Here is a 57671-nt window from a genome sequence, read left to right on the forward strand (position 1 = left end):
TCCCCCTTCTATTTCTCGCCTTCATAATAGACAAACCGCTTCGACAGCTTCATCAGAACAAACGTAACCAGCGAGATCAGCGCGAACAGGAAGATGGACTGCGTCATCGCCATGCTGAATTTCAAATCCGTAAATGCCGATTTGTAGATGTTATAGACAAAGGTGTACGCCGCGTAATTGGGCCCGCCCTTCGTCAGCAGCAGCGCTTCCGTAAACATCTGAAAGTTGTACATCGTCTGGATAATGACAACAAACAGAATGGAAGGACTGATCATCGGAAGCGTCACGCGGAAGAACGATTGAACCTTGTTAGCCCCATCGATGAGAACCGCTTCATACAGATGCTTCGGCACGTTCTTGAGAGCGGCCAGGAAGATAAGAACCCCGCTTCCCGAAATCCATACCTGCAGCAGGATAATAACCGGCTTGATCAAGCCTTCGCTGCCCATCCAGTCGATCTTGCCGATCCCAAACACGGACAACCCCGCGTTCAGAATGCCGAATTCCGAGTTGAAGACCAGGCGCCAGATGATGACGGTCGCCACGATCGGCACCAGCGTCGGCAAGTAATAAAAGGTCCGGTAAAGGGCGATGCCTTTGACGTTCATATTGAGCAGCAAGGCCAGCAGCAGCATGCCCGCCGTTACGATCGGAACGCCAATGATGACGAAGTAGGCCGTGTTCCCCAAGCTTTTGCTGAAGATCGGATTATTGAACATGTCCACGAAGTTCGATAACCCGACGAAGTTATAGTTCGCCGCGCCCGGCAGGCGGGCATCGGTAAACGCGTAAAACACGGAAGTACCGAAAGGAACAAGGAAAAAGAGCGAGAATCCGATTATCCAAGGGGAAATAAATAAGAAGAAAATAAGTGTGTCGTATCTTCTCAGCTTGCTTTTCATCCGGGCACCCCCTTACTTCATTAGTTCGTTCACGTATACATAGCGTTCTTCCACGATGGATTTCTCCGCCGCCAGCGCAACCAGGAGCGCGTCTCTGCCGACATAAGCGGAGGCAAAAGGCTGCTTGCCTTCCTTCACGCTTTTCACGAATTCGATCCGCTGCGTTTGTCCGCCGGTATGTCCGCCCATGATAGAGTCCGAGGTAACGTCGATATCGAGATGATCGCGGGTAAAGTTTTGTCCGCCAACGATGTCGATCGTCTTGTCGTTCTTCGCCACCATCTGGCCGCCGTTCTCGCCGATCAGCCCGATCTCAAGGCCGTCCCCCATCAAATTGCGAGGCTTCAGATACATGCAGAGGCCAAGATTCGCCTTGCTTCCGTTCTCGTATTCAATCGTTACCCAGGCATGGTCGACGATCGAAACATCTTCGATTGGCTTAGCCGGATAGTGGCTGTAGGAGTTCGTAATCAGGTTCGGCTGCCCCTGCTTCATCACGTGTTGTCCGCCGGTTGCGAATACCCGTACCGGCTTCGAGCCGATCATCCAGTTGAAAATATCAAAGTGATGGCAGTCCTTCTCGACCAGCGCGCCGCCCGATTTGTTCTTGTCATAGAACCATTCCGTCGGAGGGAACGGATCGCGGAACTCCTTGCACCACATCAGCTTTACGTCGCCAAGGCGGCCCCGCTCAAGCTCCTCGGCCATTCTCCGGTATACGTTGGAGTAACGGTACACGAGGCCGATCTGCAGAATGCGGTCGTTTGCCTCAGCTGCCTCAATAATCGCGTTGCAGTCCTCAAGGGTATGGGCAACGGGTTTTTCCAGAAAGACATGCTTGCCGGCTTCGAGAAAAGCGACCGCTACTTCACGGTGCAAATAGTTCGGCACGCTGATGACAACCGCATCGATGTCTTCTTTATGTAAGAGCTCTTTATAGTCGGCTACGATAACCGGCTTGCTGTTCTTCAGCTCCGCAAGCGTACGGTCCACGTTTGCCTGGTTCATGTCGCAAATATAATTCACCTTGCATTCCGGCAGCAGATCAAAGCCGATGCAATGATGCGAGCCCATATCTCCCACGCCGATAAATGCCATTCTCAGTTTTTCCATGTCTACACTCTCCATCGATAATTTTGCGCCAAATATGATCCGGATCGTTACAACTCATGGCGAGTAGTCGTTTTCATGTTCTGATCATAACGCAGCCTTCACGACAAGTCAACAATTTTTGGGTAAAATACCTGACATGTTTGCGCCAAAATTTTTTTATTTGTTTTCCTCAGTAATAACGCGGTTTTTTTGCTAAATATTTAAACATATCGCTCCACAAAATTTGGAAATATGACACCGATAAGTCAAGTTTAGTTTAAGTATTTGCGCCAAATTAAATGTACTTTAAGCAAAATTCGCCAAGAATTTTCTACCAAACATTCTTGGGGCAAAAAGAGACTGCCCAGCATTTCCGGGCAGTCTCTCGTGCACACTCTTATTTCAACAGCATTTCCATCAAACGAAGCGTAATGACTGCCGCTTCAGCGCGCGACACGCCTTCCCGAGGACGGAACCGGCCGTCCTCATCGCCGATCAATAGACCAAGCTGCTTCGCCTTTATTACGCTATCTGAGGCCCAATCGCTAATCTGTTCCGCATCCCGATAGCTTGCGTCTTCATGATTAGGTGACGTTACCGCAGCTGCTTCCCCGGAAATCTTAGCGGCAGCCCGAATCGCCAGAACAGCCAGCTCCTCACGGGTGATTTCCGCATTCGGCCGGAACGTATCGCCGTAACCATTCATTAATCCCGCTGCCAAAACTTCCTTCAACTCCTCCGTATACCAAGCCTGTGCCGGAACATCCCGGAACGGCGTTTGCGTTCCGCCGTCCGGCACCGTCCCAAGCCCCAGTATTCTTGCAAGCATGGCGGCAAGCTCTACCCGGGTAACGGAACGGTTAGGCGCAAACCTATCGCGGTCTACTCCCTGCATCACTTGCTTGGCCGCCAGCGCTTCGATGGCGTCCGCCGCCCAATGTCCTGCCGCGACATCACGGAAGACCTTCTCGTAATTCAGCCATTGATAGGTCCCCGGGGCTGTTATTTGCGCCGTTAATACTCCGCTACGGAAGCTCGCAGAGGCCGCTTTTAACCGTTCATTCTGAATACCGTAAAGATTAACGGCATTTACATCCGTCGAATCGGGCTTCAAGGACACTTTGACGGGCGTAGCCGCAAAATCAATCGTCTTCTCCCCCGTAGCCGTAGTTACCGCAAGCCCAAAGGAAACCGCCTGCCCGATCCCTTGTGCCGCAGCGTTATCCTTCGCTGCATAGGAAGCCAGATCCAAGCCGGGCTTAACCGTAATCGTCAGCCAAGCCGCGCCGCTTCCAGCCTGCTCCTTCGCCTTGGCCAGCAGGGAACCCGGCAGTTCCCAGCTTACTTTCCCGTCCGAAACAACAATGGACGGATTATCCACGAGAGCCGACGCCTGAAGAGGCACCTCGAGTTTCTCTTTGCCTGTAAGCAGCGTAACAGCTAGCTTACCGTCCGTGAGAACCGGATTGTTCAGGCGCTGAACCTTGCCGTCATCCGCCGCCGGCGCCGAGCCGTTCCCGCTGCCCGCACTGCCGGACGAGCCGGTTACCGTCAGACTGCCAACCCCGTATCTTCCGTCCGGACGTTTCCCGTCAATTGCCAGCTCCATGCCCGGAGAATCCGTAGCCGGATCGATGACGGCAATAAGCAGCTTGTAGCTGCCTGCCGCAAGCGTACTTGGCAAATTCAACTGCTGTTCCAGCACATGCCGGCCCGGCAGAAGCGTACGCAGATCGGTATTCTGCCGCTCTTTGTACACGATTGTTCCGTTGGCGTCGGCAAGGCTGTATTCCAGCTTCCAATCCTGATAGAACGGAGCAACCCCTTTATTATTTAGAACCGTCTCGAAGGAAATCGATGTTCCGTGCGCCGCGGAGTCCGAATGCTTAACCGCCTCGATAACATAGCGGTAGCCCATCATTTTCTGCATCGTCTCGATGTTCGACTGAATGTCGGTTCCGTAAGCCGTGCGCGCCGGGGAAGACGGACCAAGCCACGAGGTATGGCTGACCCGCATCTGGCGCAAAGATTCCATTACGGCATCATCGGTCAGCCAGCTTTCCGGGTTGCCGTTGGCAAACTCTCCGCCGGAGTACGCATACTTCCAAAAGTCCGGCATTGCCGAAGCCGCTTGCGCAGATGCCGCATCCGCCGGATTATCCACGAATTCTCCGATGCCCGACCAGCCGTTTTGCGTCCAGCCGACCCACTCGTCCGTGCTGGATTTGATGCCGAACACGTCGTTAAACAATCCGGTCCGCTGCTCGCTTGCGATCGGGAACGGCTTTCTCATGCCAATCTGCTTATGCTTGAACGCGTCCAGGTAGTGCTGAACGTATTGATCGGAAATACTCAGCTTCGGAAACACGCCGGAGCCGCTTGGCCACGTATGCCACTCTCCCCAGTGACCCAGGCTTCCTAATTGCACGAAAGCAATCCGCGGATCATTGTCATACCGCTCGGCTACCTTTGCAATCATCCGCTCATGCTCGGCCAGCAGCGTCTCGCTGTTGTAATTCGGGCTAAAGCCGGAGCCAACCTCCTGCGTATCGTACCAGGTGCCGGCATTCCCTTCCGCGGCAAGCTCATCGTACAGCCAATCCGGAATATCCTTATGAGACGGGTCGGCCGTAGGCGTATCCATTACAATCCGCAGATTGATCCGTTTGCCCTGCGAAGCCCAATAAGCGAACTGATATTTCTGCTCGATGCCCGCCCAGTCGAACTGCCCTTTTACCGGCTCCAGCTCCCGCCACGAAATCCCCGCATACACCAGACTGTGCTGCTGCGGATACGGAGTGCCGTCCGCTTTGGAAGAATCCTTCGCCCAAGCCACCCATCCCATAAAAGGATTGTTCAGCAGCTCAAAGCTTTGGCGCGGGTAAAATACGCCTGCCGTCTCCTGCGTCCGCACCGTATTGTCCACGGTCAGCGGCGCGCTGCCGCCCATCGGCAGCTGCAGCATGCCGCGGTTAGCATAGCCAAGCTTGATTGGAGCCGGTTCATCAAGACCCAGCTGATCCAGGTATACGTTGATTTCAATCGCATCGTCCGTTACAGCCAGATAAACCGGACCCTTCTCCTCCCAGGAGCCATTCTGTTGGTTGTATTCGTACAACGTCCCCCGGTCGATTTTGTAATCGAAGCCTCCCTCCGTCCATAAGCCGGTTGACGCTCCCGTAGCGGAATCGCCATCCGTATTCAGATAATAGACGTTACGCAGATCGAGGTTCTTGCCCTTCACCCGGACGTACAGCTTGCGCTCGTCCTGCACTGCGTCCAGCACATAGGAGGAACCGCCAGCGGCGGCGCCAAGCTCCACCCCGCTCCAATCGCTGTCGTCCCCGTCTACCGTTATCGAAGAACCGCTGCTGCGGAGCTGGATGACAGCCGGATCGCCGCTTGCATCTGGCGCGGCATAGCTGTTGCTCAGGAATCCGGCATGAATGGACTGCTCATCGGTAATCCCAAGCTCGCTAAGCGGCACGGACCATTCAATCACTTTATGATCGCCCGTTCCCGCACTGACATAAGGGAATACCGCAGGCGTCTGATCCCAGCCGCTGCTTCCGTTCGAGGCGTACAGAATGGCCGTCTGAACCAGGTATTCGGCGCCGAGCTTGCCCGCCCACGCCCAGCTGGAGGTACCGGTGGAAGGATTTTTGTCCGTATCCAGGAACAGATGCTCCCACAGATTAGGGAACTCGGCATTATCGATTCGGCCATCAATGAGTGCAAATAACTTGTCGTCCGTCACGTATGTTTTCACGGTTGTCAGCCCGTCCGCCGTAACCGTCAGCGGCTGAATACCCGCCCAATCCGAGGGATCGCCGTCCACCGTTAATTGCGGCTTCGCCATGAGGCTAATCTCCGCGGGATCACCGGCCGGATCCGGCATGGCGTAATTATTGCTTAGAAAAGCAACATGAACCGACTTTGCGTCGCCGGCATGCAGGTCGGCAAGAGGCAGCGTCCATTCAATCGTCTTGGCATCACCCGTTCCGGAACGGGCATAGCTCAGTCCGGTCGCCGCCTCCTGCCAGCCGCCGCTTCCGTTTGCCTCATAGAGAAAACCGGATTGGACGAGATATTCCGAGCCCAGCGTGCCCGCCCATGCCCACATCGCATTGCCGGTCGAAGGCTTTCGGTCAACGTCGATCAGCAGATGCTCCCACAAATCCGGGAATTCGCCGTTGTCGATGCGTCCCTCGATCAGCATGTGCAGGGCATCCGACGATACCGCGTATTTCACCGTCGTTTTCCCGTCCGTGCTGCGGAGCAGCTCAGGTACGTCAGCCCATTCGGCACCATCCCCGTCAATGGCCAGATTGGTTGGAGGCGGAGGAGCCGCTTGCGCCGCGCCGCCGGAGGAGGAAGGCTGCACAGGGACCATTAACTCGCCAAGCTCCGGCAGCATCGAGCCTTCCGACAACAGGCCCACCTTGATTTTGCCGGCAGGATCGGCAGCCGGAAGCGCCGTCAGGTCAATCTCGTATTCCGCTACGGTGTCGTTATCCTTCAGCACAACCTGTCCCCGCTGCACCCAATTTCCATTCTCGTACGCATATGCCGCATCGCCTTCGATCTTGTAATCAATGCCGCCAGAATCCCTCCACCCGGCTATATTCGCTCCCGTTGCCGCATTATTATCGGCATTTATGTACAGCGTCTTGGCGCGGTTCATCCCACTTCCCTTCGCCATGACATAAAGCTTGCCGTCCTGATTAACGGCTTTAATGGATTCCATCCGGTTATTAGCCGTTTCCTGATTCGTGTGCCCGCCATTCCAATCCTCGAAATTCCCGTACAGCGGCGAGGCACCGGAACCGGCTTCCGCAGCTGTCGCAGGCAGCCCGGCAGCCGGAAGAGCCCCCATCATTGCCGCCAATGCCGTTAACGCTAACTTTTTCCCCGTCTTGCCCATCGTTTCCCCATCCCTTCGGTTTGTCCTTCCGTTTGAAGCGATTCTCGACGAACTCTCCCCTAGACGTTGCTCTGCCAATCGCAGCCTCCTTTGTTTGTATAAGCGCTAGACGCTTGTTGCCCCTCATTCTAGTAAATATTTACACAAATTTCAATCATTTTTAGGAAAATATTTATATTGTTTGCGGCAAATATTTTATCTGACTAATAACTAATCGTTTCATCCTTTAAGGGCACTAATCGTTGAAACAGTGAGCCTGTCTCTTAGGAAACTATGAATTTATTTGTTGTATTCCTGTAAATGCTCGATTATAATGGCCTCGTTGGTGCATGAGCATTTCATTTGCCTTGTTAATTCTCTTGATTTTTTGCGCCAAATTTATGCAAGGATTTAGGAGGTGATTTGTCCGAATTTTCAGACGGAATACAGTTCAAAAAAAGAGGAGTGACTATTTTGCTTACAGCCTTCCATCGTTTGGCTCGCCGAATGCTCACCGCATCCCTTGTCCTGCTGCTGTTGTTTCCGACATTCCGCGCTCCCGGCCTCGCGCCGTCCGCACACGCCGCCATCGGCAAAGATCCCTTGTACGGCAAAGTACCCGGTCTCAGCGAATACAGCCGGGTTATGATCTGGTACGGCACCAATACCGCAACCCAGACTCAGCTTGATACGTTAAAGACGTACGATCTTGTGATCCTTGAGCCTACCATCCGCATCATTAACGTCGCAAAGAACCAATTCTACTTCGAGACGTTTACCCCCAATCAGGTTAACGAAGTAAAACGGGGCGTTGACGGCATTCTCGGTACGGCCGACGATGTCATCGTGCTGGCCTATATGTCGGTTGGCGAGCTGGCTACCTCCAGCGTATTTACCGGCTTTACCGGCGATATGACGATTCAGAACGGCAAGGACGTCGGCCTGCTTCCGGCGGATTACAGCGGACCAAGCGGACCGCTGCACGGTCCTAATCCTTGGAATTACAACAGCTCCGGCAATTACATAAACGTGGAAGGCGGCGCAACGCCGGACGGCACTTATAATTCCGGTTACAACAGCTACGCGGGCATCTCGATTGCGAACGACTACTCCTCTACCGGCAATCTGCTTAGCTGGAGCAATAACGGTCTGATGCCCTGGTATCTGGATCAGCAAGGAACCTGGGTGAACGACTCCCGCTATATGTACGGAGGGTATTGGAAAACCGGGGACGGCGTTGCCGACAAGAACAAAACCTACGGAGGCGGCTATATAAACGGCGGCGATCCGACGTGGAAGAAGCTTATTACCTTCATGACCGACAAGCTGGAGCATGATGCCGGGTACGACGGCGTGTTCCTGGATACCGTCGATACGCCGGATCCGATCGGCGGCGCAGGCCCAACCACCTCCTGGGGTCCGCGCGGCAACTTCGGCTTCACGGCCAAAGGCATGGTTGAGCTGGTCGAAGCGGTCAAAGCCGTTGACCCGACCAAGATTGTCGCGGCGAACCGGGGCTATTGGTATTTCAACCCGGACGAAGGCACCTCCCAATTCGCCGAGCGCTATCGGCATGCGATTAACATTTTCCTAACCGAATCCTGGTATTACAACCCCTACATCACGTCAGGCTCCAAATTCTATGACGAGAACGCGGCATTCGCAGACAACTGGAACACCAATTCCGCCTCTCCTACCTACCGCAGCCGCGACAACTTTGGAGGCTTCTGGAAAGACTACATGAACGCCCAGGCGAATCAGCCGGACGGCTTCAACATCATCATCTGCAACTTTACGATTCCTTCCGCAAGCACGAACAAATGGATGAACGAAATCGTGAATAACAGCCACTACATGGGTTACGACGTAAGCGGTGCCACCAATTTCACCAATATGTACCAAGACGCGAAAAACTGGCTGGATGCAAGCGGCCAGCCTTCTTCCTCGCTCGCCGGCATGCATCCGACCGATCTGCAGGGCGGCTTCAATATCGACGGGCAGTTCTCGGACTGGGCCAGCGAAACGCCAATCTACAGCGATCCGGCGGGCAGCAACGCCAAAGGCATAACGAAGGTGTACGCCAAGTTCGCCGGCGATAAATTCCTGATGAAGATTGATGCCTTATCTGCGATAAACATGCAAGGGGAAATGCTCTACTTCGATTACGACAAAAAAGGAGCAACCGGCTGGCAAGGCGTGGCCTGGCCCATTACGCCGGATTCCCGCATCTATTTCGAGAACATGAACAAGGTGTACCTCGCCCCGCATGTAAGCGGGCAGGCCGACGTGTTCAAGTTCCCGTCCACAACCGTCGGCAACAACGGATGGCCGGTAATCGCGAAGCAATCCGGCAATTCGGTTGAGCTGATGTTCGACGCGGACTATATTTTCCCGGATTCGCTTGCCGGGCAGGATATCTGGATGTGGTTCCGGACAGCCAACTTTGGCGGCTCGTCTGTTAAATTTACCGTTCCGGGCTCGCCTGCCGTGCCAAGCGCTCCAACCGGACTGTCGGCCTCACCGGGCAACTCCCAGGTATTCTTAAGCTGGAGCCCGAACTCCGAGTCCAATCTGGCAGGCTATAACGTCTATCGCGGCGGCACCAAGCTTAACAGCACCCTTGTGACCAGCCCATCCTATACCGCAACGGGTCTGACTAACGGAACCAGCTATAGCTTCCAGGTTGCAGCCGTGAATGCAAACGGCGTCCAGTCGGCACTCAGCTCAGCGGTATCCGCCACTCCCGCTGCCCCTGTTGCGCCCGCTGCTCCTGCCGGACTGACCGCAACTGCCGGCAACGGCCAGGCCGTCTTAAGCTGGACCGCCAATACGGAAGCGAACCTCTCGGGGTATAACGTGTACCGGAACGGCACGAAAGTAAACAGCTCTCCGATAACCGGAACTTCTTACACCAATACCGGTTTAACAAACGGCACGGCCTACAGCTTCCAGGTATCCGCGGTGAACAATGCCGGTCAGGAGTCTCCGCTGAGTTCTGCCGTATCCGTAACGCCTAGCGGTACTACGCAAGCGACAATAACAATTGACGGAGCAGCCTCGGACTGGAGCGGAATCCCCGCGCTTGCTTCCGGCACCTCCGATGTGCAGGTGCTTAAGGCGTCCAATACCGCAAGTCAGCTGTACCTGCTTGTCCAAGGCAATAACCTGAATGTCAAAGGCCAGCTGTTCCTCGATACGGACAACAACCCGCTGACCGGTTATAACGCGGCCGGCTGGAACACCTCCGGCGCGGAAAGCGGCGCCGAATACATGATCGAGAACAATATCGTGTACCGCAACAACGGCGCAGGCTGGTCGTGGACGTCAGTCCGTACGCTTAGCACCGCCGAGTTTCAGCGCAACAACAATGTCGTTGAGCTGTCGATCCCGCTGAGTACGCTTAACCTCGCAAACGGAAACACCATCCGGGCCGGCTATATCAGCAACGACTCGGCGGTGAACCGGCTGCCCGGCAGCAGCGGCGCTCTGCCTAGCTATACGCTTGGCAGCGGCGGAACCGGCGGAGGCGGCACAACGCCGGATACGACAGCGCCTTCCGTTCCGGCTGGTCTAACCGCTTCCGCAGGCAGCGGCCAGGTCACGTTAACCTGGTCGGCCAACGCCGAATCCGATCTGCAGGGCTACAACCTTTACCGGGGGACAACAAAGTTAAATACCACCCCCGTGACAGGAACGACTTATACCGCTACCGGACTAACCAACGGCACCTCCTATTCGTTCCAGATCAGCGCCGTGGATACAAGCAATAATGAATCCGCCAAATCAACCGCCGTCAGCGCGACACCTCAGGCCGTTACCACGATAACAATCGACGGCAGCGCAAGCGACTGGGGACCGGTTCCGGCACTAAACGGCAGCGCAGGCGGCACCATTACCGCCATGAAAGCGAAAAACGACGGCACCAACCTGTATCTGCTTATTCAAGGCAGCGGCTTGAACGCCAAAAGCCAGTTCTATCTGAACACGGATAATAACGCGTCTTCCGGCTATAATCCGGCGAACTGGGCAACAAGCGGCGTGGATACCCTGCTGGAGAATCAGAACCTTTTCGCCTACAGCGGAACGGGCAATAGCTGGACTTGGAGCCTGGCTTCTACGCTCAGCGCCTCCCAGTATGTCCGCAACGATACGGTTATTGAAGTCGCAGTCCCTCTTTCTTCTCTTGGTTTAACGCCGGGCAGCACCATCCGCCTAGGCTTCATCACTAACGATTCAACCGTGAACCGGCTTCCGGCCGCAAACGGAACGTTGTTAAGCTATACGTTGTCTTAAAGCATGGCTTGAATGACCACCGCCGCAACAACATCCCGGGCTTGGAGGCAACCATCCCGAACAAACAAAGGGCAATCCCGTCACGGGATTGCCCTTTAAGTATTTTATCAGGTTAACATGAACGAATTAGAGCTACAGTGGATTTCATACAGCAATGACAAAACGGGAGTAAATCCAACGCAACCTCTACGTTCTAACCTGTCAGCCGCTTTTTATTGGAACAATTCCAACGTACGAGATTATGATAGTCATCTCTCGATGACCTCCTATCAAGCCGTTACCAACACTTTCGGGAAGTAACCGATTTTCACGGCATGATCCAGCATAGCCCCTATAAATCGGCTGTCCGGCGCGGCGCATGTCACGTTAAGCTCCTGCAGAATTTCATACGTGTATTCGCATCCGTAGCGGTACCCGGAATCCTTCGCGCCGTCCCCTTCCAGCTGGGCAATCGCCAGCTTGACGCCATCCGCGTTTTTCGGAATGGATGAATCAAACAGCCATTTGGTATAAGCATCCTGCTCCAGAAGCTCTACGGCATAACCGTAATTGCGGATAAGATCCACCCATTTGGCATACGGAATGGTCTCCGGATTGCATATATGGAACAATCGTCCCGAGTGAGCCGGCTGCAGCGCAAGCGTTACGATTGATTTACCCGCATAATCGATTGGAGTAAAGTCAACCTCCCACTGCACCTTTGGCGCCTTGCCGAGCAGCAGCATCGCCTTCAGCATGCGGTAGAACGAATTGCTGTCGATATTCCGCTGGAACAGGCCGCTCTCCGAATGGGAGGACAGATTGCCTGCCCGGTAGATGTTTACGTTCAGCCCTTCCTCGGCCGCGGACATCAGCGCTTTCTCCGCCTCCATCTTGCTGTTCGTGTACAGATTCTCTACCTTCAGATCAGGCCATAACGTCTGCTCGTTTAATACCTCTTCCCATTGCCCGCTTAACGCCAAATCCTCCGGAATGCCCAGCGTGGAAATATGGTGGAAACGCACCGGCTTCCCGCATGCTTTGGCCAGATGGATCAGGGCAAGCGTACCCGCGATATTCGTCTTCGCGAATTGCTCTTCTTCGCCAAAATGCCTTACATCGGCAGCGCTGTGAATAATGGCATCCAGCGTACCCAGAAGCTCCTGCCGCGTCTCGGCCGAAATCCCCAGATCCTCTTGCTCCAGATCGCCTTCTACCGCGATCACCCGCTCCTCGATGCGTTCCTTGCCAGCTTGGCCAAAGAAATATTCCATATGCGCCTGAATGCGGGCCAGACCGGAGTCGATACCCGGACGGACGAGGCAATAGACCTTCGCATCGCTCTGCTCAAGCAGCTCATGCAGCAGATAAGCGCCAAGATAACCCGTTGCTCCCGTTAACAAGAAAGCTTTAGACTCAACGTATTCGCCATGCGTCGTCCATTCCGTTCCCCGTTCCGGAATCGGAGGCTCCTCATTAAGCGGCACAATCGGTCCGGCTGCCCGCTTCGCTGAGCTATCCTCGCCTTGAGGCTGTTCCGCCCGCAGCTGCTCAATCCGCAGGGATAGAGCTTCCACCGTCCGGAAGGTGAAGAAATCATTGATTTTCAGTTCCGGATATTGCGGCTTCAGCAGGACAAGCACATGAATAATCGCCAGCGAATCGCCGCCAATCGAGAAGAAATCATCATACCGGCCGACTTGCTCCAGACGCAGTGCCTCCTGCCAGGATGCCGCAACGTCCTGCTCAATAGCCGTAGCCGGCGGCGCAAAGCCTTCATCGGCGGCCGCATTCTCCATATGATTAAAGCGCTGCAGACCTTTACGGTCGATTTTGCCCGTTGGCGAGATCGGCATCTCCTCCAGCTGAACGATCCATTTCGGAACAAAATAGGAAGGCAGCTTAGCTCCCAGCATCCGCTTGATAACCGCCGACGGCAGCTCGCTGCCGTCTTGGGTCGTGAAATAACCGACCAGCATATTTTGGCCGTCGGTATCCTTCTTGCAGATAACCGCTACGTCCTGCACGTTCGGAATTTTGGAGAAGCTGTCCTCGATTTCCCCGATTTCAATGCGGTGACCGCGGATTTTGATCTGGGAGTCGCGGCGCCCTACGTATTCGACCGTTCCGTCCGGCAGCAGCTTGGCGATATCGCCGGACTTGTAGATCTTTCCTTCGCCAAACGGATTATCGATAAAGGCTTCGGCCGTTTTCTCCGGCTGGTTCAAGTACCCTTTCGCGAGACCTACCGTTGAAATATATACTTCGCCATGCACGTTAACCGGGCACAGCTGATTTTCTTCGTTTACAATATAAACCTTGTAATTATGAATCGGCTTGCCGATCGGAATGCTCGTTACCTCATCCGGAATAAACCCTCTAACCGTAAACGTTGTCGTGCAAACCGTGCATTCGGTTGGGCCGTACACGTTAACGATATCGATCGCGTCATGGAATTTGCGCTGGAAAGCCCGCACCTGCTCGCCGTATAACGCCTCGCCCGCAACGGTGATGAGCTTGACGCCGGACAGCTTGCGATAACCTTCTTCCGATAAATACGCGGAAAGCTGGTTGAAGAATACCGTCGGGAGAATCGTTATAATGGTTGTCCCCGTTCTCTCGATCGCGCTTGCGAATTCCTCGACGGATACCCGCTCCTCCGATGACAGCAGATACAGATGCGCCCCGTAAAACAAAGCGCCAATCGTATCCCACACCGAAGCGTCAAAGCTGTAGGTCGCGAACTGCGTAAGCACGTCCTCCGGGCCAATGCCGCAATCCGCGCGGACCGTCTCGCCTAAGTTGACGACGCCTTCGTGCGCGATCAACGCGCCTTTCGGCCTTCCCGTCGAACCGGATGTGTAGATGATATAGGCCAGATCCTCCGGGGCAACCCCGTTCTCGATGTTGTAGATCCCTTCATAGACCTCGGTCATGCCGGAGTCTAACGCAATGATCTCTTTGACGGTGTCCACGCCTTCGCAGAGCAGGGCCGCTTGTGCTTCATAGGCGGATTTGGTCAGGATAAAGGCCGATGCGGTATCCGATAAAATATAGCGGTTGCGGTCCTCCGGGTGCTCCGGGTCAACCGGAACGTACACGCCGCCCGCCTTAAGAATGCCAAGCAGGCTGACGATCAGCTCCAGGCTTCGCTCCATAAAGATGGTGACGAAATCTCCCTTGCCAAGACCGCGGTTTAGCAGCATTCTTGCCGTGCTGTTCGCTCTCTCGTTTAATTCCTTGTAAGTCAGCTGACCGTAAACGGAAGAGACTGCGATACGGTCCGGGTAAGCTGCCGCCGCCTGCTCGAACATGCCGTGAATCGTTTTAGTCCTATCGTAAGGGTAAGACGTATCGTTCATGCGATCATAGACGGCCCGGTCTGTATCCAGCAGAATATCAACCGCGGCAATCAGGCTGTTCTCATCCGAAAGAGCCGCCTCCAGCAAGGCCATGAAATACTGCGCATACCTGCGGATTGTAAATTCGGCGAGCACCGAGCTGTCGTAATCCACGCGCAGAGTCCAGCGGCCGCCTTCATGAAGCAGCTGCCAGTTGAGTAGCTCCTGCACCGTGCCGATCGGCTGGCCGCACGAGAACCGGGTATCGAATTGAAGCTCCGGCGAAGCGACAGCCCCGGCTGCTGCCTGATTGTTAATCGTCTCTTTCAGACTAGCGAAAGTCTGCTTCCGTTCGAAGCTTAGAAGAAGGGGTACCGGCGTCCCGCCGCCCGTAATCCACTCCGCCATAATGTCGGTTTCCCCGGATAAACGATACAGCAGCGCCATAAAAACCGCTGCCGCCATTTGCTCTCTGCCATCCTTCAAAGCCTGCAGCTTTGCGTTTAAGCGGTCTTCGAAAGCTGCTTCTACCGTTAAGTAGGAATAAGTGCGGCTGTGACGTGATGAATCGAGCGGGATAAATAGCAGCAAATTCTCTGTTACCTTAGGATGATGATTAATCTCCGTCATATCTCTCTTTACTCCTTCCGAGCAGTAAAAATGTCCCCGCATCGAATCCGATGCGAGGATGGAACAGGTTAGCCTTAACCTTTAACCTGGAATTGGTTAAGGAGCTTCTGAAGTTTTTCCGACAGAGCGGTAAGCTCCGTTGAAGAGTCCACGATAGCGGACATGCTTTCCTTCTGCTCTTCGACGGAATCGGATATTTTGGCGCTGTTTACGGCCGTAACGCTTACCGCCGACGACAGGCTTTCGGATGTTGCCGTAAGCTCCTCCGTACCTGCCGACAGCTCCTCTGTCGAACTCGACACCTCTTGAATTTGCATCGTTACGTTTTGCGTAGCCTGCAGAATCTCGTTCAACAGCTGCTCCGTGGTGTTCGTGATCTGAAGGCCGTCATTAACCTCGTAAGTCCCTCGCTCCAGCGCCTCTACGGCAATCCGGATGACGTCCTGAATTTCCTTCACCAGCTCGGAGATTTGCTTCGCGGACTGATCGGACTGCTCCGCCAGCTTCCGGACTTCGCCGGCAACAACGGCAAACCCTTTGCCATGCTCGCCTACGCGCGCGGCCTCGATCGCGGCGTTTAACGCGAGCAGGTTCGTCTGGCCGGAGATGCTCATAATCATCGAAACGATATTTTCGATCTCCTGCGAACGGCTGTCCAGCAGCTTGATGGCACTCGTAGACTTGCTGACCACGGCCTGGATTTGCTCCATCTGCGTCATGACCTGCTTAACGGCCGAGTTGCCCTCGATGGATTTTTGCTCCATGTCGTAAGCCTCGTGAGCGACCTTCGAAGAGTTCTCCGCAATCGTCTGAATAACGGCCGCAAGCTCGGTCATCGCTCTTGCGGTATCCATGGTTGCCTGCTTCTGCTCCCCGATGCCACCCGAAATTTCCTGAACGCTTGCCGTGATCAAGCTTGTATTTTTACTGTTCAGCTCCGAGATTTCATGCAGATTCTTGGCAGAATTCGTAACGGCATGCGAGGTGTGCTGAACTTGAAGCATCATATCGTTAATCTGGCTAACCATTCCGTTAAACTTCTTGTTAACCGTTCCCAAATCGTCAAGACCGGTCTTCAGTTCCACGCTCAGATTGCCTGTGCTTACCTCTTCAATGCCGCGCACCAGCTCTTTAATCGGCTTCATCGCACGACGCGATACGACATATTGAATCAGGAAAATGATCAGCATGAAAATAACCATAATGGTAATGCCGTTCACAAGAAGCTTGTGCAGCCCCTCTGGAACCGCGCTGGCATCCACGTCGGCAGCGAAGAATCCAAGGCTGTTGCCCTGGCTGTCAACGATCGGGTAAAGAACCGACGTCCATGTTCCGAAGCTGTCGGAATAGAAGCTTGTAAAGGTCGGCTTGCCGGTCTTCAGCATCTTGGCAACGGCGCTTGCCATGGCGGACGGCTGCTCGTACATGTCGCCGATATTAATGTTCTCGGCCGAGAACGCTTCTACGAGACTTGTAGGCATGGCGACGAGCGAGGTTTTATTGCCATCCGCAAGCTCCGTGCCGAATATGTAGGCTTGAGCAATGTTCGGGTTGTATTTATGAATTTGATCGAATAAAACCTGAAGCTTAGCTTGCGCCGAGCCTTGGTAGCTCTTCTGCTCGATCGCCTCTGCAACGACAGCCGGATCGATTTCTTTTGCCCACTCCTGCGTAATGGCGATAATCTGGCCGCGCAGCTGCTCAATTAGAATGTCTTTTTGGGTCATATAGCTGGAGGAGATTAGAATCGTGCCGATTAAAATAATGTTAATAAAGGCTAGCGACAACATCTTGGTGAAAAAGGACATCCGTCTGATCAACAACATCTGTAAAACGCTCCTATTTATGATTTAATTGTCTATTTGGCTGCATTATTAAATCGAAATGTAATTAACCCCCCTTCCACGAATGATGATATGGAATAATTTCTGAAAAAAGCGAATTCATTCTCGTAATGCTGCCAAATTTCGACATAGACTATTTTTATATTATCGTACTAAATAACTACAAGTTGAATAGCAAAAAGAAAAAAACTGTGTAAATAAATTATACATTTTGTAATAATTTCGTGAAAAAAATCAATTTAGTAGTTCTTTAGATCTAATTCACAGGAAATATCAGGATGTTTTTTCAACTCCTGTATCCTGTCGGCCTTATGTTTTGATAATAAAAAAGCAGCATTTCCGTAAAAGGAAATGCTGCTTTTGTCCGTTCTTTCTATCGATTATAAGCGTTCATTAATTTTAACCAACAATTCCTTTAAGGTTTGCTTCTCCTCTTCGGTCAGGACGTGAACGATTTCGTCTTCCACCTTTTGGAAGGACTCATTAAAATCTTCAATCAATTCAACGGCCTTTGGTAAAACATAAATATTTTTTTGCCTTTCGTTATTGGCCGGGATTTTCCGCTCGATAAATCCTCTTTGCTCAAGACCTTGAAGCATGCTTGTAATGCTGGCTCCGCGCAGATGAAACCGGTCGGCAAGATCCCTCTGAATTAATTCGGTTTCTTGATTCTCGTAGATATAGCCGATTATTTTTCCTTGTTGAGCGCTTAAGCCTAACTCTTTTATGCTCTCGTCCGCTTTTTTCTTTAACTTAAGGCCAATAATCTGAAACAAATCCAGATAAGGCGTCTCCTTACGAGGCTTCATGACCGTTCCTCCCTTATTGTTAGAACGCTAACTATAAGCAAATAAACTATACAGAGAACCCGCTTTCCTGTCAAACGAATATTAGTTTATTGACAGTTAGATATCTAACAGTTATACTCCGAATTGATCCGGATACAACTTCAAGGAGGAACGCAAAATGAAAAATTCAGTCCTAAGCTCTTCTGTAGAAAAGGTTACCGCTATTACAAATGCGCGTATTTTCGATGGCGAAAAAGTAATCGAATCAAGGAGTATTGTCATCAAAGGGGAAAACATTATTGCGGTGGGCGGCGACATTCCAGCGAATGCAACGATAATCAATGCCGAAGGCGCAACCTTACTTCCCGGCTTGATTGATGCGCATGTCCATACATCCATCGGTGGATTAAGGGATGCGTTACATTTCGGAGTGACGACGGAACTCGAAATGAACGGTGATTTTACGGGGAGAGGACGCGCGATTCAATTAAAAAATGCGGATGACGTCGCCGATGTCCGCTCTGCAGGCACGGCAATCACCGCTCCGGGAGGTCATCCGGATGAATTGCTGCCGGATGGAGACGAGATTCCGGAGTTCGTGTTAAAGGAATTGGAGAAGTTATCGGATGAAGACCGGGAAGCCATGCTGGCCGCTTACGCCCACGATCATGAAGAGGTGCCGCAAGTAACGACGGTGGAAGAAGCGATTAAACATGTGCATGCTCAGGTGGATAATGGCGCCGACTATATAAAAATCATGATCGAAGAAGGAACGGTCATGGGAGCCCCCGGCCTGCCTGTTTTAAGCGACGAGATTCTGAAAGCAGCCGTGGAAGAAGCCCATAAGTTCGATAAAATCGTCATCGCCCACGTCTTGACTGCCCATTCCTCGCAAACCGCCATCGACCTTGCAGTGGACGGATTGGGCCACCTGTTTATCGACAGGCCCGAGTATACGCCGGAGTTAGTGCAATCCATCGCCGATTCTGGCGCGTTTGTTACACCGTGCTTGGTGCTAAACTCATCCATTCTTGGGAACCCGGCAGCGGAATTGGCGAATGATCCCCGTGTTCGTTCCAAGCTAAGTCCGGAATGGATTGATATATTGAATTCAAGCTTCAATACTTTCCCGCAGGGCAAACTGGAGAATAGCTTTAAAAACGTGATGGATCTTCACAATGCCGGAGTGGATATTCTAGTCGGAACGGATGTAGCCCCCGTTCCCGTTCCGAATCTTGGCGGCCTTGCCCACGGTGCCAGCGTCCATCATGAATTGCAATTGCTGGTCAAGGCCGGGTTCACTCCGATAGAAGCTCTTCAGTCGGCTACCTCGAAGCCGGCCCGCCGGTTCGGTCTTATTGATCGCGGCCGTATTGCGGAAGGAGCGCGCGCGGACTTCATACTGGTGAATGGCGATCCTACAACCAATATCTCGGATACTTTATCTATTAAAGCCGTTTGGTTTAAAGGTGCGCAAAAACGGACTTAATTATTTCTTTTGGAAGGATATATTCTAAATTTCTTCATAAAAAAAGGGCAGCTGGCGAATAGCCAGCTGCCCTTATATTCAATTCGCAAGAGCCAAGAGGCTTCATTGCGCTGTCTTGATGCCTACCGTGTAGATCTCGCACGGCCCAAGCTCCGCCGCGAACGAGCCGTTCGCGCCTTCGCCGGACGGCTGAAGGCGTTCGCCCGCCTGCTCGAGCACATCGCTCGCGTAAGCCGCCGCGGCAGAGCCGACGTTCGGCAGCGCCTGCAGCTTCGCGGCTTCCGGCCGCATGTTGAACCAGCGCAGCATGAGGTCGCCCGATGCTTCCGCAATTTTAGCCGAGGAGAACGCGATGCCTTCGCCTTCCCACGCAAGGAACGCGTGCTCCGGCGAAAGCGTTCCGCCGTGTACGCCGGTTTGCGCGAGGGTCCATGGCGCTTGGAACTGATACGCGGCCGCATAAGCGCCCGTCGCCGCGCCGTCTCCGCCATGCGGAAGAATCAAGAGCTCCACCGTTTGCTCGCCGAGGCATTGCGCTTCCGGCGTCGGGAAAACGCCCCAGTCGCCCAGCTCGGAGACGGAGCGAAGCAGCGTAACGGCAATCGTATTGCGGCCGTCGCGGAGCACTTCGTATTCATTCAAGCCCAGGTTCGCGATCGTGAGACCCTGCGTGCCGTCGCTGACATCGGCAAAGGCTTGCTGATGCTGCGCGTTGCTCGGGTTCTCCCATTCGGCGGCAGGCTCGTTATCGCGAACGGCTACTTCAAAGATCGCGTCTGCCCGATGGACGGACGCGGCCAAGTCTGTCGGGAACAAGGCGCGCACGCGATGGTCCTTCGCTTGGTTATTAAACGTCGTACGGATGCCTACGCCGCGTCCGGAACGCTCCAGGCTGACGACGGTGCGGATCGTGAACGGCACATAGTCCGTCGAACGGCCGGCTTTGCGCTCGGGATAATAAACGGCTTCCTGCTTCTCCTGCTCGAACAGCTCGTCGGCGGAAGCCGGAATCGACCAATGATGCACGATCTCGAACGATGCGCGGTACGCGTTGTCTTCGATGACGCGGATTTCGGCCGCAAGACCTTTAGTCGTGAGCGCCGGCTCGCCGTCCGGCTGCTTGAACATGTACTCGTTGCCGATATCTCCGGCATCCTCATAGATGAGCAGATCGCGGTACGTGCGTCCGCTGGCAATATCCGTTACCGCCAGGGTTCCGTCTTCGGCGATCTCGATGCTCAGATTGTCGTTCGCAAGCGTACGGGAACCGGTCACCAGCGATGGCAACGAAACGCCGCCTGCAGCGCCGAGCACCCAAGCGTAAGTCTTGAGGCCAAGCGCCGGCACGGCAGTCGCTTCGAACGTCAGCTTCACGCGGCGCGTCCAATACGGCTGGCGGAATTTGTCATCCGGCAGGTCGTAGCCGAACTGCAAGCCCAGATCCTCGAACGTATGCGGGACGGCGTTGCCGTCCGCGTCAACAAGCGTGCGTCCCTCGAGAGAAACTTCCTTCATCATGCGGATCATGTCATTCGGGGCGATGCCTTCGCGGAAATACACGCGAGCAACGTCCAGCTCGATTTTCACAACGCCGCTGCGTGTCCATCCCGTCGTATTAAACGCGACAAGCGGCAGCGCATCCTTTCCATAGTTCGCAAATACGCTCGTGTCTACAGCACCGGCAACCGCATGCTTGCTGTCGTCGACGATCGTCTCCGCCACATGGCGGCTTTTATCGAACCGGGTGACCATCTCGCGGTGCACCTCGTCAACGCTGCAGCCGCAGATGCTGTCATGCGGATGGTTCTGCATGAGCGTTTTCCAAGCGTACTTCAGCAAATGATGAGGGTACTTGGTCTTGCCCGTCATATGAGCAAACGCGGCAAGCGGCTCGGCGACCTTCTCGAGGATCGTCTGACCGACCTGGTTCATCTGTTTCAGGTAGACGCGGGCGGACGCCGTATTCACAAGCGTCGACCAGCCGTCCGTCCGCTGGCTGCGCAGCTCGCCGCGCACGACCGACAGCTGCTTGTCTTCGAGCGACGACTTCAGCGATGCCAGATAATCCGGGAAATTCGAATGAACGAAATCCGTATCCGGGTATAGCTTGCGAGCAACGCGAATCGCTTCGGCCAGATCCGTCTGGATCGGCTGATGATCGCAGCCGTTCATGAAGAGCAGCTGTCCCGTCGATGCGTATTTGCCGGCATCGGCCAGCTTGCGGTCCCAGTATTCCTTGGCTTCCGCTTCGTCCACGGGTACCTCGTTGCCGTTGCTGTACCAGTTGGCGAACAGAATGCCAAGCACCTGCGAGCCATCAGGTCCTTCCCATACAAGCTCCGAGAAGGACGACTCGTACGCGGAGTCCGATACCATGTTGTTGAAGCCCGTCGGCTTGACGCCGCGGCCGAACACCGCGTTGTCGATGCCCGCCTGCTTCATGAGCTGCGGCGCTTGGCCGATGTTGCCGAAGGTATCGGGGAAATACCCGACCTTCGCGATCGTGCCGTACTGCGCGGCATCTTGGTGCCCGATCTGCAGATTGCGGACGTTCGCTTCGCTGCTTGTCAGGAACGCATCCTGCAGCACGTACCACGGACCGATATGAATGCGGCCTTCGCGGATCCATTTCTCCAGGCGCTCCCGCTCTTCGGGGCGTACTTGCAGGTAGTCTTCGATGATAATCGTCTGGCCGTCCAGATAGAAGCTGCGGTATTCCTCGTCGTTCTCCAGCGTGTCCAGCAGCGTATCCATAAGCGCGATAAGCCGCACGTGATGTTTCTCGTAAGGCAGATACCATTCGCGGTCCCAATGCGTGTGCGAGATGATATGCGCCGTTTGTCTATGATCAGCGTTCGCCATGGCGATCGTCTCCTTTCGATTTCAAGCCTTATTCGGCCGGCAGCGCCAGCACTTCCACTTCGTCCGGGCGATAAACATCCGTCACTTGGCCGGTCCGGTCGACGGCAAACAGTACCGCGCGCTCCCGTTCCAGCATGAACGAATACGTTGTTCCCGTCGCGGCGGACTTCACTTCGATCTTCGCGTCATGCGCGTATTCGGATACGAATACGAAGAGCTCGCCGTCCTTGAAGCGAAGACTCCGCCCGTACACGCCGGCCAGGTCGCCGCCCTTCAGCCACTCCAATTCGCGGCGAGCGCCGGATGCCTCCAGCGCGTGCGCGTAAAGCGCCGCGACCGGCTCGGCGCGTTCGTTCAGCTCCACCGGCAGCGGACACCAGATCAGGCGTCCTTGTCCGTAAGCTGCTTCCATGACCTGATCCGCTCCCGCTTCTGCGCCGTAACCGGCTTCCTTGAACACTTCGGCGATTCTCCGATGACCGTACGATACCGGATACGCCTTGTCTCCGATCGCGAGCCGTTCTTCCCGAACGACGTTAGCCGGCTTCCGCTGGCCGAACGTATCCGAGAGCCGATCCGCTTCCCGCCAGTAGGCGTCGAGCCCAAGCGGACCCGTGAACAAGAGAGTGGCAGCCGTCCTGTCCACAATGTCCAGCAGCCGCGCGAACGCTTCATCGGCGAAGTTATGCGCGGATGGGACGATGATCAGCTTGGCCGGCGCCGTCTCCAGCGCATCCAGATGGTACTCCGAGACGCCGCGGAACGGCGTCTTCAGCTCGTAGCCGAGCACGCGCGTCAGGCGTGTCGTCGCGTCGAATGCCAGCTTGCGGTTGGAGAAGTCATTGGAGTACGGGAATACGGCTGCGACATCCTCCAGCTCGCGGTCCCGGAACAGATCGCGGATCCTCTCCATGAAGCTGCCGAACCGGTAGGAAACGTCCGCCTCCGGCTTCTCGGTTCCGTCGGCCCGAAGAGCGCCGATATGGGATTCGTTCGCGTTATCCATATAGAAGTTGGTGTTCCAGATCCACTGCACGGCTCCGGCTCCGCCTGCCGCGAAGGCATACGCGTACTTGCGCTCCAGCATCGCCCGCAGCTCTTCCTCGGACCGCTTCGCGAATCCGGCCGGCGTTTCCACGTACATGATTCCCGTCTCCTGAACGACGTTTGGCTTGTCGGCCGTCTTCGCGAAGATTCCGTCCCACAGCAAATGGTCGTTCAGCCACCAGGAATGCACGGTCGTGTAATCCACTGCTTCTCCGTAGAAGAACGGCGAAGGCCGCTGCGCGCCAAGCGCTTCGTCCTGGCCAACCGTCACGAGCTGCGAAGGATTGCTTTCCTTGATCGCATCGACGAGCTGTTTCGCCCAGCGGTTATGCATATCCATGGAGAACAGCGCGTAATCCAGCCAGCGCGTACCTCGTTTGCCTTGATGCATGTCCTGCACGTCGAAGTTGATGTCCACCGGCTCCGGTATAACAGCGGATGCGAAATCCGGCAGCTCGCCCGGGGTCATGCCCCAGCGCTCACGCAGCTTCGCGATTGAACCGTGGCGCTCCGCCAGCCATTCCGCGTAAGCCGACTTTTCGAACCGGTCTCGGCTCGAGCGCGGACCGTCGGAGAAGATGCGCGGCGGATCGAACATCGACGGTTCGTTGATCAGGTCCCAGTCGACGTTTGTCGTCTCGCGGTGACGGCTGACGATGGAGCGGATGAACCGCTTCTGCGCCTCCACGCTGCGCGGATCGAGGTACGGGTTCGTGCCTTCCCACGTCTCCGGCGTAAAGGAGAAGAACGTAAACGTCACCTGCAGGCCGTGCCGCTTCGCGGTCATGAAGAACGCGTCGATCGAACGCAGCACTTCTTCGGACGCATGCCCGTCCACCTGCATGATATTGCGGTACGCCGTCCAGATGCCCGTGCGGATCCAGTTAATGCCCGCTTTGCGCATTTGCGCCATGTCGCGATCCCATACCGATACGTTCGGCAGGAACAAGAACTTGCGCGCAACGTCGGAGGTCATGTACGTCATGCCGACGACAGGCATCGGCCGTCCGTCCTTCTCGAAATAATCCCGGCCCCGCGCGAGCAGCCCGCCGGTATTAAGCAAGTCGGCGTCCATGCCCCAGAAGCCTTGGCGAAGCAGGCGCGTCTCGCCATCCGAGGACTTGGCGACGCAATCCACAAGATAATAACCCGCTTGGATGTCGCCAAGCAGCGGAATGCGCTTCAGCTCCAGCTCGGCGCCGATTTCCGCCTCGTGGCGGTAGGTGGACACGTCGCCTGATCCTTCCGCGCGGCTGACTTTAATGTCGAACGTCCATTTCGTCTTGCCTGCCGGTCCGCGGCCCAGCTTCTGCGCCTGGAGCGTCAGCAACGGCCGCTCATGCAGCTCGTAGGAAGCATAACCCGGCTTCAGCCACAGCTCGGTTACGCCGGCCGCGCAGAACGCCGCCCAGCCCTCAAGCGCCTCGGCTCCGCCGCGCGCGAAGAAATCCGCGCCAAGCGGCAGGTTGACGAACAGCCAGCGTCCGCCGGCGAAATCGCCTTTCGTGTTCTCCCACAGCACGGCCGGTGCGGCAACTTCCCGCCCTTCGGCGGAGATGCCTTTCAGCACGGGGTAAATATGCGCGTCCATCGGACCCGCCGAACCCATTTGCAGCGGCAGGTCGCTCGATTTGGTCACATGCGGCACGAGGTTCCACGTATCCTTGGCGTCAAGCAGCGCCTCTCTGCCCTTGAATAGAGGGATCTCTTCGATAGCGGCCAGCTTCAGGACGGGTTCCGCCTTCACAGGCAGCATCTCGTGAATGCGCAGCTGCCGGTGGTACGCGGTTTGCTCCGGCTCCGCAAGCCACTCGCCGGCTTCCTTGCGGACCGGCACGCGGAAAGGCGCGCCGCCCAAGCTGATCAATCCGCCTCCGCGTTTCAAGAACCCGAGCAGCGCTTCCCATGCATCAACCGGGAAATAAGGCGCGTGCAGCGACACGAATACGCCGCCTTCCGCCCCTTCCAGCCTTGCCGCCAGCGCATCGGCGCCGTATACCTCGCTGACGCCCCGCAGCTGTTCCAGTTCAGCTCCGTCAATGGCAGAGGCGCCCGGAAAGGCGCCATCATAGAAAATAATCGTCGAATTAAGCATCGAGGAGTCCCGCTTTCATCGCTTTATAGACAAGCTGTGAGAACAAGCTGTTGGACCAAGCGAACCATTTGCGCGTGAATACGGAGGGATCGTCCGAATGGAAGCCTTCATGCATGAAGCCGGTGTCGGCGTCCGTCGCTTCCAAAACGGCGATCATGTCGAGCATTTCCTCGTCCGTCTTGGCCGTGAGACCTTGCATGGACAAGGCCATATGCCAGATATAACCCGGAGGCGTATGAGGGCTGCCGATGCCTTTCGCGGCCGTGCCTTCGTAATAGAACGGGTTTTCCTTGCTCAGCGCGAAACGGCGCGTATTCCGGTAGATCGGATCGTCTCCGTCCACGTAGCCGAGGTACGGAATCGAGATCAAGCCCGGCGTGCCCGCGTCGTCCATCAGGCAGTAGTTGCCGAAGCCGTCCGTTTCGTACGCATAGATCGGCCCGAACTCCGGATGCCGGTAGATACCGTACAGCTGAATACCGTGGTTGATCTCGCGCTCCAGCTTCGCCATTTCCTTCTCGAACGACAGGTCGCGGAAGACGAATTCGGCAATTTCGCGCATCTGGCGGAGCGTGACAACCGCGAACATGTTGTCCGGGATGTTGTAATGGAAATCGCAGGCGTCATCGCTTGGGCGGAAGCCGGACCAGATCATGCCCGTGTAGTTGACCGGCATGCCGATGCCATCGTTCATAAGCGAGTCGGTCATGATGCCGTTGTCGCGCTCGAAGCGGTACGGCGAACGCTCGAAATGGTGCTGCTCCCGCTTCCATAGGTCGACCGCGGCGCGCATCGCAACCTTGAAGTCCGCGTCAAAGATGTCGGCGCGGCCGGTTTCCTTCCAGTACGCGAACGCAAGGCGCATCGAGAAGCAGATGGAATCGAGCTCGAACTTGCGCTCCCATACCCAAGGGGACATGTCCGTCTTGTCGTCGGTATTCCAGTGCCAGTCGTTCGCCATTTCGTTGAACGCGTTCGCGTACGGGTCGATGACAATGTTACGCATGTGCAGCTTGATCAAGCCGCCGATAATCCGCTGGAGGTCGGCGTCGTCCTTGGCAAACGGAACATAGTGCATAACCTGCTCCACGGAATCGCGCAGCCACATCGCGGGGATATCTCCCGTAATGACAAACGTTGTGCCGTCGTCCAGCAGCTTCGTCGTTGTTTCCAGCGTATTCGGGAAACAGTTCTTGAACAGCTGAAGCAGCTTGGGCCGGTGCGCAAGGCGCGTCTCCGCCTCCGCCAGCACCGCTTGCACGGATTGCGGCAGCGGCAGGTCAGGCATATCGATTTTGGGCAATCTAAATTGTTCCATGGTTGTTTTCCCCTTTATCGTTACTTTATCGCGTTGTTTATTGCTTATGCGTCACAGCAAAAACGGCCCGTCGGCGGTTGTCCGCGCCGCGGGCCGCTTGCGGTGTGAAATGTTCGTAATGCTGTTGATTTTTCGCTTCGTTAACCTTCGATGCTTAAGCGCATTACTCCTTCACGGCGCCAACCGTCAGGCCTTGCACGAAATAGCGCTGGAAGAACGGATACGCGAGCACGATCGGCCCGGTAGCCAGGACGACCATCGCCATCCGCGACGTATCCTGCGGCATCGATTGCAGCACGGACGTCCCCAAGGAAGCGTTGTTGCTGTTGGCGAGAATGAACTGCATGCTGTTCTCGATCCGCATCAGCATCGATTGCAGCGGCACCAGGTCGGGATTCTCGATATAGAGCAAGGCGTTGAACCAGTCGTTCCAGTAGCCAAGCACGTTGAACAGCGCGATTGTCGCAAGGCCCGGCAGCGCGAGCGGAACGATAAGCCGGAAGAAAATGCCGAACTCGCCGGCGCCGTCGATTTTGCCGGATTCGATGATGGCGTCCGGGATCATGGTCGAGAAGAACGTGCGCATGATCATGATGTAGAAAGCGTTGACCGCGAGCGGCAGAATAAGCGCCCACAGGGAATTCCCGAGGCCGAGCAGCTTCGTCGTCACGATGTAGGTCGGCACGAGTCCGCCGTTGAACAGCATCGTGAAGAAGGCGAGGAACGAGAAAAATTTACGGTATTTGAACCCTTTGCGGGAGATCGCGTACGCAAAGAGCGAGATAAAGATCAAGCTGATTACCGTGCCGACGACCGTAACGAGAATCGTCACGCCGTAGGAGCGCAATAGCTGGTCGCCCGCTTTGAACAGGTAGCTGTAGGCGTCGGTGCTCCATTTTTTCGGAAATAACGAATACCCGTCCAGCGCAAGCGTCTTCTCGTCCGTGAACGAGATGACCATGACGAGCAGAAACGGAAACACGCAGGCCAGCGCGAACAGCCCGGCAATAAGGTTGAAGATGACGTTCCAGGCCGGCGTCAGCCGGTGAAAGTCCTTGGTTTTCCTAAGGGATGCCATGATGATGCTCCTTTCTTCCTAAAATAACGCGTTGTCCTTATTGAAGCGACGGACGATCCAGTTGGACGTAATGACGAGTACGAAGCCGACGAACGATTGGTACAGGCCGGCCGCTGTGCTCATGCCGATCTCCCCGGTCGTTTTCAGGCCGCGGTACACGTAAGTATCGATAACGTTCGTGACGTTGTAGAGAGTGCCGGAATCGCGGGTAACTTGGTAGAACAAGCCGAAATCCGCGTAGAAAATGCGGCCGATGGCCAGCAAGGTCAAAATGGTCATGAGAGGCGCCAGCATCGGCAGCGTGACATTGCGGATCTGCTGCCATTTGTTCGCGCCGTCGATCATCGCCGCCTCGTACAGCGATTTGTCGATGCCCATGATTGCGGCCAGATAGACCACGCTGTTATAGCCGAGCGATTTCCATAGGAACACAATGACGATGATGAACGGCCAATACTTCGGCTCGGAATACCATTGCTGCGGATCCATGCCGAACGCCGAGACGATCTTGTTCATCACGCCGCGGTCGAAGCTGAGGAAGCTATATGCGAAATAACCGACGATGACCCAGGACAGGAAGTAAGGCAGGAACATTCCCGTCTGGTACCATTTCGCCAGCCGCTTGTTTGCGATTTCGGAAAGGACGATGGCCAAGGCCACTGCCAGAACTAGACCAATAATGATGAACACGATGTTGTACAGCAAAGTATTGCGGGTGATGACGTACGCATCGTTTGTGCTGAACAGGAACTTGAAATTATCGAAGCCGACCCAGCGGCTGTGGATGATGCTGGAGAGAAATCCGCCGTGCACGCGGTATTCCTTGAAGGAAATCACGGTGCCCAGCATTGGCAGATACGAGAAGAAAAGAAACCAGACGGTAGCCGGAAGCACCATCAGGAGCAGGGCTTTATTGCGATTGATGTCTTTGAAGAAACGCCCAAAGGCCTTCATGGGGTTCACCCTTTCTAAGCGAAGTCGGTTTGCAGCGCCAAGGGCCTGCGGCCATTCGTTCCAAGATGAAACGGCTGATGCCGTCCATTGGCAGCGGCGCAAGTTTCATCCCTTAGAACGAGAAACAACGTACGGGATGTCCTATCCCGTTCGTCTCTCTCTTTTTTGAAAAAAGGGCGAATGCCGAACATTCGCCCTTCGGTGCTATAAATGTTTTACTTGCCTTGCGAAGCTTTCCAAGCGTCGAGCTGCGTTTGCGCTTCGGCCATGATTTTGCCAAGACCCGCGTCGTTCAGCTTCTTGATCGCTTGCGGCAAGTATTTTTCCGGATCGACGGTACCCGTCATGAGCGGCGCCCAGAAGGATTCCTTCGCGTTTTGCACGGCTGCGATCTCGTTTGACACTTTCGTCGGATCGAAGTTGAAGCCGAGCAGTGCCGCAGGTTTGCCTGCATCGTTGTATTTCTTGAACTGTTCCCATTTGTCGGCAGGATCGCCCGGGTTCAGGTGAGTGATCATAATGTTGCCAAGAGAGAATGTTGGCATGTCGTAGTTCTTGGACTCAGGAAGGTTCTCCATGTAGTCGCCGTCGGTTACTTTGTAGTGCGTGCCTTCGATGCCGGAGTCGACCATGTTGCGAAGAACCGGATCGGTGTTCAGCAGGTTCAGGAATTCCATTGCTTTCTCTTTATGCTTCGAGTTCGCGGAGATCGCTTGCATGGAACCCATAACCGATTGGTTGTAGATCAACGCGTCGCTCATCGGAGTCGAAACGATCGGGTAGCCGTAGCTTGTCGACCATACGTTGTCCGCGAAAGGCTGCGTTGTCGCCTTGTCGGCAAACCATTTGCCAGTTGCCTGAACGTCCGAGGACGATTCCAGCGTCGCGGCTTCCGTCGGAATGTAGCCGGCCAGGTAGTATTTGTGCATCGTTTCGAGCGCTTGCTTCATTTCAGGCGTTTCGAATACGTTTACGATTTTGTAGCTAGCGTCGTCGAGCTTCACGGCCAGCGGGAATTTCTCGATCAAATAGTCATATGGAATGTATGGCGTGAAGGTCTTGTCCACTTGCAATGGAGTCACGTCCGGGTTGTTTTGTTTAACTGTCTTGAGCAAAGGCTCGAGGCTTTCCAGGGTACGCACGTCCGTAATGCTCAGCTTGTTTTCGTCAAGGATGTTTTTGTTGAAGCGCCATACCTCGGATGTCGGAAGCTCTTTGTTTGCCGGTACGCCGTAGTTTTTGCCGTCGACTTTGGAACCGTTAAGGAAGGCAGGGTTCAGCGTATCGGTAATGCCTTTGCCGTATTGCGTCAGCAGATCATCGATTGGAGCGAAGGCCCCTTTACGCGCGTTTTGCACATAATCGAATGCCCATGCCGCGGTGAACATGATGTCCATGTCCGCGCCGGAAGCCGTCAGCACTTGCATCTTCTGGTTATAATCGCCCCAGTCGATCATCGTCATTTTGACTGTTGCGCCGATTTTTTCTTTCGTGTATTCGCTAACCGCTTCCATGACTTTGTCAACGTCTTTCTGCGGTGTGCCGATTGTGTACCAGTTCAATTCGACCGGCTTGGCATTGCTGCCAGCGTTGCTGGAAGAAGTGTTGTTGCTTGCTGCTGTGTTGCCATTGTTGCCGCCGTTGCTTCCGCAGGCGCTCAGCAAGAGCATAACGGCCATCGCGGACGTCAGGCCGATCGATGCCTTTTTACGGATTCCCATTGTATTGCCTCCCTTTTGTCTGTGTAGCATTCAGTAGTCGCGACTTCTTGCTACTTCATCTTAGAAGATGAAAACATTTTCAAAAATAATAGAAAACAAAGAATAAGTGTACAAAATAAAGAAAGGAACCGCGAATGACGCTTAGGCGTCACAGCAGCTCCTTAAAATCGCCCGGAACCATCCCGACATGCTTCTTGAACTGCTTGTAGAAGTAGCCTGTCTCCCAGTACCCGACTTGTCTTGCGATCTCGTTCACTTTGAGCCGGCTGTCCGCCAGCAGTTCCTTCGCTTTCTCGATGCGAAATTTATTCAGGTAATCCGTGAACGTATCCCCCGTCTGCTTATTAAAAAGCTGCCCGAGGTAATTAGGATGTATGTGAAACTGCAGCCCAAGCGATTTGAGCGTCAACGGCTCCGCATAGTGCTCGTGGATATAGCGCAGCGCCTGCTTGATGACGGGACTCATGTCTTCCCCGGAGAACGAATCGGCGACGAAGAAAGCTGCCGTGCGTACGGCATTCTCAACGCCTTCGAGCGTTGCTGCGGTCACCGCTTGGTCTAGCGCGCCTTGGAACACCTCCGCGGCATCCGCGCGTCCAAGCTTGTCGACTTCGAGCTTCATCAGAATCATGAGCTCGATGGCGGCGCCTCTCGCCCGGACCGGATGCAGGCTTTCCGCCATTCGTATAGTCGCGAAATCGCGGGCGATAACCTCCTCCAGTTCAGCTTTGTCCTTGGCGAGAATGGGCTTCGCATACGCCTCCCATTCGAACAATCCCGAAGGAAGAGACGCCGTTTCCGCGGAAATATCCGCATAATCGAGCAAATGCCGGTCATGCCGCACCAGGAAAAATTGCTGCGCTTTGCGCGCTTCTGCATAGCTTGCTGCGGCATCGGCCGTCGCCACGATCCCGCCGAGCGCGATCTGCGGGCCAAGCTGCCTGTTCTCCCATTTGTCCGCCGCTCTTTCCAACGCTTCCGTTACCTTAGCTTTATACCGCATGCCCTCGTTTATGCAGCAGGCGGCGACCAGCTCGCCCTCGTCGTTGAGAAAGGGAACAAACGACAGGCCGTCCGACTCTTGGGCCAAGAGATCCGCGATGCAATCGTTCGGGCCGTAACCCGCGACACCTTGTTCAGAGCGAAAACGGATGATCGCCAGCGCCGCATACGGCTTCGAGAGATCGATGCCAAGGAGGGCCGTCCGTTCCGCCAGCTCGGGCAACGCGATCCGCCCGTTTACCCACCGGGTCATGACGTTGTCCCGCAGGATGCCGATCTCGTCTTCCGCCAGCGGCTTTTCCGGCTTATCCACCTCCAGCTTCCGTACCGTATCCGTCAGCGTCGCCTCCAGCTCCCCGAAGTTAATCGGCTTTAGCAGGTAGTTCTCAATGCCGAGGCGCATGCCTTCCTTGAGATAATTGAATTCGTTGAACCCGCTCAGAATGATCACCTTTAACCGCGGCTGCAGCTCCCGTGCCTTGCGGATCAGTTCAAGCCCGGTCATGATCGGCATCGAGATGTCGGTGATGAGCAGGTCGACCGGCAGCTCGCGCAGCCGCTCCAGCGCTTCCTCGCCGTCTTCGGCGCTGCCGACGACCTCCAGGCCGAAGGCGGACCAATCGACGGCGTCGCTTAAGCCTTCGGTTATAAACGGTTCGTCATCCACAAGCAATACTTTATACATCGCCAGCTTCCTCCTGTTGTTCAACCGCGGGCCAGATCACCGTCACCGATGTCCCCTTCCCGGGCGTGCTTTCTATGCTTAACCCATAGCCGGGTCCGTGCACCAGTTCAATCCGCTCGTGCACGCTGCGCAGCCCGAAGGACTGCTGTTCTTCGGTTTCCGGCATCTTCAGCCGCCGCATAATGCCCGCAAGCTGCTCCGGCTCGATGCCTTTGCCGTTGTCGCGTACCTGGACCCGGATCAGGCCGTGCTCTTGCGTTGCCTCGATAGTCAGGCGATTGTTCTTGCGCCGGGAATCCATCCCGTGCACGATATAGTTCTCCACGATTGGCTGCAGCAGCAGCTTTGCAACCGGAACCCGCAGCAGCTCTTCGTCGCATTCGACCTCATAGGCGAATTTGTCTTTGTAACGGATCCGGAACAGCTCCAGGTACAGCCTGCACATTTCAAGCTCTTCGCCAAGCGTGTTCTCCGCCTTCGCGCTGACCGAGTTGCGGAACAGCGCCGCGAGGCTGTAGATCATCTCGCCGACGTCGACAGCGCCCTGGGACATCGCCCGCATCCGGATAACCTCCAGCGTGTTGTAAAGAAAATGCGGGTTTACCCTCGCCTGCAGAGCAGCAAGCTCCGTCTGCTTATGCCTCAGCTCCGCCTTGTATTCCCGGTCGATATGCCGGCCCAGCTCGTCGAGCATCTCGTTAAAGCTCTGAGAGATCTGCCCGAGCTCGTCCTCGCGGGCATCCTGCAGGCGGGCGGTGAGATTGCCGCCCTCCACCTTCCGCATGAAGTGCACGATCCGGTTCGTCCGCCTCGAGATATTGACGATCACGATGGACGGAATGATGACCGCAACGACAATGCAGATCGTACTGATCAGAATGATCGTCCGCTTGAGGCCCGCGTACGCCTCGGCCATCACGCTCTTTGGCGTAATGCCAACGACGAAATAGCCGGCTTGGTTCTGCGTCAGCGTAGAGATGTAAGATGGCTCGTCGAGCATGCCGGTTTCCTTCAGGGAGCCGATTTGCTTCATGTACGGGAAGATCTGCCCGTAGTATCGGTTCGCGGAATCGGACAACACCTGCCCGTCCTGCGATAGCACCAGAATTTCGCCCTTAAGCGGAGTCCGCTGCTGGTCGAGCGACCGGTTCACCATGCCGGAATCGAAATATACGAGCAGCTGGCCGATATTTTTGAGCGTATTCTTATCGTTTACCTGGACGCGCATGGAATACAGCTGCGAGTTCCATTGGCCGATCAACCCGCGAATCCAGATGTTCGGCGCCGACGCGGCCGGCCCTTCCGCCGCCATGATCTCGGGAATGTACGAGCGGGTCGGATTGGTTTTGTACAGCCGCCGCGGGCCGTTCCGATTAAAAGCGTACAGCTGCTGCATGTCCGTGCTGTACAGCAGGATATTCTGGATGTCGGGATCGGAATCCATCCGGTCCGCGAGATAGCTCAGAATATCGACCGCGCTTTCGTTGCCGCCCGCGTAATTCTGGTCGAGCATGTACTGCGCGTATTCGCTGTAGGAATGCCGCAGAAAGTAAGAGGCGTTGCTCGCGAGCAGGCTGTTGCGGTAGATGTCCTGCACCGTGTTCTGCACCCAATCGTACTTCTGCTCCATATAGCGGTTCACCCGCTCCATGGCCTGCTTCTGATTGTTCAGCTCGCTGTTCACGATGGAATCGGATATGAGACCGAAGAGCAGATACGAGAGCGTGATGATCGTCAAATGCACAATAAGCGCAAAGACGAGAATGACTTTGACGAACAGGTTGTTCTGTATATAGTTTCGGTAGATTTTCCGGAATCTCAAACGCCCGTGCCCTCTCTCGTCGATAGTTAGGATTTGCCGCCATTATAACATTAAGCGCGGAGCCGCGCCTATTCCATCCGGCTGCCGGCGACAGGTCCGATTTTCAGCGTAAATCATACCACCGAAAGAAACAGGAAGTCCATTGCGTTCCGGATGGTCAAGGTATGATCAAAATCAAAAAGCCCATCTCGCCGCAAGGCCGAGACGGGCTTTTGATCATTGCACGCCAGATGGCTGCTTCACTTTTACAAATAAACAACTATGTTATCCATTAATTCCTTTTTATTAGCTTCAATATAGGCTGTTAAATGATCAAATACGTTTCCTTGATTAGCGTAAACATACAGCTTCTCTTCCGCTTTTTGTATGCGGTCGTAAAATTCTTCATCAAAAATTTGATGGGTTTGCGCAAAGCTTTGGACCTCATATTGCTGTACTAGCTGTATATCATCATTTAGTATGTGCGTACTCGCACCATACTCTTTAAGAATATCTTTTAATTCTTGTAAAGCATTTGCATCATTAACGGCTCCAATGCGCTCCAATACTTTTATTGTCTCATCCAGGTATCGGCCCGATGAATTTTCAGCAAAACCTAATAGGCCATTCATAGTTAACTCCGTATCCAAATCAATAAGCAGTATGATATCCTGAAGGACTTCCGGAAGCTTCTTAAAAACCTCTTTGTCATTTGTATAATAGCTTTCTTGTTTGTACCTATTAGAGCACACTTGTTCAATTAGTTCGCTGGCAGAAGTAGTATGCAGATGTTCTTTTTCAGGTATTAACTGTTGCACTATTGCATGAAGATTGCTCATTCTTCTCCTCCCCGGTCTGTTACTGCCTAATATAGGTCCCCCCTATATCCATCAACCCTCTTACGAAAATACGCTTATGAGCTTTATCCCCTTTGTATTCGTACACCCATTCCGGCCAAATGTAATCGGTGATTCCTCTTTTCTCTCCCTCGTTGTATGCGATACCGATTGTTTTTCCAAGATGATCGTCGCTTGATCCTTCATAGGCATAACGATTATCTTCAAACACGATGGCGTCGCCTCGAACTTCGTATTTATCCACCCACACTCTGGTATTTAGAAAATAGAACGAGACTGCAAGCAGAAGCAGAATAACGGCAGGAATCCCTATTTTCCGTATTTTCATAGCTTAACGAGCTCAATCCTCTCTCAAAATAATCATTATACTCTTGCTCGAATAATACCATATAAAGGAATTCGAATCCGCGCTGTTAGAAAAATAAAAAAGGCATCTGCGTCCATTGAACGCAGATGCCTTTATCCCCAATAGCTTAAATCACAATCGTACGCTTCTCTTCGCTCGCGCGAATGACCGCGTCGATAATCTCCTGGTTGCGGTAGCCGTCCATAAACCCCGGCAGGCTCTCCGATGCCGTACCGTCCAGGAGCGACAGGAAGTCGCCGTACTGGGTTACCCGGCATCTCTCCGGCACGTTAATTACCGCTCTCGCCAGCTGGCCGGGCGCTTCCTCTCGGATCCAGACAATCTGATCCGGGTTCAGCGTCGACGCGTGCAGCGTTCCCGCATCGCCGTAGATCGATACTTCATGCTGGTTGCCCGAGCCGATCGCATTCCGCGATGACTGGAAGATGCCGACCTCATCGCCGGACATTCGGGCCTGGAAGCTTACGAAGTCGTCGACCTCGATCTTCACCATCTGGCCGGTAGACGGATCCGGCCGCTCCGGAACCAGCGTGCGCATCAACGCGGACAGCTCCTTGAATTCACCAAAGAGAAAACGAGCCATATCGATCATATGCGACCCTAGATCGCCAAGCGTTCCCGTACCGGTAATTTCCTTATTAAAGCGCCATATATACGGCGTCTGGTTCGGAACCGCTCCCCAGTCCTGCAGGTATTGGATCGCAAAGCTCCGCACCTTGCCCAGCTTCCCTTCCCTCACAAGCTCCCGCGCATAACGGAATGCGGGCGTATAACGGTAGCTGTATCCAACCATGCCGTTAACCGGATGTTGCTCGTATAGCTCCAGCAGCTCGGCTGCCTCCTCGAATATACGGGTGAACGGCTTCTCCGCGAGGTAAGGCTTGCCCGCCTGCAGACAGGCACGGACGATATCCGCGTGGACGTTATTAGGCGTCACCGATACGACCGCATCCACATCCGGGTCGTTAATCAGCTGCACGAAATCCCCGTATCGTTTGTCAGGCGATATCCCCAGCTGCTCGCCTTTCTCCGTTAAAGCAGCTTCATTCACATCGCTTACCGCAATAATAGCAAAGCGGCCCTCCTCGGCCATCCAACGGATATGCGAATGCGACATGCCGCCAAGACCAATCAATCCGATTCGATACTTCTTCATCGCGATCCCTACTCCCCTCATGACTTAACCTTATGTCAGACCTTCACGCCAATCGGCTCAAGCGGCTGCACGTTGCCGCGTATGGGCAGCTCCCGTCGAACCGGCTGCGCCCATTTAACCGCGTTAACGATGACGCGCTGAATCGCCGGGTTGTGGTAAGTCGGATACGTTTCGTGACCGGGTCTAAAATAAAACACCTTGCCGCTGCCGCGCGTATAAGCGCAGCCGCTGCGGAAAATTTCGCCGCCCTCGAACCAGCTAGCGAAGACAAGCTCATCCGGCGCCGGGATATCGAAATGCTCGCCGTACATTTCCTCTTCCGGCAGCTCGATATATTCCCCGATTCCTTCGGCGATCGGATGTCCCGGCGCAACCACCCAGAGACGCTCCTTCTCGTCGGCTTCGCGCCATTTCAGGCTGCAGCTTGTTCCCATCAGAGTCTTGAAAATTTTAGAATAATGGCCGGAGTGAAGAACGATAAGCCCCATGCCGTCCAGCACGCGCTGGTATACCTTGCCGACGATCTCGTCCTGCACTTCGTCATGAGCGAGATGCCCCCACCAGATCAATACGTCGGTATTCGCCAGCACTTCCTCGGTAAGTCCATGCTCCGGTTCGTCCAAAGTCGCCGTTCCCGCTTCCATCCCCGCTTCAGTCAAAAAGCGCGCAATAGCCTGATGGATGCCATCCGGATAAATCTCCTTGGCTTTAGGGTTCGTCCGTTCATGACGATTCTCGTTCCATACGGTTACTCGCAGTTTGTCAGTCATCTCTTGTTCCTCCCAGCATGTTCTATAAAAAAAGCTGCCCTGCAGTCCGTACGCAGGGCAGCAGCAAAACCTTATTTGATGTTCATGTAACGGTCATAAGCGTCATTGTAAATCTTGATCAGCTTCTCAAGCCCCATATCGTTCAACTTCTTGACGTAAGCATCCCACTCCTGGTCGATGCCGCCTTTGGTCACCCATTTGGCGCGGGTGCTCTTGATATAGCTCTCGATATCCGTGATGAGCGTTGGCAGCTCGGCGTACTCTTCCTCGGTGTACATCACGTCCGGGAACGGCTGCGTGACGTATTCCTTGCCCAAGCTGTCGAGCTGCAGCTTCAGACCGTCGCCGCTTGTTGGATCAAGCTTGATGTTCTTCTCGAAATCGGGACTGACGTATTTCGGTCCAAAATCCCGCAGGGAGCTGTCCCAATACCAAGCGTCCGCGCTTGTGCCGTCCGGCGGATCCATCAGCGTATAGGTGCCGTCGGCATTTTTCTCGATGGAGGTGCCGATTGCGCCCCAGAAGTTCTGGATGCTCGCTTCCCCGGTATAGAACTGGTCAGCCCAACGCGCCGCAACCTCCGGATGCTCGTTCGAGGTTGTAATGAGCACCTCGTTGCGTCGGATGCTCATTCCGTTCGGATCGCCAATCTGATATTTCTTGCCGTCCGGTCCGGTAATCGGCGCGATGGTCTCATACTGCTTGCTCCATTGACCGAATACCGCGTCCGGCGTCCATTGGTACGAGAACCCGATTAACGCGTTGTCCGGATTTTGCCGTTTCGCCGTCAGCATCGTATCGTCCTGCGTAAACGTTTCTTTATCGATCAAGCCTTCGGAATACAGCTTATTCGCCCAGGTAATGGCTGCCTTGTAAGCTTCCGACGTCGGGAAGTATTCCGGCTTGCCGTCCTTCAGCACCATATGGTTGCCGCGCATATCCGTAATGCCGAACGGCGCGAACAGGTTCATGTCCAGATCCTTCTGATCGCTGTACGGAATCTCGTCAGCCTTGCCGTTGCCGTTTGGATCCTTCTCCTTAAACGCCTTCAACACCGTGTACAGCTCATCAAGCGTTTCAGGCGCCTTCAATCCCAATTTGTCCAGCCATTCTTTGTTGATAACCGGCTGCACGGAAGAATACGGCCGCGACGGCAGTCTTGCGGGCAGCGAATAGATTTTGCCGTCCGGGAACGTGCTCAGCTTCTTCAGCTCCGGCATTTCGGCCATGGCCGCTTTCAGATTCGGCATATATTTGTCGATGTAGTCGTCAAGCGGACGGAAAATGCTCAGGTTGTTCACGATATCGGAGTCCCCAAACGCCAGGTCGCCGATGATCACATCCGGCATTTTTCCGCTTGCCAGCATAACCGACTTCTGGGCATCCCAATCGCTCGAGGAGATGACCTGCCAATTAATTTTGACATTCGAATTTTTCTCCAGTTCCTGAAGCCAGGTGTTCTTCGTGAACGTATCCCCCATGTTGCCCCAACGGATCGTAAGAACATCCAGCGTTACCGGCTTATCTACAATCGGAAGGCCTTCCGCATGGAAGTTGCTGCCTGCTTTGCCGTTCCCCCCGTTATTGGAAGCAGCGGCATTATCGGTATTTCTATCGCTGCTGCAGCCCGCAAGCACCGTGGTGCCCAATACGGAAATCAAAGCAAGGCCGGACAGCATTTTTCTCGTATTTCTCTTCGAAATGGTTGTCATGTATAAATCCCCCTCTAAAAGGATAATGGCAGTTCCCCCGCAGCTTGCTATTCCTTCACGGCGCCGATCATCACCCCCTTGTTGAAATGCTTTTGCACAAACGGGTAGATGCACATGATCGGAACCGTAGCGACGATAATGACGGAATATCGCAGCAGGTTGGCAAGGCGCAGCGCGATTTGGGCCGCTTCCCCCGTACCAAGCGCGGTCTGCATCTGATTGGTGACCAGAATATCTCTTAAGATCAGCTGCAGCGGGTATAAATTCTTATCCTGCAGATAGATTAGCGCGTTAAAATACGAATTCCATTGACCAACGGCAAACCATAAAGCCAATACGGCAATAATCGGTTTCGAGAGCGGCAGCACCATCTGAGCATAAAAGCGCAGGTTTCCGCAGCCGTCGATTTGCGCGGCTTCCCATAACTCCGTCGGAATGCCCGTCCGGAAGAACGTACGCGCCACGATAATATCAAAGACGGCAACCGAGAACGGCAGTACCATGACTAGAAACGTGTCGTACAGATGAAAATCTCGGATCGTCAGAAACGTAGGCACCAGTCCCCCGTTGAAGAACATGGTGAAAATAAAGAAGAGGGACAAAAACTTGCGTCCGACCAGATCCTTTCTCGACAGGGCATAACCCGCCGACACGTTGACGATAAGGCCGATCAAGGTACCTACAACCGTATACACAATCGTGTTACGGTAGCCGATCCATATATTCGAATGATTCAGTAATTCCTTATAACCATCAAGCGTAAACCCTTTCGGAAATAACCATACCTTGCCGTTCCCCACAGCCGAAGGATCGCTGAAGGAAGCGATGATAATAAAGTAAAGCGGATATAACACAATGATAAGGACAATCGCGGCCCAAATATAGAGCAGGATCTCCAGTACTTTATCGCTGTTGCCCGTTTTTTTCGGTTGCATGGCTAAATTCGCGGCAGCCTCCATAGCTGTTCTTCCTCCTCAAATGAATGGTGAAGCCATTCATACTTCGTAAGCATCCGTTTACCAGAGACTGTTCTCGGAGTATTTTTTAGATATCCAGTTGACCAGAATTAACAGGGTGAAATTAATAACCGTATTAAATAGATTGATGGCGGCCGAGAAGCTGTATTGAGAGCTGAGCAGCCCGATTTTGTACACGTAAGTCGAGATTACTTCGCTGCCGCCTATATTCAGGTTGTTTTGCAGCAGATAAGCCTTCTCGAAGCCAACGCCCAGCAGTCCGCCGATACGCAGGATCAATAAGGTGACCGCTGTCGGGATAAGCATCGGAATGTCAATGTAGCGGATTTTCTGCCATCGGCTGGCTCCGTCCACGGTTGCCGCTTCGTATAGGCTTGGACTAACGGAGGATAACGCAGCCAGATAAATAATGCTGTCCCACCCCGTATGCTGCCAGACGTCCGACCATACATACAGGCTGCTGAACATACTGGCCGAGCCCATCAGGTTTGGCGCTTCGGCGCCGAATAGCCGGTAGATGTTGCCGATCAGTCCGTTCCCCGGAGACAGCAGGATCATCATGAGACCCACGATTACGATAGTCGAAATAAAATGCGGCATGTACGTAATCGTCTGGAATACCCGTTTGAACCGGTTCTGCCGCAGCTGATTCACGAGAATGGCGAATGCAATCGGAAGCGGAAAGGTGACGAAGCTGTACAAGCTGATGAATACCGTATTCTTAATGGTGACCGTGAATTGGTAGGAATGAAAAAACTTCTCGAAATATTTGAACCCTACCCAGGGACTGTCCATAATGCCAAGCGCCGGTTTGAAATCTTTAAAGGCGATAATGACCCCGTACATCGGCTTATAAGTAAAACAGAGCAGCAGCACGACAGCCGGCAGCAAGAGCAGGTATAAACCCCAGTTTCTGCTGATTCTCGTTACGTAACGATGCAGATTACCGCTCGATGAACTGTTTATCAAGAATGTGTACCTCCCTTTGCTGTGTGATTGACTTCAGTATACGTGCTTGCGATAACGGGATTTGGACTTCATGGATGCAAATTCCGGACATTCGGAAGCTGGAAAACCGGATTGCAGCCTTCACGGAGGGCTGGCGCTTGGGCAGACCTACAATCCAGACTTTTTGCTGTCACTAATCGGACATTCGCTCTTTTAAGGGGTTGCAACCGGTTGCAATTTCGAAAGCCAAGGCTATAATTATCTGACACGTGATTTTGCTTTAATAGAGGTTGATAGCGGGGAGTTGCGGGGCACATGGCCAAACCGTCGGAGAACAAGCTGTATCCGATTCAGCATTACGTCAAAATCATTCTCGTCATTTCGTTTACCGCACTGATTCTGGATTTTATCATCAGCTTTGCGTCGATCACGATCGTTAAGCAGCAATCCGCAAGGGATTTGAGGGATACCGCTTATTTGTATATCAACCGGATTAACAGCGACTTTTCCTACATTAATCACTTCATGGGCTGGACGCTGGCGAACGACGAGAACGTCAAAATGATGGATACCCACGACACGAACGAAACGGAATTCATCAAAGCAAACGACGCGTTGTACAGGCGGTTCGTCGAGCTTCAGACCAGCTATGACAAGAGCTACAACTTCTTTATTTTTTTCAAGAATAAAAACGTCATGCTCAACATTGCGCCTATGAAGGCGACGTATAAGGAATACCAGCAATTGCAGCACCAGATTAATGTCTTCATCAAAGACAAGGTCATCTATGAGAAGTTCTATTCCCGTTGGTCGACCATTCAGCTCGCCGGGACATTTTATATCGTTAATATCGTGCCTTACCACGACAGCTATATGGTCTGCCTGATCGCCGCGGATGATCTGATCCGGCCGCTCCGCCAGATTAATTTGGGCGAGAATGGATATGCCTCCCTGCGTGCCGAGGACGGCAGCCTTGTAACCAGTCCCATCTCGAACAAAGGCAAGCTGCTGAACATCGAACGGGAGCAGGAAAGCTCCTCCATCATGAACACGCTCCAGACCCGAACGACGGTTAACGGCGAGTTCGATAACGCATCGTTCTACGTGAAGCTGGTCATTCAATTTGGCGCGTTCGAGAAAATCATGATCGTTCAGCTGTTGATCGTGCTGCTGGCCGTTATTGTCGCCTGCAGCCTGAGCTTCATCATGCTGTACTTCAAGAACAAGGTGCTTCAGCCCATCAAGAGCTTCTCTTATAATCTCGCCTTCTGGACGGAGGATGGGGAGCCGCTCGACAGTACGGGCAGCAAGATCGTGGAACTGGAGAAGGCTAACAGTCAATTTGCCCAGCTCGTTAACCAGATTAAAACCTACAAGATCGATATTTACGAACGCGAGCTGGAGAAGCAGCGCATCCAGCTGGATTATATGAAGCTGCAGATCAAGCCGCATTTTTTCCTGAACTGCCTGACGACGATTCACAGCATGGCGCAGATGGACATGACCGAAGAAATCCAGCAGATGGCTTTATCCACTTCCGTGTATTTCCGGTATATTTTCCAGAATGGCCAGGACTTTGTCCGACTGGAGGATGAAATCGAGCATGTCCGGGTTTATCTCGAAATCCAAAGGAACCGATACCGAAGCTCGTTCCTGTACCGGATTGAGCAAGAGGAGTCGACGCGGGATGTCCCGATCCCTCCTCTCGTGCTGCAGACCTTTATCGAGAATGCGATTAAATACGCGGTGTCGCGGGATCATGAGGTGCTTATTACTCTGACCGTCGAGAGGCGGATGATGGAGGAGCAAAGGATGACCGTCATCCGGATTACGGATACGGGGCCCGGTTTTCCGCCGGAGGTCTTGGAAAAGCTGCAGCAGGGAGAGCCGCTTGATCAGACGCTTGGCACGCAAATCGGTATTATGAATACCGTTCAGCGATTGAAGTACCTGTACGGTGAGCTTGCGCAAATCCGCTTCGGGAATCCGCCTGACGGCGGCGCCTCCGTGACCCTATATCTTCCGGAGCTTCCGGCCATTTCGAACGAGACAGGAGTGTAGCCCATGAATGTACTGCTAGTTGATGACGATTACTTTGTCGTAACCGCGCTGGAGAAGAAGATCGACTGGGCTTCGCTTGGCATCGAGGGCGTCTATACGGCCCATAACGTCGCTCAGGCTCGGGATATTCTGATGAAGCACAAGGTTCAAATTCTTATATCGGATATCGAAATGCCGCAGGGAAGCGGCTTGGAGCTCTTGGCGTGGATTCGCGAGGAGAACTACAATGTGCAGGCGATTTTCCTGACCAACTACGCGGACTTCAATTACGCGCAAAAAGCGATCGAGCTGCGCAGCTTCGAATATTTCCTGAAGCCGATCCAATTCGATAAGCTGATGCTTATTATCCGCAAAGCCATTGAGCGGACGAAAGAACAGCAGCAGCAGGAAAAAGCCATTCAGGAGGGCTATTACTGGCAGCGCAATCAAGCGAAAATGCTTGAGCACTTCTGGCGCAAGCTGATCAGCGGCAGCGTCTCCTGCGCGCTTAAGGCTGCGGATATTTTGGTTGCCGTTGAGGAGCAGCATCTTTCTTACGACCGCAATGATCTCATTCAACCCGTATTGCTTAATCTGTTTCCCTATGACGGCAGCATGGGCGTTGAGGAAAAAAATCTGTTCGACTTCGCGTTGCTTAACGTCCTATACGAGCTATTCCAGCATCCGCAATTTACGGTGGAAACGGTTCTGGAGTACAGCTTGAATAACTGGATTGCCGTGCTCAAATGGAAGGAAGCCCCCGATTCCCAGACGCTTGATGGGCTTTGCGCCGCCTTTATCCAGCAGGCGAACCGCTCGCTGAAATGCGATGCCTGCTGCATCGTTGCCATGTCCGGTCGGCTTGAGGGCATTAGCCCGGTCATCCGCCAGCTGCTGGAGCGCAATCAGGATATCGCCAAACGGCGCAATCATATTTTTTTCGTGGAGCATGGTCTTCGTCAAGCCGACGAATCGTATCAGCCGCCTGACCTGACCAAGCTGGAAGAGCTGCTGGAGCGGAACATGCCGGAGGAATTCCTGCGGGAGACAACCCGGTATTTAAACGAGTCCGTGCATCGGGATTATTTTTCCACATCCGTCCTTAGCCTGTTCCGGCTGGATATAATGCAGCTCGTTTACGCTTTCCTGAAGTCGAAGGGTATTCAGGCGCATCAACTATACACGGGGAAAACTAATGAACGGCTGCTTGCCCACTCCCTCCATTCCATCGAGGATCTGGAAGCTTATTTGAAGTATCTCGTTTACACGGCCATGGAATACCGCGATTTCGCCGAGCAGCCTAAATCCGTTGCCGAAGAAATCAAGCAATACATCCATGCCCATTATGGAGAGGATTTGACCCGCATCAGCCTGGCGGAAATCGTCTACCTCCATCCCGATTATCTGGCCAGACTGTTCAAGAAGGAGACCGGCGTTTCCCTGGGTACTTATGTGATCAGCGCCCGGATTGAAGCCGCCAAGCAGCTGCTCCGCACAACCAATCTATCGGTCTTCGCCGTGGCGAAGAAGGTCGGCTATGCCAACTACTCCTACTTCGCGAAGGTTTTTAAGCAGGAGGTTGGCGTAACGCCTAACGAATATAAGCAGGATTGCTAGGGATTGCGTCCACAGCGATCCTAGGCAGCTGAGCTCTGCTGATTTCGGGGACCAATCAGGTTCCTTAACGATGCGGCGCATCGTTAAGACTTCCATTTCCCACTACTTCATCCGCTTAACGATGCGGCGCATCGTTAAGACAACAAAAAGGCTGCCAAATGTGGCAGCCTCTTTCAACCAAGCAACAATACTATTCCTTAACTCCGCCAAGCGCTACGCCCGCGATAATGTAACGGGATAACAAGAAGTAAATGCAGAATAGCGGCAAGGCCGTTAGCGCAAGGCCCATATAGATCGAGCCAAACTCCGTTTTGTAAATATCGCCCCGAAGCAGGCTCACCATTACCGGCAGCGTATACTTTGATTTGTCCGTGAGCAGAATGAGCGGCATAAACAGATTGTTCCAGCTTGCCACAAATGCGAAGATGGCTTGCGTCGCAACGGCCGGCATCATAATCGGAATGATGATTTTGTTGAAGGTTGCGAACTCGCCGGAGCCGTCAATACGCGCTGCTTCCACGATTTCGAGCGACAGGGTTGCAAGCAGGTACTGGCGCATGAAGAACACGATAGCCGGCGCCGCGATCGCAGGCAGAATGAGCGGCAGGAAGCTATTTGTCCAATGCAGCTGATACATAAATTGATAGAAGCCAATCGCGCTTGCCTGCGCCGGAATCATCATGACGCACAAAATAAACGTGAAAAACGTTTGACGCCATTTCCAGTTGTACACGACAAGCCCATAGGCCGTCAAAGAAGAGAAATAAACGGCGCAGACGGTAGACGTAGCCGAAATAATGAACGAGTTCAGGAACCCTTTTAACGGATCAAAGCTTTTGCTGGTCAACACGTCCCAGTTGGTCTTGAGATGCGTGGAAGGAATCAGCGACAGACCGCTTTGAATTTCCGCCGTAGAACGCGTTGCATTCACGAACATTACCCAGAATGGAAGGATGCTAAGAAGCGCAAGGCCGATGCAGACAACATAGATAATGGTCTTGTTAATGCCCCGGGAGACCGTTGCGGTTCTCTCTATTTTTGCCATCGGTTATACCCCCTTTGCCGCTGCTTTTGCAGCTTTCTGTTGCAGCTTCAATTGTTTTCTCAGCTTCGCCTCGCCGCGGTCGCGCATCAGATAGAACAGGAGCGCGGACAATACGGCCGCAATGAGGAACATAATCATGCTTGCCGCTGCGGCTTTGTTATACATATAAGCTCCCTTGAACGCTTGCCCGTAGATGAACACCGATGTCGTCAGCGTGGCGTTGTCCGGACCGCCCGCAGGAGTGATGAACAGCTGCGGAATATCGAACATCTGCAAACCGCCGATCATGGACGTAACAAGCGAGTACAGCAGAATTGTCCGCAGGCTTGGCAGCGTAACCCGGAAGAAGGTTTGAGTCCCGCTCGCACCGTCAATGGCTGCCGCCTCAAAAAGTGCCGGGTTAATCCCCATTACGCCCGCGATCAGAATAATCATCGTATTGCCGTACCACATCCAGAACTGAATGAAAGAAACAATGCCCCTTGCGGTATTCTTATCCTGCAGGAATTGAATCGGAGCATCGCTCCACCCCAGCGCATGGAACAAGCTGTTCACCGGTCCCATCGGATAAGCGAACAAGGTGCTGAAAAGCACGGCGATCGTACTCGCCGTGATAATATTCGGCATGTAGAGCAGAACCTTAAAGGCGCCTTGCCCTTTAATATTGAGGCGTTTGTTGGTGAACCAGGCCGTCAGCAAAAGCGCAAGGCCGATCTGCGGAATAAAGTTTGCGATCCAGAGGACAAAGGTATTCACTAGAGACTGCTTGAACGAAACGTTATTAAGGATCAGGTCTTTAAAATTCCCAAATGGATTATCCAGAATATGAACCTGCTTCGGAATAACCCCTTTCATATCCGTGAAGCCGATAAAAGCCGTGTACAGCGTTGGATACAAAGAGAAAATAAGGAACGCTAGTATAAAAGGAATACTGAAAATATAGCCGTATTTCGAGTAATTGACTCCCTTGCGGCGCATGCTCTCACCCCATCAATTGATATAAAGGGGCGGGATCATGCTCCCGCCCCTTGGCGCCTATTATTCGCTTTCGAGACCAAGCTGGTCTTTAACCGTTTGCTTGAAGTCCTTCAGTGCAGCCTCGCGGCTCTTGCTGCCGGAAGCGTAAGCACGGACTTGGTCACGCCAGATCAGGTTGATCGATTCGTCGTATTGCGTCAGGTTTTTGCCCGTTGCGTTTGCGTTAGCCGGAACAAAAGCGTCAAACATGTTTTGTCCGCCAAGCAACGCCACTTCGCCGTTCGACTTCGACATCACGACGGAGGAAGCTACGCTGTCCTTCGTGCCTTGCTCGCCTTCCTTCATCGTGCCGTTTGCCCAATAGTATTGGAGACCCGTCTCGGAAGTATCAAGCGTAACCCAATTGATGAAGTCCGCTACCGCTTTCTTCTTCGCGTCGTCCTTCGTTACGTCTTTGTTGGCAAGCAGCCATGTGCCACCCCAGAAGAAGCCTGTTGGCGGTTCGGTAACTGCCCAGTCGCCATTCGTATCTTTAACTTGATCCTTCATAACGTAGTTAATAAGCCATGCCGGGCCAAAGAAACCAAATACCGGTTTAGCGCCTGCGCCGGACATGTCCGCGTACCAAGCTTCCTGCCAGTCCTGCGTACCGTTGCTGTAGCCGTTGTCTGTCAGCTTTTTGGAGAAATCAAGGAATTGCTCGCGTTTAGGGTCGATATGCAGCTTGCCGTCCACAACCCAGCCTTTGTCGGAGCTGTTCTCGATTGGATGCCAGATGTCGCCGTCGCCGGATACAATTGCGTAGCCTTTTGCTTTCAGCTTATCGGCTGCCGCGAAGTACTTGTCCCAGCCTGGGCCCACTTCGTTCTTGATGGCTGCCGGATCATCCGTTCCGAATACGTCCTTGGCAATCGAACGGCGATAGATAAAGCCGCCGCCGGTTGCTTGGTAAGCAAGACCTTTCAGCTGGCCGTCTTTCGAGCCGATATCAACGGAGTATTGAGCGATCCCCGCGTCTTTAACCATTTGGTCGGTCAACCCCAGGTCCGCGTAGTTAGCGGCATAGGTGGCTGCGTCGCCTTGCGTATATTTCAGTACAAACGCGGCTTCCGCAGCGTAGATGTCCGGAGCGTCCTTGCCGCCGCCGGCTAGAGCCTGGTCAAGCGCAGGCTGATAAGCGCCGTCGGTTGTAGCGATTACCGTTGTTTTGAACTCTACGTTTGCGTCAGGATGCGTTTCGATGTACTTTTTGGTCATGTTCGGAATTTCGTCCGTAAAGCTCCAGAGGTTGATCGTAACTTTCTTTCCGTCGCTTTTTGCCGGTTCCGTTGATGCTGTCTCAGATGCTGTCGGGCTTGGGCTAGTTGAGTTTGAGTTCGAATTCGAGTTTGAATTTGAGTTTCCGCCGCATGCCGCGAGAGCCGTTGTCATCACAAGCAGTGTGGAGATCCCCATTAAAGCACGTTTCATTCGTTTCATACTTTGCCTCCCTTTTAATGATCCTTTGTTTTTTGCGCGTTGTTTTGTAACCGCATTCACAATTATATGACCAATTTCTTACAGGCGTAAGGAATCCATTATTGGGAAAAATTCCACTTTTATTGGTTTTTATTCCCAAAGTCTTAGGTACGCGGTAACGGAAAAAGGCACCTTTCGTCGATTGACGATAGGTGCCTTTTCATTTTATATGAAAGCCTGCGATTCATTTTCGGGTTCCCATTCTTCTTTTAGCAGTCCATATACCACTCTATCCAAATACGCACCATGCAGCAGCTCGTAGTGACGAATGACTCCTTCATTTGTAAACTTCAACCTTTCTGGAATCGCTCTGCTCTTTAGGTTGTTTGCTGCAACTCCAATTTGCACTTTATGAAGTCCCAATTCTTCGAAAGCATGATTAATTAATAATTTGCATGAGCTTGTCGCTAAGCCTAGCCCCTCATACTCTTTTCCTAACCAATAACCGATTTCCGTTTTTTTATTTTTCCAATCCATATATAAAAAACCTATTGAACCTGCAAGTTTATTGCGATACCAGATCCCGGCCCAATAACCGTCGTTTTCTGAAAATCTTTTTAATGATCTGCGAATAAAAGCATCCGTATCCTCAACTTGATGGGTTAAATCCGGAAATTCCAGCCATTCCCGAATACTTTCCCGACTGCTATCAATCAGTTGAAAAAGTTCCGTTGCATGCCTGGTTTCTAAAAGAGAAAGGTAAGTTTCGTTATTTATTGTTGCTTTAAACATAGACTACTCTCCTCCGGATATAAAATAATTCTCCATCACAGCCACCAAATCAACGGTATGCAAAATAACGGCGTCAGGATGCTGGACAGTCCCATGGCGAAAGCGCTGATGCCGCCTTGAATCTCGGAGTCGCGCATAATGCGCGCTGTGCCGATGCCGTGCGCCGCCGTCCCCATGGCAGCACCAATCGCCAGATCGCTGCGGAACCTGAATAATTTAAGTATAGATGGTCCAATCATGCTGCCAAGAAGGCCAGTCAGTACGGCAAACACGCCGGCCAGTTCAGGCGTTCCGCCCAGCAGATCCGCAACTTCTATCGCAATAGGCGTTGTAACCGATTTAGGCAGCATCGTGAGCATGATCTGCTTAGAACCATGAAGAAGACTAACGATTCCCCATACCGCCAGCAGTCCGCATATTAATCCCGCGCCGACACCTATAACAATGGGCAAGAGCTGATCTCTTAGCTTTTGAAAGTTTTTGTAAAAGGGAACCGCTAAAGCGACCGTAGCCGGTCCAAGGAAAAAGGTAATGATATCTCCACCCGCTTTGTAGGCCTCATAAGGAATATCCCCAATCAGCAGCAGAAGAATAATGCCTCCCGAAGTAACGAACAATGGGTTTAACCATTTATAGCGGCTATTAAGGAGCTGGGCTCCCACATAAAATAATACGGTGATCGTAATGCCGAACAACGGCTGTTGAAACCAGGCTTCATTCATAGGTACGTTCCTTTGCCTTTCCGGTTTGCCATGCCGTAACGCCGGCTGTGACTAGAATAACAATCATTGTGGAAACAGCCAGCGCAACCGCTATGACCAGCCACTGGTCTCCTATTAAGCCAAAGAACATCATCGTGCCCACGATAACGGGAGCAAAAAAGATCATCATATGCTTCAGAAAAAATTGTGCCGTCTCCTCAATCCAGGCCAGCTTCACCCAGCCTGCAAACAAGCTGATGACAAGCAATATCATTCCGATTACGTTCCCCGAAATCGGTACGGACAGCAGGGAATGTATTGCGTTGCCCAATAGCGTGTACCCCAGCAATATAGCTAATCCTCTCATAGGTTGGTTCCCCTTTTTCGTATAAGTGTTAGTTACTAGCTTACCAGCAAGGTGTATAACGATAAAGAGCCCGCCGATAATTATCGGCGGGCTCTTGCGTTAATCTAATGTCTTATTTAAAGGCTAAATATTTTGCCCTCGTTTCCGGCGTGATCATATTTGGACGTCTTTCAAGCAATAGATCAGCATCCTTAAGAGCCTCAGCAGGCAAGTTCCCGGCATTAACCTCACTAACAATATGAGACATTTTTGTGTACTCATCTATTGAAATGAGTGGATAACCGATTTCCTTTCTATACTGCTCTCTAACAGATGGAGCTAATTTTGCTATACCATCTTCTCTTCTAATAAGTGGATTAGCTTCTTTTAGAGCAGATACGGGAAGTTCCCCTCTGTTTACTGAAATAATTATTTCCATCATTCTTCCGACTTCGGATTCCGTAAATCTGGTCTCAGTAGGAATCAACTCCCCTTCAAGAAGAGTCTCATAATCATCTACAACAAGCTCGCCTTTCTTCTTGACGAACGTAACAGCTTCCACCGTCTTATAATAGGCCGGTTCGCTGGTTAACGTGACATAGGTAATAACGGCATTCATCCCATCGACTTTACTCCTGTAATCAATCACCCAAGGGCTCGATACGCCTATATTGTAATTCCAGTCCTCGCCGCCCCTATTGACCTGTTCCTGTATGAACTTTTCTTTCGCTTTGGCAGACATCATGTCATAACGGGGCTTGCCGTCCCTCGTCTTAAGCGCATTCGCCCAATCCGCAGCCATATTTTCTAACGAAACATCGGCTGTCAGCGAGTTTTCTTCCACAGACTTTTCTTCCGTATTTGCATTGGTTAATGCAGTACCTCCTACTAACAAGAGAACTACAACGCCAACCAGAGACCACCTATATGAGTTTTTTACGGGTGAGGTGATCATCATTAGTCTCCTCTTAAGCTCTTTTTTACTCCCCAAAATACTTGCAGCTCCTGCCAGTCGAATGGGTTTAGCAAATAGCTCTAACAATTTGATTATCGTTAAGGCGTACTCCTTGGATTCCTCCGGCGTGACTCTCGATAAAGCCAACGCGTCGCAGGCCAATTCCTGGTCTGCCCGCATTTTGTGATAGGCATACCAGAGAAACGGATTAAACCAATGCAGCGCCAGCAAAATGTTCATAATCCCGTTCAAAGCGACATCATTTCGGCGAACATGCGATAACTCATGCAAAAACACATACCGCAGCTGCGCCCCGCTTAACGTTTGCAGAGCCGTGCCTGGCAGCAACAGCTTTGGTTTAAATACCCCGAATAAGGTCGGACTGGATACTCGATTCGTCTGTATTAACCAGATCCTTCGACGCAGGCTCATTTCTTCTTTACAGCTCTCGAACAAAGCAGCGATGTCCAGATCCATAATGGCCTTTTCCCCTTTTATTTTCCTAGCAAAACGCAGATTGGCGCTGAACATCATACCAAGGAAAAGAACGGTACCAACCAGCCAAATGATTGAGGCGACTTGCAAGGGAGAAGCCGGTGAGTTCGATTTTTTAATCACCGGATCCCTTTGTGTGGCTGCTAATGCTTCTCGAGGCAATAGAGTTAATTGCGTAGGACTTGCCTCTTCCATTTCCGGGTTCCCTGCAGGAGTGATTGTCGTTTCGTTCACGGCCGCCAAGTGATTCTTCTCTGCAAATTGATGGAAGATATTAAACATGCTGAACGAGCTTTCGGGCGCCCACGGCAGCACTAGCCGTAGAATCAAGAGAAGCCAAAGCAAATAGCCCCATCTAGGCTTTAATTTATCTCGCAGCAGCCATTTCGCAGCTAAAATAAGAACGACCAATACGCTGGCCATCAGCGAGGCAGACAAGATCCAGGCAAAAAATTCGGAAAGCCGAACGGTCATCTGTCTTATTCCTTTCTTTCATCCAGAATGCTTTTCAGCTCATCAATATCCTCTTGCGACAATTTCTCGTGTTTCAGAAAGTTCACCAGCATCGGCTTCAATGCAACGCTACCATATAACCGTTTCAAAAAAGACTCCGTCTCGGCCCTCGTTGTTTCTTCTTCCGTAACCAATGGAGTATAGACGTAGGGTTTGCTGTGTGAATCAAAGGTTATGACTTCTTTTTGAACCAGTCTGGTAAGCAGGGTTCTAATGGTTTTGGGGCTCCAATCGTTAAGACCTGCTAAAGCCTCAATGACCTCGCTTGCGTTCATGGGCGATTTCGCCCATAACACCTTCATGACTTCCCATTCCGCGTCGGATATGCGGGACATCTCTTTCATAGGCTCATGCCTCCACTCTATGACTACATATGTAATCAATATTACAACTGTAGTCAATACTACAATTGTAATCAAGCGTTGTCAAGCCATTATGCGATGCATGTAAGCAAACTAAGCTTCCACGCCATTAACATTCAACTCCGCAAATAAATCACGTAAAAAAAGATACCTACCGTAAAATAACGATAGGCATCTTATGTTAACTTCGGCTAGCAGCAGCCTTATTTCCCCTCCACCATAATCCCTCTGTAGATTCCGCCTTTCAGGCGATGCTGCAATGCTTCCTGATATGCCGGGCTGTAATACCACGCCTTAGCTTCATCCATGCTAGGGAATTCAAGAATAGCAGCTCCTTCCGCATCCGGCCCTTCCAGCACTTCATAATGACCGTACATGGCAACCGGTTTAACGGGATGTCCCTCCTGCCCGGCTGGGGCTTTCGAGGCATAAATCTTTAATTCATCCGGATCAACCGTCTTCTCCCGGATAAAAACAACGTAAGCCTTCATGGAATTATCCCCTCTCCTCAATTTCCTGTAATCAGGATAACTCCACAAGGGATAATCGTAAAATTTGTATTTTTCATCGTATTCATAAATGAAATTCATATAGAATCATCTAAGCCTCAAGCTCGCCTTACGGCTTCATTAATAGAATGGCAGCCTACCTGCAAATACATAAATTTTATTCATAAAAACAATTAAAAATATAGATTTTATTTATTTCAAGTTCAAGCGTACACTTAAGCACGTAAAGGATAACTAATCACACAAGGAGGAAATGAAAATGAACTTTTCATCTTACGATAAAGAATTTCAAGGCAAGCGGGCTTTGGTTACGGGAGGAACGCAGGGCATGGGGCTTGCGATTGTCAGAAGATTGGCAGGCGCTGGCGCAACGGTGCTAACGACAGCGAGGAATATTCCGTCGGATTACCATATTCCGAACGTTCATTTTGTACAAGCAGACATAACAAAGCCGGAGGGAACCAAAGCTATTGTTGAAGCCGTAAAAGAAAAGCTCGGCGGAATCGACATCCTGATCAATACGGTTGGCGGCTCCAGCTCCCCCGCAGGCGGAGCGTTGGCATTAACCGATGAGCATTGGCTTGAGGAACTAAACATGAATCTGCTTGGTTCCGTTCGTTTGGACCGCAGCTTGCTTCCGATTATGCTGGAGCAAGGCAAAGGAGTTATTATTCATGTCAGCTCTATCCAAAGAACGCTGCCCCTGTACGAATCCACTTTGGCTTACGCGGCGGCAAAAGCCGCTTTGGCCACGTACAGCAAAGGCTTGTCCAACGAATTCGCGCCTCAAGGCATTCGCGTGAACGCAATCGCTCCCGGCTTTATCCAGACCGAAGCGGCCAACCGTCTCATTGACCGCCTTGCCGTTACCGCGGGAAGCCGCGAAGCAGCTCTTCATCAGCTGATGGATTCCCTTGGAGGCATTCCGTTCGGACGTCCGGGATTGCCCGAAGAGGTCGCCGAGCTTGCCGCATTCCTTGCATCCGACCGGGCAGCCTCTATACACGGCAGCGAATACGTCATTGATGGCGGAACGATACCTACCGTTTAATTTCCCTAAAGGAGGCTTATTTTATGATCGCAATGCCAATAGCTGTAGTTAATTATTTTAATGCGGTGAATGAACATGAACCCGGACGTTTTCTTGAAGCGTTTGATGAGCAGGCCTATGTGCTGGATATGAAAAGAGAATTTGTCGGCGGGAAAGCCATTGCCAAGTGGAGCAAAGCGGAAATATTCGAACCGAAGGTTCGCTTTGAAATAAAGGATGCCAAGGAGCAGGATAACCGTTATATCGTTACGGTGGCGGTAGACGGCGAGTTTGATAAAACGAATCTGCCCGATCCTCTCCTCATGAAGCATGAATTTCTCATTGCCAACGAAAAAATCAAAGAGCTGCATATTTCTTTCCCTTAATTCCGTTATTGCAAATAAATAAACGACCGCTAGCCTGTTAGGTCAGGCGGCGGTCGTTTGCATTTTTTCGAGAGCTATCTAAGCTTAACAGGCAGGCCCGTTTTTGCGGATTCATTCGCTGCCATCGTTACGCGATGCGTCTCCCAAGCATCCTCGTAGCTTGACAGAATCTGGCTCCTGTCGCCTGTTCGGACGGCATGAAGGAAAGCTTCGTTCTCCCGTACGTACGGATTATTGAAGGATTTGTACTCGGTCTTCTTATCGGCTTCGATATCCACAAGAGCTTCGCCCGTAACCTGCAATACGCCAGTGTTCGTGTAGATTTGGAGCCCGGCATGGCCCCCGGCCGGAATCGCGCATGTATTGCTGATCGTCGCAACGGCCCCGCTCGCCAGCTTGATTGTTACCGTACCCACATCCGGCACCGTGACGCCCTCTTCCACCTGAGCCATATGTCTGCTGCCATACGCCGCGTAGACTTCATTGACTTCGCCCAGCAAATAACGGGTCAAATCCACGATATGCGTCGTCTGCTCCACGAACTGTCCGCCGGAGGTCTCCATCTTGCGCCACCAGTATACGCCCGGCATCGAGCCCATCCATTGCCCCAAAGCCATCAGCGGCGTGCGGTCGGTAAGAAGCTCCTTCGCATGGTTTGTGCTGTCCATATAACGGAAATGATAACCAACCGACGTAATAAGTCCTTTATCTGCAATCGCCTGACGGATCCGGGACGGTGTCTCCTCGTCTACGCCAATCGGCTTTTCGACGAGGAAAGGAATCCCCCGCTCCGCAAGCGCTAATTCAATCTCGCCATGAGCAAAGGGCGGCGTGCAAATATAAACCGCATCCAGCTTGCGGTCCTCAAGCATCGCTTCAATCGTGTCGTAACCGCGAGCGTCGCTATAAGGCCTTGCTGCCGTTTCCGCCTTTTCGAGGCTTGTCCCGCAAAAAGCGCTGACGCTTATCCCTTCCATCGCAGCAAGCTTTTCCGCATGCATCCGTCCAAACCAGCCCGTTCCCGCAATACCAATTCGAAGAGTCACTCTACATTCCCACCTAACGTCGTAGTTTTATGCCTCCCCCTAATGTTTACCTGCGTCCCGATGGATGTCAAGGAGATCTTTGCCGCCAAGCGGCAGCTCGACCTTAAACGAGGTTTTCCCTTCGGCACTCGCCGCGGAAATCTGGCCATGATGCAGCTCGACAATGTTCTTGGCGATCGCGAGGCCTAGACCCGAGCCGCCGGTATTCCGGGAACGGGACTGCTCGCCGCGATAGAACCGTTCGAACAATAACGGAATGACCGAAGCCGGCAAAGGCTCTCCGTAATTCGCAATCTCAACGACGGCCTGCCCCCTCTCGCTCCATACCGCGATATCGATCTGCCTGCCTTCTTTTCCGTATTGAATGGCGTTAACGACCAGATTCTCGAACACCCGGACCAGCTTGTCTCCGTCCGCATCGACGAGGATCGATTGATCCGGAAGTGTCAACCGGCACTTCACCTCCGCCTGCTCGAATTGCAAGCGGAATTGGGCCGCCAGTTGGCCAATCATCTCTACCAGATTAATGGGGGATAACCGCAGCCCTATTCCGCCGCTTGTCCTCGTATATTCGAATAAATCGTCGATCATCGTCTTCAGACGAGTCGATTTCTCGTAAGCGATTTGAACGTAATGCCTCAGCTCCACCTCATCCCGGTAACGGTCTTCTTCGATCAGGCCCAGGTACCCGACAATAGACGTTAAAGGCGTGCGCAAATCGTGGGATACGTTGGTCACAAGCTCGGCTTTTGTCCGTTCCGTGCGCCGCTCCTCCTCGATGGAGAGCTTAAGCTGAGCCGTCATTTTATTAATATTTTCCGCCAACGCCCCAAGCTCGTCCCCGCCTCGCACCGGTAACCGGGATTCGAAATCCCCTCCGGCAATCCGTTCGATTCCTTGCGAGATTCTCATTAAGTAACGGATGGTCGAACGACTTAGAGCGAAGAAATAGATGAAAAAAAAGACAAGGCTGACGGTAATATACGTCGTTAAAAGTCCAAACTTATCAAAGACCTCCCTCAGCAGAGGGGAAAGATAAAACATATCGCTGCTGTAGGCGGCGATCGCGGCCAGATATAGCAGCCCCGTCGTGAAGAACGAGGCAAACGCGCTTAGCCCGAACAGATACAGCATTTTAAAACGAAGGCTTTTCCACGGTTTACGGCTCAATTTTGTACCCTACTCCCCATACGGTCTGAATCAGCTTAACGCCGCCCAGCTCGCTCTCCAATTTATCCCGAAGCTTGCTTATATGAACCATTACGGTGTTGTTGGACTCGAGGAACTTGTCCTTCCATACCGCTTCAAAGATGGCCTCCGCGCTAAACACCTGCCCGGGATGGCTCGCCAGCAGGTACAAAATATCAAACTCCGTAGACGTCAGATTAATCCCCCGGTCCTCCACCGTTACGGTATGCGATTTCTTGCTTATTTTAAGCGAATGCAACTGGATGATGTCTTTATCCTGATCCTGCGCCGTTTGAAGCTGCGTATTCAAATAAATGGACCTGCGGAGCAGCGACTTCACCCTTGCAATCAGCTCCAGCGCGTTAAACGGCTTCACCATGTAATCGTCCGCGCCTGTCGTCAGCCCCATGATCTTGTCCATGTCCTCCGCCTTGGCGCTTAGCATCAGGATCGGAATGCCGTACTCCGCGCGTACCGCCCGGACAACCTCGAGACCGTTCATCTCCGGCATCATCACGTCGAGGATCATTAATTGGACGGATTCCTTGGCGATCAGCTCCATGGCCTCCCGGCCGTTGCCCGCAATAAGCACTTGGTATCCTTCATTGGTTAGATAGATTTTGATCAGCTCCGCGATTTCGAGGTCATCGTCCGCGATCAGAATTTGAATGGTATTCATGAGATCTCCCCGTCTATTTGGTTAATGAATGTGGCTATAGTGTATCAGAAATATTCTCCAGAGCGGACAGCCCCAATCACAAATAAGAAATTCTTAAGGTTTCCTTCAGGATGTCTTACGAACCTCCGCGGCCCTGCGCGTTATCTTGGATATAGAGCAACGGACAAGAACAATACCCGGAGGTATGAATAGATGAAAACAAAGCTATACGTGCTATACGGCGGCAAATCCGTCGAACATGAAGTGTCGTTAAAAACGGCCGTCACCGTCCTTCATTCCATTGATGAAAGCCGCTACGAGGTTTATCCCGTCTACATTACCCGCGAAGGCTTGTGGTGTACGCAGCCCGGGCCTATTGCCAAGGATGAGCTAACGATTGAACGGTTGATTGCAACGCCAACGTTTCCGGACCCCGCCCGTTCCATTGGCGAGATTCTGTCGGGCATCATGGCGCTGCCCGGCCCAAAAGTCGTTTTGCCGCTCCTGCATGGTCCCAATGGAGAAGACGGTACGGTACAAGGCCTGCTGGAGCTCGTGAACGTTCCTTATGTGGGGAATGGCGTGCTATCGGCTGCATTAACCTTGGACAAGGCGATGTCGAAGCAGGTGCTGGCCCAAGCCGGCATTAACCAGACGGAATATAGGGTGTACCGCTGCGAGGAGTGGACAACGGATGAGGCAGCCGTATTACGCAAAGCGGAGGATGCCATTGGATATCCGTGCTACGTGAAGCCCGCTTCCCTTGGCTCCAGTATAGGCATCAGCCGGTGCACGGACCGCGGAGAGCTCCTAACCGGGATCCGCGAAGCATTCTCTTACGATAAGAAGATAGTCATCGAACGCGAAGTAGACGGCAGAGAAATTCAAGTCGCCGTTATCGGCAATGAGAGACCGCAAGCCTCGCTGCCCGGCGAGTTTAT

General features: G+C 52.9%; 40 protein-coding genes (1 of these 40 only partly in view). 7 read left to right on the forward strand and 33 right to left on the reverse strand.

Annotated features, from left to right (window positions below):
- Positions 1-8 precede the first annotated feature (8 nt).
- From ACR9FF_RS27055 to ACR9FF_RS27065, 3 genes are all read right to left on the reverse strand, one after another.
- Entirely contained in the window at positions 9-902 is an 894-nt protein-coding gene (locus ACR9FF_RS27055; RefSeq protein ID WP_127492528.1) for a carbohydrate ABC transporter permease, read from the reverse strand.
- A gap of 12 nt (positions 903-914) precedes the next feature.
- Positions 915-2015, reverse strand: a complete 1101-nt coding sequence (locus ACR9FF_RS27060; protein WP_435166814.1) for a Gfo/Idh/MocA family protein — start codon at positions 2013-2015, stop codon at positions 915-917.
- Between the two features lie 376 nt (positions 2016-2391).
- Positions 2392-6996, reverse strand: a complete 4605-nt coding sequence (locus tag ACR9FF_RS27065) for an S-layer homology domain-containing protein (RefSeq protein ID WP_435166817.1) — start codon at positions 6994-6996, stop codon at positions 2392-2394.
- Between the two features lie 375 nt (positions 6997-7371).
- On the opposite strand from ACR9FF_RS27065, the gene ACR9FF_RS27070 reads away from it, so the two are divergent.
- Positions 7372-11190, forward strand: coding sequence for a fibronectin type III domain-containing protein (locus ACR9FF_RS27070; protein ID WP_435166819.1), 3819 nt, complete (start codon positions 7372-7374; stop codon positions 11188-11190).
- A gap of 269 nt (positions 11191-11459) precedes the next feature.
- Here the strand turns inward: ACR9FF_RS27070 and ACR9FF_RS27075 are convergent, their stop codons facing one another.
- The 3 genes from ACR9FF_RS27075 to ACR9FF_RS27085 all read right to left on the reverse strand — a co-directional run bounded on the left by ACR9FF_RS27075 (position 11460) and on the right by ACR9FF_RS27085 (position 17793).
- Positions 11460-15140, reverse strand: coding sequence for an amino acid adenylation domain-containing protein (locus ACR9FF_RS27075; RefSeq protein WP_435166822.1), 3681 nt, complete (start codon positions 15138-15140; stop codon positions 11460-11462).
- A gap of 74 nt (positions 15141-15214) precedes the next feature.
- Complete coding sequence (locus ACR9FF_RS27080) at positions 15215-16966, reverse strand: methyl-accepting chemotaxis protein (RefSeq protein WP_435166825.1); 1752 nt, start codon at positions 16964-16966, stop codon at positions 15215-15217.
- 398 nt (positions 16967-17364) lie between these two features.
- Positions 17365-17793: a MarR family winged helix-turn-helix transcriptional regulator gene (locus tag ACR9FF_RS27085; RefSeq protein ID WP_127492515.1), complete on the reverse strand. Its 429-nt coding sequence runs from the start codon at positions 17791-17793 to the stop codon at positions 17365-17367.
- 157 nt (positions 17794-17950) lie between these two features.
- Here ACR9FF_RS27085 and ACR9FF_RS27090 point away from each other — a divergent pair, with 157 nt between their 5' ends.
- Positions 17951-19261: an amidohydrolase family protein gene (locus tag ACR9FF_RS27090; protein ID WP_435166828.1), complete on the forward strand. Its 1311-nt coding sequence runs from the start codon at positions 17951-17953 to the stop codon at positions 19259-19261.
- Positions 19262-19363: 102 nt separating this feature from the next.
- Here the strand turns inward: ACR9FF_RS27090 and ACR9FF_RS27095 are convergent, their stop codons facing one another.
- The 15 genes from ACR9FF_RS27095 to ACR9FF_RS27165 form a co-directional block, all read right to left on the reverse strand.
- Positions 19364-22123, reverse strand: coding sequence for an alpha-mannosidase (locus tag ACR9FF_RS27095; RefSeq protein WP_435166831.1), 2760 nt, complete (start codon positions 22121-22123; stop codon positions 19364-19366).
- Positions 22124-22151: 28 nt separating this feature from the next.
- Positions 22152-25265, reverse strand: coding sequence for a beta-galactosidase (locus tag ACR9FF_RS27100; protein ID WP_435166834.1), 3114 nt, complete (start codon positions 25263-25265; stop codon positions 22152-22154).
- Complete coding sequence (locus tag ACR9FF_RS27105; RefSeq protein ID WP_127492506.1) at positions 25258-26583, reverse strand: glycoside hydrolase family 125 protein; 1326 nt, start codon at positions 26581-26583, stop codon at positions 25258-25260. Before ACR9FF_RS27105 ends, ACR9FF_RS27100 begins: the two co-directional genes overlap by 8 nt.
- Before the next feature lie 163 nt (positions 26584-26746).
- Positions 26747-27661, reverse strand: coding sequence for a carbohydrate ABC transporter permease (locus ACR9FF_RS27110; RefSeq protein ID WP_015847125.1), 915 nt, complete (start codon positions 27659-27661; stop codon positions 26747-26749).
- 18 nt (positions 27662-27679) lie between these two features.
- On the reverse strand, positions 27680-28615 hold the full coding sequence (locus ACR9FF_RS27115) for an ABC transporter permease (protein ID WP_127492504.1): 936 nt from the start codon (positions 28613-28615) through the stop codon (positions 27680-27682).
- A 215-nt stretch (positions 28616-28830) separates the two neighbouring features.
- Positions 28831-30336 carry an ABC transporter substrate-binding protein gene (locus ACR9FF_RS27120; protein WP_127492502.1) on the reverse strand — a complete coding sequence of 502 codons (1506 nt, stop codon included), beginning with the start codon at positions 30334-30336 and terminating at the stop codon, positions 28831-28833.
- A gap of 148 nt (positions 30337-30484) precedes the next feature.
- A complete protein-coding gene (locus ACR9FF_RS27125) occupies positions 30485-32023 on the reverse strand; it encodes a response regulator transcription factor (RefSeq protein WP_435166839.1) in 1539 nt (512 codons plus the stop codon).
- Positions 32016-33845, reverse strand: coding sequence for a cache domain-containing sensor histidine kinase (locus ACR9FF_RS27130; RefSeq protein WP_127492498.1), 1830 nt, complete (start codon positions 33843-33845; stop codon positions 32016-32018). The genes ACR9FF_RS27125 and ACR9FF_RS27130 overlap by 8 nt, the downstream gene beginning before the upstream one ends.
- A gap of 245 nt (positions 33846-34090) precedes the next feature.
- Positions 34091-34663, reverse strand: a complete 573-nt coding sequence (locus tag ACR9FF_RS27135; protein WP_435166843.1) for a DMP19 family protein — start codon at positions 34661-34663, stop codon at positions 34091-34093.
- Positions 34664-34682: 19 nt separating this feature from the next.
- Positions 34683-35009, reverse strand: a complete 327-nt coding sequence (locus tag ACR9FF_RS27140) for a hypothetical protein (RefSeq protein WP_435166845.1) — start codon at positions 35007-35009, stop codon at positions 34683-34685.
- Between the two features lie 145 nt (positions 35010-35154).
- A complete protein-coding gene (locus ACR9FF_RS27145; RefSeq protein WP_435166848.1) occupies positions 35155-36204 on the reverse strand; it encodes a Gfo/Idh/MocA family protein in 1050 nt (349 codons plus the stop codon).
- A gap of 35 nt (positions 36205-36239) precedes the next feature.
- Positions 36240-36974 (reverse strand): ThuA domain-containing protein, encoded by a 735-nt coding sequence (locus ACR9FF_RS27150; protein ID WP_435166851.1) that lies wholly within the window; start codon positions 36972-36974, stop codon positions 36240-36242.
- A gap of 71 nt (positions 36975-37045) precedes the next feature.
- The gene (locus ACR9FF_RS27155; protein ID WP_435166854.1) at positions 37046-38686 is read right to left on the reverse strand and encodes an extracellular solute-binding protein; all 1641 of its coding nucleotides are present in this window, start codon (positions 38684-38686) and stop codon (positions 37046-37048) included.
- A 47-nt stretch (positions 38687-38733) separates the two neighbouring features.
- Positions 38734-39645 (reverse strand): carbohydrate ABC transporter permease, encoded by a 912-nt coding sequence (locus ACR9FF_RS27160; RefSeq protein ID WP_127492486.1) that lies wholly within the window; start codon positions 39643-39645, stop codon positions 38734-38736.
- A 57-nt stretch (positions 39646-39702) separates the two neighbouring features.
- Positions 39703-40632 carry an ABC transporter permease gene (locus ACR9FF_RS27165; protein WP_015847137.1) on the reverse strand — a complete coding sequence of 310 codons (930 nt, stop codon included), beginning with the start codon at positions 40630-40632 and terminating at the stop codon, positions 39703-39705.
- A 294-nt stretch (positions 40633-40926) separates the two neighbouring features.
- Between ACR9FF_RS27165 and ACR9FF_RS27170 the strand changes: the two genes are divergently transcribed.
- Together ACR9FF_RS27170 and ACR9FF_RS27175 are read left to right on the forward strand one after the other, a co-directional pair.
- Positions 40927-42672, forward strand: a complete 1746-nt coding sequence (locus ACR9FF_RS27170) for a sensor histidine kinase (protein WP_317981340.1) — start codon at positions 40927-40929, stop codon at positions 42670-42672.
- Positions 42673-42675: 3 nt separating this feature from the next.
- Positions 42676-44268, forward strand: a complete 1593-nt coding sequence (locus ACR9FF_RS27175; protein WP_435166859.1) for a response regulator transcription factor — start codon at positions 42676-42678, stop codon at positions 44266-44268.
- 190 nt (positions 44269-44458) lie between these two features.
- Here the strand turns inward: ACR9FF_RS27175 and ACR9FF_RS27180 are convergent, their stop codons facing one another.
- From ACR9FF_RS27180 to ACR9FF_RS27220, 9 genes are all read right to left on the reverse strand, one after another.
- On the reverse strand, positions 44459-45313 hold the full coding sequence (locus ACR9FF_RS27180; RefSeq protein WP_435166862.1) for a carbohydrate ABC transporter permease: 855 nt from the start codon (positions 45311-45313) through the stop codon (positions 44459-44461).
- Between the two features lie 3 nt (positions 45314-45316).
- A complete protein-coding gene (locus ACR9FF_RS27185) occupies positions 45317-46291 on the reverse strand; it encodes a carbohydrate ABC transporter permease (protein WP_435166865.1) in 975 nt (324 codons plus the stop codon).
- Positions 46292-46351: 60 nt separating this feature from the next.
- Positions 46352-47770: an ABC transporter substrate-binding protein gene (locus tag ACR9FF_RS27190; protein WP_248758552.1), complete on the reverse strand. Its 1419-nt coding sequence runs from the start codon at positions 47768-47770 to the stop codon at positions 46352-46354.
- 204 nt (positions 47771-47974) lie between these two features.
- Positions 47975-48541: a GNAT family N-acetyltransferase gene (locus ACR9FF_RS27195; protein ID WP_435166869.1), complete on the reverse strand. Its 567-nt coding sequence runs from the start codon at positions 48539-48541 to the stop codon at positions 47975-47977.
- Between the two features lie 35 nt (positions 48542-48576).
- Positions 48577-49263 carry an LrgB family protein gene (locus ACR9FF_RS27200; protein ID WP_435166872.1) on the reverse strand — a complete coding sequence of 229 codons (687 nt, stop codon included), beginning with the start codon at positions 49261-49263 and terminating at the stop codon, positions 48577-48579.
- Positions 49256-49609, reverse strand: coding sequence for a CidA/LrgA family protein (locus ACR9FF_RS27205; RefSeq protein WP_435166875.1), 354 nt, complete (start codon positions 49607-49609; stop codon positions 49256-49258). The genes ACR9FF_RS27200 and ACR9FF_RS27205 overlap by 8 nt, the downstream gene beginning before the upstream one ends.
- A gap of 112 nt (positions 49610-49721) precedes the next feature.
- Entirely contained in the window at positions 49722-51512 is a 1791-nt protein-coding gene (locus ACR9FF_RS27210) for a M56 family metallopeptidase (protein ID WP_435166878.1), read from the reverse strand.
- A 5-nt stretch (positions 51513-51517) separates the two neighbouring features.
- Entirely contained in the window at positions 51518-51895 is a 378-nt protein-coding gene (locus ACR9FF_RS27215; RefSeq protein WP_435166881.1) for a BlaI/MecI/CopY family transcriptional regulator, read from the reverse strand.
- A 221-nt stretch (positions 51896-52116) separates the two neighbouring features.
- Positions 52117-52404: a DUF1330 domain-containing protein gene (locus ACR9FF_RS27220; RefSeq protein WP_435166884.1), complete on the reverse strand. Its 288-nt coding sequence runs from the start codon at positions 52402-52404 to the stop codon at positions 52117-52119.
- A gap of 277 nt (positions 52405-52681) precedes the next feature.
- Here ACR9FF_RS27220 and ACR9FF_RS27225 point away from each other — a divergent pair, with 277 nt between their 5' ends.
- Together ACR9FF_RS27225 and ACR9FF_RS27230 are read left to right on the forward strand one after the other, a co-directional pair.
- Entirely contained in the window at positions 52682-53473 is a 792-nt protein-coding gene (locus ACR9FF_RS27225; RefSeq protein ID WP_435166887.1) for an SDR family oxidoreductase, read from the forward strand.
- A gap of 23 nt (positions 53474-53496) precedes the next feature.
- On the forward strand, positions 53497-53838 hold the full coding sequence (locus tag ACR9FF_RS27230) for a nuclear transport factor 2 family protein (RefSeq protein ID WP_127492458.1): 342 nt from the start codon (positions 53497-53499) through the stop codon (positions 53836-53838).
- 74 nt (positions 53839-53912) lie between these two features.
- Here the strand turns inward: ACR9FF_RS27230 and ACR9FF_RS27235 are convergent, their stop codons facing one another.
- The 3 genes from ACR9FF_RS27235 to ACR9FF_RS27245 are packed head-to-tail and all read right to left on the reverse strand — an operon-like array spanning position 53913 to position 56751.
- The gene (locus ACR9FF_RS27235) at positions 53913-54884 is read right to left on the reverse strand and encodes a Gfo/Idh/MocA family protein (protein WP_435166890.1); all 972 of its coding nucleotides are present in this window, start codon (positions 54882-54884) and stop codon (positions 53913-53915) included.
- Positions 54885-54923: 39 nt separating this feature from the next.
- Complete coding sequence (locus tag ACR9FF_RS27240; RefSeq protein WP_435166892.1) at positions 54924-56054, reverse strand: sensor histidine kinase; 1131 nt, start codon at positions 56052-56054, stop codon at positions 54924-54926.
- The gene (locus ACR9FF_RS27245) at positions 56044-56751 is read right to left on the reverse strand and encodes a response regulator transcription factor (RefSeq protein WP_201007830.1); all 708 of its coding nucleotides are present in this window, start codon (positions 56749-56751) and stop codon (positions 56044-56046) included. The genes ACR9FF_RS27240 and ACR9FF_RS27245 overlap by 11 nt, the downstream gene beginning before the upstream one ends.
- A 192-nt stretch (positions 56752-56943) precedes the next feature.
- Between ACR9FF_RS27245 and ACR9FF_RS27250 the strand changes: the two genes are divergently transcribed.
- Positions 56944-57671 carry the 5' portion of a D-alanine--D-alanine ligase family protein gene (locus tag ACR9FF_RS27250; RefSeq protein ID WP_435166894.1) on the forward strand. It continues 352 nt past the right edge of the window, so only the first 728 of its 1080 coding nucleotides appear in the window; its start codon is at positions 56944-56946; its stop codon lies beyond the right edge, outside the window.

This window comes from Paenibacillus glycanilyticus (assembly GCF_051200795.1).
Lineage (GTDB): Bacteria > Bacillota > Bacilli > Paenibacillales > Paenibacillaceae > Pristimantibacillus > Pristimantibacillus glycanilyticus.

What these genes read in the sequence shown, in the direction of transcription:
- ACR9FF_RS27055 (WP_127492528.1), bottom strand. Translation starts at nt 902, where the DNA reads ATGAAAAGCAAGCTGAGAAGATACGACACACTTATTTTCTTCTTATTT.
- ACR9FF_RS27060 (WP_435166814.1), bottom strand. Translation starts at nt 2,015, where the DNA reads ATGGAAAAACTGAGAATGGCATTTATCGGCGTGGGAGATATGGGCTCG.
- ACR9FF_RS27075 (WP_435166822.1), bottom strand. Translation starts at nt 15,140, where the DNA reads ATGACGGAGATTAATCATCATCCTAAGGTAACAGAGAATTTGCTGCTA.
- ACR9FF_RS27080 (WP_435166825.1), bottom strand. Translation starts at nt 16,966, where the DNA reads ATGTTGTTGATCAGACGGATGTCCTTTTTCACCAAGATGTTGTCGCTA.
- ACR9FF_RS27085 (WP_127492515.1), bottom strand. Translation starts at nt 17,793, where the DNA reads ATGAAGCCTCGTAAGGAGACGCCTTATCTGGATTTGTTTCAGATTATT.
- ACR9FF_RS27090 (WP_435166828.1), top strand. Translation starts at nt 17,951, where the DNA reads ATGAAAAATTCAGTCCTAAGCTCTTCTGTAGAAAAGGTTACCGCTATT.
- ACR9FF_RS27095 (WP_435166831.1), bottom strand. Translation starts at nt 22,123, where the DNA reads ATGGCGAACGCTGATCATAGACAAACGGCGCATATCATCTCGCACACG.
- ACR9FF_RS27100 (WP_435166834.1), bottom strand. Translation starts at nt 25,265, where the DNA reads ATGCTTAATTCGACGATTATTTTCTATGATGGCGCCTTTCCGGGCGCC.
- ACR9FF_RS27105 (WP_127492506.1), bottom strand. Translation starts at nt 26,583, where the DNA reads ATGGAACAATTTAGATTGCCCAAAATCGATATGCCTGACCTGCCGCTG.
- ACR9FF_RS27110 (WP_015847125.1), bottom strand. Translation starts at nt 27,661, where the DNA reads ATGGCATCCCTTAGGAAAACCAAGGACTTTCACCGGCTGACGCCGGCC.
- ACR9FF_RS27115 (WP_127492504.1), bottom strand. Translation starts at nt 28,615, where the DNA reads ATGAAGGCCTTTGGGCGTTTCTTCAAAGACATCAATCGCAATAAAGCC.
- ACR9FF_RS27120 (WP_127492502.1), bottom strand. Translation starts at nt 30,336, where the DNA reads ATGGGAATCCGTAAAAAGGCATCGATCGGCCTGACGTCCGCGATGGCC.
- ACR9FF_RS27125 (WP_435166839.1), bottom strand. Translation starts at nt 32,023, where the DNA reads ATGTATAAAGTATTGCTTGTGGATGACGAACCGTTTATAACCGAAGGC.
- ACR9FF_RS27135 (WP_435166843.1), bottom strand. Translation starts at nt 34,663, where the DNA reads ATGAGCAATCTTCATGCAATAGTGCAACAGTTAATACCTGAAAAAGAA.
- ACR9FF_RS27140 (WP_435166845.1), bottom strand. Translation starts at nt 35,009, where the DNA reads ATGAAAATACGGAAAATAGGGATTCCTGCCGTTATTCTGCTTCTGCTT.
- ACR9FF_RS27145 (WP_435166848.1), bottom strand. Translation starts at nt 36,204, where the DNA reads ATGAAGAAGTATCGAATCGGATTGATTGGTCTTGGCGGCATGTCGCAT.
- ACR9FF_RS27150 (WP_435166851.1), bottom strand. Translation starts at nt 36,974, where the DNA reads ATGACTGACAAACTGCGAGTAACCGTATGGAACGAGAATCGTCATGAA.
- ACR9FF_RS27155 (WP_435166854.1), bottom strand. Translation starts at nt 38,686, where the DNA reads ATGACAACCATTTCGAAGAGAAATACGAGAAAAATGCTGTCCGGCCTT.
- ACR9FF_RS27160 (WP_127492486.1), bottom strand. Translation starts at nt 39,645, where the DNA reads ATGGAGGCTGCCGCGAATTTAGCCATGCAACCGAAAAAAACGGGCAAC.
- ACR9FF_RS27170 (WP_317981340.1), top strand. Translation starts at nt 40,927, where the DNA reads ATGGCCAAACCGTCGGAGAACAAGCTGTATCCGATTCAGCATTACGTC.
- ACR9FF_RS27175 (WP_435166859.1), top strand. Translation starts at nt 42,676, where the DNA reads ATGAATGTACTGCTAGTTGATGACGATTACTTTGTCGTAACCGCGCTG.
- ACR9FF_RS27180 (WP_435166862.1), bottom strand. Translation starts at nt 45,313, where the DNA reads ATGGCAAAAATAGAGAGAACCGCAACGGTCTCCCGGGGCATTAACAAG.
- ACR9FF_RS27185 (WP_435166865.1), bottom strand. Translation starts at nt 46,291, where the DNA reads ATGCGCCGCAAGGGAGTCAATTACTCGAAATACGGCTATATTTTCAGT.
- ACR9FF_RS27190 (WP_248758552.1), bottom strand. Translation starts at nt 47,770, where the DNA reads ATGAAACGAATGAAACGTGCTTTAATGGGGATCTCCACACTGCTTGTG.
- ACR9FF_RS27195 (WP_435166869.1), bottom strand. Translation starts at nt 48,541, where the DNA reads ATGTTTAAAGCAACAATAAATAACGAAACTTACCTTTCTCTTTTAGAA.
- ACR9FF_RS27200 (WP_435166872.1), bottom strand. Translation starts at nt 49,263, where the DNA reads ATGAATGAAGCCTGGTTTCAACAGCCGTTGTTCGGCATTACGATCACC.
- ACR9FF_RS27205 (WP_435166875.1), bottom strand. Translation starts at nt 49,609, where the DNA reads ATGAGAGGATTAGCTATATTGCTGGGGTACACGCTATTGGGCAACGCA.
- ACR9FF_RS27210 (WP_435166878.1), bottom strand. Translation starts at nt 51,512, where the DNA reads ATGACCGTTCGGCTTTCCGAATTTTTTGCCTGGATCTTGTCTGCCTCG.
- ACR9FF_RS27215 (WP_435166881.1), bottom strand. Translation starts at nt 51,895, where the DNA reads ATGAAAGAGATGTCCCGCATATCCGACGCGGAATGGGAAGTCATGAAG.
- ACR9FF_RS27220 (WP_435166884.1), bottom strand. Translation starts at nt 52,404, where the DNA reads ATGAAGGCTTACGTTGTTTTTATCCGGGAGAAGACGGTTGATCCGGAT.
- ACR9FF_RS27225 (WP_435166887.1), top strand. Translation starts at nt 52,682, where the DNA reads ATGAACTTTTCATCTTACGATAAAGAATTTCAAGGCAAGCGGGCTTTG.
- ACR9FF_RS27230 (WP_127492458.1), top strand. Translation starts at nt 53,497, where the DNA reads ATGATCGCAATGCCAATAGCTGTAGTTAATTATTTTAATGCGGTGAAT.
- ACR9FF_RS27245 (WP_201007830.1), bottom strand. Translation starts at nt 56,751, where the DNA reads ATGAATACCATTCAAATTCTGATCGCGGACGATGACCTCGAAATCGCG.